Below are 57,671 nucleotides of genomic sequence, written 5' to 3' on the forward strand. Positions count from 1 at the left end.
TTCCCGTGAGTGACACCCCATTCGGATTCGGCCTTCCGCCGGAGGAGCCGGACGACGGCGACGAGGGCAAGAAGAAGGACCCCCAGGGCGGTGGCGCCGGCCAGGGCCCGACCAACCCGCTCGGATTCGGCATGCCCGGTATGCCGGGCATCGGCCCGGGCGCCGGCGACAACCCGTTCGCCGCGATGTTCGGTTCGCTGAACCCGGCGGACCTGGGCGCCGCCTTCCAGCAGCTCGGCCAGATGCTCTCGTACGAGGGCGGCCCGGTGAACTGGGACATGGCCAAGCAGATCGCCCGCCAGACGGTGGCCCAGGGCACCGCCGACGGCAGCAAGGACGCGAGCGTCGGCGCGGCCGAGCGGCACGCCGTCGACGAGGCGGTGCGCCTGGCCGACCACTGGCTCGACGGCGTGACCGCGCTGCCCTCCGGGGCCGGCACCTCGGTGGCGTGGAGCCGCGCGGAGTGGGTCGAGGCGACGCTGCCGGTCTGGCAGGAGCTGGTCGACCCGGTCGCGGAGCGGGTCGGCGCCGCCATGGGCGACGTGCTGCCCGAGGAGATGAAGGCCATGGCGGGCCCGCTGCTCGGCATGATGCGCTCCATGGGCGGCGCCATGTTCGGCACGCAGATGGGCCAGGCCGTCGGCACCCTCGCCGGTGAGGTCGTCGGTTCCACGGACGTGGGGCTGCCGCTCGGCCCGGCCGGCAAGGCGGCCCTGCTGCCGCTGAACATCGAGGCCCTCGGCAAGGACCTCGGCATCCCGCTGGAGGAGGTCCGCCTCTACCTGGCTCTGCGGGAGGCCGCCCACCAGCGGCTCTTCGCCCACGTGCCGTGGCTGCGCTCGCACCTCTTCGGCGCCGTCGAGGGGTACGCCCGCGGCATCGACGTGGACACCGCCAAGCTGGAGGACGCGGTCAGCCAGCTCGACCCGTCCAACCCGGAGCAGCTCCAGGAAGCCCTTCAGCAGGGCATGTTCCAGCCGGAGGACACCCCGCAGCAGAAGGCCGCGCTGGCCCGTCTGGAGACGGCCCTGGCGCTGGTCGAGGGCTGGGTCGACGCCGTGGTCCACGAGGCCGCCAAGCCGCGCCTGGCCTCGGCCGACGCGCTGCGCGAGACGCTGCGCCGCCGCCGCGCCTCCGGCGGTCCGGCGGAGCAGACCTTCGCCACGCTGATCGGCCTGGAGCTGCGCCCCCGCCGCCTGCGGGACGCCTCCCGGCTGTGGGCCTCGCTGGCGGACGCCCGGGGCTCCGACGGGCGGGACGCCCTCTGGGAGCACCCGGACATGCTGCCGACCGCGCAGGACCTGGACGACCCGGACGGCTTCGTCCACCGTGAGCACGCGGACTTCTCCGAGCTGGACAAACTGCTCGGCGAGGCCGCGGGCGGCCCGTCCCTCTCCAAGGACCAGTCCGGTGAGCAGGGCGACTCCCGGGAGCGGGACAAGGGCGCCGCCGAGGACCGTGACGGCGACGGCGAGGACCGGGAAGGCGGCGAGGGTCCCCGGTGACCCTCCACGACGACGCGGTCCTCGTCCTCAAGGGGTACGAGGCCCAGCCGGAGCTGTGCCGGCAGTACCTGGACCACCTGGCGGCCCACCCCGACGGTGTGTACAAGCCGTGCGTCGCCGGGCATCTCACCGCCAGCGCGCTGGTGCTCGACCCGTCCCGCGGGCAGGTCCTGCTCACCCTCCACCGCAAGCTGAACATGTGGCTCCAGATGGGCGGCCACTGCGAGGCCGAGGACATCTCGGTGGCCCGGGCCGCGCTGCGCGAGGCGACCGAGGAGTCGGGCATCCCGGGCCTGGAGCTGCTTCCGGGCGGGCCGGTCCGCCTCGACCGGCATCGCATCCCCGCTCCGTGCCACTGGCACCTGGACGTCCAGTACGCCGCCGTCGCCCCGCCGGGCGCGGACGCGGCGATCAGCGACGAGTCCCTGGACCTGCGCTGGTTCGGCTATGACGAGGTGGCGGGGGTGGCCGACGCCTCGGTCGTCCGGCTGCTGGCAGCCGCCCGGGACCGGCTGGCCGCGGCCGGCTGACCCGGCGGGGGCGGCGCGGCCCGGGAGGAGCGTGCGGTAGCGGGCCCTGGCCGCGTGCCGCACGCTCCTCCCGGGCCGCCTGCCGTACGGTCTCGGCGGTCGGGCGCGGCCGGAGCCGCCCGGCCCACCCCTCGCACAGCCCCGGGCCGCGGGTGCCGTCAGCTCCAGACGTTGCCCTGGTTCATCCCGCGGGCGCCCTGCTGGCCCATGCCGAACTGCCCGGCGAGTCCGCCGGTGGCGGCGTTCTGCGGGGGCAGCAGTTCGCTGGGCTGGACCAGGGCGAAGCCGGAGCCGAGGAAGCTCAGCTCCCAGCCCTCCCCGGTGCTGCCGCGCCGCCGCCAGACGCCGGAGGAGTGGGTCTGGGCCTGCATCTGCACCCGCAGCGAGGTCGACCAGGCGACGATGGCGTCCGCGTCCGCGCTGACGTACTTCTCCGGGGTCACCTGGAGCATCAGCGGCGGGCCGGAGGTCATCAGGGCGATCTTGCCGCGGCCGGTGATGTTGAGCTGGTACTTGCCCGAGCCGGAGATGCCGAACTGGCTGTCCACGGCGAGGACCTCGGCGTGCAGCGAGGAGTCCATGGCGAGGACGTAGGAGCTGTCGACGGTCAGTCCGTCCTGCTCGACGTCGAGGATGTGGACGTACTGGGCGAGGTTGGCGAAGTAGACGCTGCCCTGGCCGGAGCAGCGCATGAGGTCGAGTCCCTCGCCGGTCCAGGCTCGGGCCTGCTGCTGGAGCGACTGGTACTCGCCGTCGAACTCGACGAGGCCCTGGTAGGCGACCATGGCGCCCTTGCGGGCGAGGATGTCGTCGTGGCCGGTGAGGGTGACCCTCAGCATCTGCGCGTTCTGCAGGGCGTAGCGGTCCTGGGACTGCTGCTCGGTGAAGGCGAAAAGCGGACTCTGCATGGTGGTGGCTCCCCCTCAGCCCCGGACCCGGAGGCGGTCGGTGCTGTCCTCGCTGGGCTGGACGACGACGATCCCCTCGCCGGAGAACGCCATCTGGTACGCCTCGCCGCTGCCGCGGCCGATCATGGAGGACGCCTTGAAGCTGCGTTTCCCCTTGACCTTGAGCTGCGGTGACCAGGCGATGAGTGCGTCCGGGTCGACGTAGGTCTCGTCGTCGCCGCGACCGCAGTCGACGACGATGGGCGTACCGCGGGAGGTCAGCGCGACCCAGCCCTGGCCGCCGACGCGGACGTTCCACAGTCCCTGGCCGGCGAACTTGGCGAGCCCCTTGACCCGCTCCACGCCCCAGTCGAGCTGGGCGTCGAAGGCGAGGAGGTTGGTGCCGTTGACCGAGAGGGAGTCGCCGCCGAGGTCGATGGCGACGACGTCCGCGCCGTAGTCCGCGAGGTAGAGGAGTCCGTCGCCGGTGCACTTCATCAGCGGTGTGCCCTCGCCGGTGATCCACTGTCCGGCGATCTGGCGGACGGCCGGCGGGTTCGGTTCGTACTGGACGAAGCCTTCGTAGGCGACCATGGAGCCGGTGCGGGCATACAGGTCGTAGCCGCTCTGCATGGCGACCTTCACCATGCTGTGGCCGTGGTTCTCCATCCGGGCCGCGACGGGCGTCGGGGCGAAGCCCGCGAGCTGCTGGTTCATGGCTTGCTCCCTCAGATCTCGTAGGGCTGGACGACGACGAAGTTGCCGGGGGCGCCCCGGAACTGGAGGTTCACACCCTCGCCGCTGTGCCCCGGGTAGGCGTTGCGCCTGATCCTGACCTGGGAGGAGACGATGACCTGGGCGGCGGCGGACCAGGCGACGATCGCGTTGCTGTCGGCGAAGGTGGTGGGGGTGACGGGGAGGACCACGGGGGTGCCGCGGGTCTTCACGACGACCGTGCCGGTGCCCTGGAACTGCATGGTGAACAGGGCACCGCCGGGGATGCCGTGGCCGTCGATCCGCCGGACCTCGTAGGCGAGGGACTCGTCGAAGGCGAGGACGCTCTCCGCGCTGACGCAGATCGCGTCGCCCTGGAGTTCGACGGGGTGGAGGTTGGCCTCGTTCTCCGCGAGGAAGACCTGGCCGCCGCCGGTGCAGCGCATGAGCGACAGCTCCTGGCCGGTGGCGTTCCCGGTGATGCGTCCGGCGAAGCCCGCGCCCTTGTAGCCGAAGTCGACCTTGCCCTGGTACAGCACCATGCTGCCCTGCCGGGCCAGGACGGGCTGCGCGTCGACGCCGAGGTCGACCCGGACGAGCTGGCTGTTCTGCTGGGTCCAGCGGGTTCCGGTCGGGACCTCCCGGTACTTCTGGAAGGCGGCCGACACACCGGGCGTGCCGCCCTGCCCCGCGACGGGCCGCGGCTGGCCGTACGGGCCCGGCGGTGGGGTCTGCCGGCCGGGGAAGCCGCCGGGGGCGGGCTGCGGCTGGCCGAAGCCGGGGGGCGGCGGGGCGTGGTGCCCGCCGGGCGGCTGCCCGGATCCGGCGGCGGGCGGCTGCCCGTACGGGCCCGGGGGCGGAGGCGGTGGCGGGGGAACCTGGCCGCCGGGGTGGGGGGCTGCTGGTGCCAGTGGCGCGGCCAGCGTGGGCGCGGCGTGCACGGGCGGCGGGGGCCCCTGGTGGCCGGTGTGCGGGTGGGGCGCGGGGGCGTGCGGTGCCTGCGGCGGAACGTGGCCGTCGGGCGTCTGCTGGGGAGCGGGGGCCTGCGGGGCACGCGGGGCCGGGGGTGCGGGCTGGTGCGGCAAGGTCTGCGCGGGCTGCGGGGCCGGGGGCGCGAAGGCCGGCGGGGCGAAAGCCGGGGCGGCTTCGGGGGCCTGGGGCGCGGGGGCCTGCGGTTCCTCCTCCAGGACCTCGCCGCCGAAGTTGCGCAGCAGCGCCTCCAGACCGCCGTCGAAGCCCTGGCCGACGGCGGCGAACCGCCAGACGTCCTTGACGTAGAAGTCGCCGAGCATCACGGCGCGCTCGGTGCTGAACTCCGAACCGTCGAAGGAGTACCGCGCGACCTCTTCACCACCGGCGACGATCCGCAGGTGGCCGGGACCGATCTGGGACATCTGCCCGGCGCCGTCGATCGTCGCGGTGAAGGACAGCTTCTGGATCCGCGGCGGGATCTTCTCCAGCGTCACCCGGAACGACTCGGTGTCGCCCGCCTGCGCGCCGAGCAGTTGGAGCGACTCCTCGGGGGAGGTGGGCTGGTTGAAGAAGATGAAGTACCGGTCGTCGGAGAGGCGCTCGTCGGCGTCGAGACCGAAGCAGCTGATGTCGAAGGTCAGCCCCGGTCCTGAGATCTGCACACCGACGTACAGGTCCGTGCCGGCCGTCAGGTCACCGATCCTGGCCTTGTGGCCGCGCTGGAATTCCCTGCCCATACGAAACGTCCGTCCCCCATCCCGAAGCTGCTACGTCGGGTCAGGCTAACCGCTCGGACCGACAACGCGGCGGGCCGGTACAGAGCCGGTACACAACGGTGGCCCGCGCTCCTCCCCGCCGGGCAGCTGCCGGTCAGGCCGGGTCGTTCGCGGGGGCGGCGCCTTCCTCTCCGGCCCTGGCTCCGTCGTCCTGCTCGTCGTCCACCGCGTGCGGGAGCCGGGCCGTCGCGGCGACGCCCTCCAGGTAGCCGCGGGCCCGCTCGGTCCTCGGATACGCCTCCAGCAGTTCCCAGAACCGCGCCCCGTGGCCGGGCACCAGCAGATGGGCGAGCTCGTGGAGGAGCACGTAGTCGACGACGTACTCGGGCATCCCCTGGAGGCGGTGGGAGAGGCGGATGCTGCCCTCGGCGGGGGTGCACGAGCCCCATCGGGCGTTCTGGTTGGTGACCCAGCGCACCGAGTCGGGGCGCGCCCTCCCGCCCAGGAACTGCGCCGAGAGCCGTCCGGCCCGCTCGGCGAGCACCTCGTCGGTGGGCCTGCGGCGCTTCTCCTGCCGGGCGAGCTTCTCCAGCATCAGCCCGACCCACCGGCGCTCCTCGGCCTCCGACATCCGCGCGGGAAGCAGCACCACGGTCCGCCCGTCCTCACGGTACGCGGAGACCGTGCGGCGTCGGCGCGCGCTGCGGCGCACCTCCACCTCCCCCGGTGCGGTACGGGGCGCGGCGGGCTGAGCGGAGCTGGACGGCGCGACCTTGCGGCGCCGTGCGGATTCGGCTGGCACGCTTCGACCGTACCCGGACAACCAGCGGAAACGCGGCTGCCCGACGCCGCTCCCCCGGAATGCGCACCCAGGGGGAAGCATTGGTACGACTATTCATGCCCCCTGTGGACAACTCGGGGCAGAATTCCCCGCTCGTACTCCATCCTGTCTCCCGTGACCGGCCGCACCGGCGTCCGGCCCGAACGCGCCGCCCGCGTCCCGCGGCGGCCGACCGAGTCCAGGGGGAACCGTGCACCTGTCCCATCCGCTTCTCAAGCCCGCGCTGCGGCGCGGCTGGCGCGACCTGCGCACGGTCCAGTTCGGAGCGACGCCGGCCCACGCCGTGGTGCTCGGCCCGATCGACACGGCGACCGGCAGCTTCATGGAACTCCTCGACGGCACCCGCGGCATGCCGCTGCTGCGCGAGGAGGCCCATCGCATGGGCCTGACGGAGGGGTACGCCGACCGGTTGGTGGGCCGCCTCGCCCGCGCGGGCCTGCTCGACGACACCACGGGCGGTGGTCCGGGCGCGGCGGCGCTGCGCGAGCGCCCCGCGGTCGTGGAGCGGCTGCGGCCCGACCTCGGCTCCCTGGCCGTGACCACCAGGGAGCCGGGCGCCGCCATGGCCCGCATGGCGGCCCGGCGCGCCTCGCGGATCCAGGTGCGCGGGGCGGGCCGGGTCGGCTCGGTCCTGGCCGCGGTGCTTTCGGGTGCGGGGGTCGGACAGGTCGACGTGGTGGACGGGGGTTCCGTGGAAGCCGGCGACGTGGCGCCCGGGGGCATGCCCGTCCGGGCGGTCGGCGAGCGGCGGACCGAGGCGGCCCGCAAGGTGGTGCGGCAGGCGTCGCCGGGCGTGCCCCGCCGCTCTCGCAGGGGCCCACGAGCGGGCAGCGGTGAGCCCGGCCTCTCGCTCGTGGTGGTGGCGCCGAGGGACGGGCTGGGGGTGTTCGCCCCGGACCCGGCGGCGGTGGAGCAGTTCGTGGCGTCCGGCGTCCCGCACCTGTTCGCGGGGGTGCTGGAGGCCACCGGCATGGTCGGCCCGCTGGTCGTCCCGGGGGCGACCGCCTGCGCTCGATGCGTGTCGCTGGACCGGGTGGACCGCGACCCTCTCTGGCCGCGTCTGATCACGCAGTGGCGGGCGACCCGCCGACGCTCCTCGCCCGCCTGCGATCTGGCGCTGGCCACCACCGTCGCCGGGTTCGCCGCCGCTCAGGCGCTGGCCTTCCTCGACGGCACCCTGCCGTCCGGCGCGGACACCCGGTGGGAACTGGCGCTGCCGGCATCCGCCTGGCGCGCGGTGCCGCTGGCCCCGCATCCCGAGTGCCCGTGCGACGCGGTCAACTCGCCGGACCGGGTCCCCGCTTGCGGCGAGCCGGCCGCCCCGGCCGCAGAGGACCCCCCGCGGGCGGCACCTGCCGGAAGGCCCCGGGCCACAATGGCAGAGAGCCGTTGACCGTCGGATGCGGCTCGGCAGTCTGAGACTTGGAGGGGCGCATGTCTGATCTTCCCCGGAAGGCGGTCACCAGGACCGCCAAGCTCGCTGCCCTGCCGCTGGGGTTCGCGGGACGGGCCACGTGGGGTCTCGGCAGAAGGATCGGGGGCATCTCCGCCGACATCGTCGGCCGGGAACTCCAGCAGCGGACCGCCGAGCAGCTGTTCAAGGTCCTCGGAGAACTGAAGGGCGGCGCCATGAAGTTCGGCCAGGCCCTGTCGGTCTTCGAGTCGGCGCTCCCCGAGGAGATCGCCGGCCCCTACCGCGCGGCACTGACCAAGCTCCAGGAGGCCGCGCCGCCCCTGCCCGCGGAGACTGTGCACGCGGTGCTGCGGGAGCGCCTCGGCGAGGACTGGCGCTCGCTGTTCCGCTCCTTCGACGACCAGCCGGCGGCCGCCGCCTCGATCGGGCAGGTGCACCGCGCGGTCTGGCACGACGGGCGCACCGTCGCGGTCAAGGTGCAGTACCCGGGAGCGGGCGAGGCGCTCCTGTCCGACCTCGGCCAGCTCAGCCGCTTCGCCCGTCTGCTGGGGCCACTCGTCCCGGGCCTGGACGTCAAGCCGCTGATCATCGAACTGCGCGACCGGGTCTCGGAGGAACTGGACTACGCCCTGGAGGCGGAGGCACAGCGTGTTCACGCCGAGGAGTTCGCCGACGACCCGTACATGCTGGTCCCCGGCGTGGTGCACCAGAGCGACCAGGTGCTCGTCACCGAGTGGATGGGCGGCATCCCGCTCTCCGAGGTCATCACCGACGGGACGGAGGAGCAGCGGGACTGGGCAGGCCAGTTGCTCTCCCGCTTCCTCTTCTCGGGACCGGCCCGCACCGGTCTGCTCCATGCCGACCCCCACCCCGGCAACTTCCGTCTGGTCCCCGCCGAGGACGGGGACGGCTGGCTGCTCGGCATTCTCGACTTCGGCACGGTCGACCGCCTCCCCGGCGGCCTGCCGGAGACGATCGGAACCTCGCTGCGGCTGACGCTGGAGGACCGCGCGGAGACGGTCTACGCGACGCTCAGGGCGGAAGGGTTCGTCAGGGACTCGGTGGAACTGGACCCGGTCGCGGTCCTCGACTACCTCCGCCCGATCATCGAGCCCGCCGTGGTGGACGAGTTCACCTTCACCCGCGAGTGGATGCGCGGCCAGGCAGCCCGCCTCGCCGATCCCCGCTCCCCAGCCCATCAGCTGGGCCGCCGGCTCAACCTCCCTCCCTCCTACCTCCTCATCCACCGGGTCACCCTCAGCACCATCGGCGTCCTGTGCCAACTGGGGGCCACGGTCCGCCTCCGGGAGGAGCTGGAGGACTGGCTTCCCGGGTTCGTGGACGAGGGAGGGGCTGAGGACGAGAGGGGCGGCGGGAGGACCGGCGACTCGGAGCGGGGGGCTGGAGCTGCTGGCGATGGGGGCGCCGCCGAGCCGGGCGAGGTGAAAGACGTCAGGCCGGGTGGCGCGAGGGCCGAGGAGACTGGGACGGGACGGCCGGACGCCGGGAAGACGGTGGCGCGTCCGAAAGGGGCCGCGGACGCCGGGGCGGGGAGTGCGGTGGCCGGGAAGGCGGGTCCGGAGGGTGGCGCGTCTCCGGATTCCGGGACCGCACTGCTGAAGGACGCGGACGTCGGGGCCGGTGAGGGAAGGCACACGGCCGACGGCTCCGGGGTCCTGGAGGACGACGGCGCCGGCCCTGATGGCGAGGAGACGCAGAACCGCGGACTTGATCACCGGGACGTCGGGGGTACCGGTGTCCGCGCTCCACGGGGCGAGTCCAGCCCGACCACGGTGAGGGGCGGTGGGAGCCCGGCGGGCTGATGGCCGACGTGCACGGCTGCCTGGCCCGAAGGCACGGGGCAGCTCCCGTCCGACATGGCACGGCCGTGGTGGAGTGGGCAGGGCCAGGGCTGCGGGGGCTGCGGCTCAGTGGGAGGCTGCGGTATGCCGAGCGGGCTGGCGCCGTCCCTCGGGAGGTGCTCTTCCGCACGTGGCTGGGTATCGGAGGGGACCGCGCCGAAAGATGCCGGAGGTGTGGGCCGGCGCCGAGAGGTGCCGGGCGCGGGGCAGTGGCGGGAAGCCGCGCCATGCTTGGGGTCTCCGGGAGTCACCTGGCTGGCCGCCGGGCCCATGAGTCATCGGGAAGCCGGGCACGGTTCGGCTGCTGGGCCGCTACGGCTGGGACGGTGGCCAGCCACAGCGTCCCGCGGCGCGGCATGCCCGATCTCCCCGGCCGGACTCGGGCGCAGGGCTGGGCCGGGGGTGACTGGGCCAGGAACGGCCGGGCCGGGGTCTCGCGCAGCAAGGCTCAGGCTCGCGAGGAAGGGTGGCCTTGCCGTGGGGCGGCGGGCCGGGAGCCGGCCTTGCCACGACATGAGGTGAGTGCAGGACACGGCGTGGGGTGGACACAGCGTTGCCGAGCGGGTGCCAACAACTGGGGTGGGAGGGAGGGGGAGGGGAGGGAGGGGGAGGGAGGGCCCCCAGGGAGTGGCCGAGAGGGAAGCGGCATGTGGCGTGCCCATCCAGAACACCCCACACGGACACCGCTCCGTCGCCCGTCAGACCAAGCCGGCCCGACGTCCCCTCCACCCCGGCCCACATGACCCGACCCGGTTGCGAAGCCGGTCAGGAAGCCCGGCATCGAGCCGCCGAACGGGCAGAACCACGGCTCGCCCAACCGTCCACCACGCGTGGCCGGTAGCCGTACACCAGCCATGCCGCCTCGGCCGTCCTCACCCACAAGGGTTCACGAGGCTCATGGCACCCGAGTCGAAGTCCAGCCGAATCGTCCGAAGCCCCCGAGGGCCGCCGGAGCCCGCCGGCACGAGGCGAGCAACGCGATCACGTCGCTCGTCACCGCCCGCCCCGCGGGAGCCCCGTCGGCGGCGAGGCCGTCCCACGGGACCGTCGGCGAACAGGTTTCCCGCCCGCCGACGACCCGGAGTTGCCCTGCGAGACCAGCCCACCGAGCTGTCCGCCGGAGCAGGTCCTCCGCCCGGGCCCCGGCACGTCCACCGGGCCGGAGGCGCCGCCAGGTCAGTGCATGACGGCGATGGCGAGGGCGCGGCGGGCGCGCAGTGAGGCGCGCTCGGCCCGGCGCTGCATGCGCCGGGCGGCCAAGAGCCGCTGCACCGGCCGGGCCGAATCCGCCTCGGCGATGCGTTGATCCATGTGCGCACGCGCCATGGCTTCTGGAATGAGTTGCATCTCTCGGGTCCTGTTCTGACGCGACTCGTTCGCGCCGGTGATGGTGGTGTCGGGGGTGGCGGAGCCTGCGGGCGCGCTGTCTGCGGTCCTGGCGGACGCTCGCTTCATGGGGGCCTGCTTCTTGGGGTCGTGCGTGAGGGGGCGGTCGATCGTTCCGGTGATGTTCATGCTGCGACCGGGTTCTTGCGCGGGCGGCCACGGGGCCGCTTGCGGGCGACGACGACGCCCTGGACGAAGAGCTCTCCGCCCCAGACGCCCCAGGGCTCACGCCGGTCCTTGGCGCCGGCGAGGCACGCCTCGACGAGCGGGCAGGCACGGCAGAGGGACTTGGCGTACTCGACGTCGGCCGGCGACTCGGCGAAGAAGACCTCGGGGTCGTAGGCGCGGCACGGCGGCGGGGTGACGAGGTTCTCGATGGCGTCGTCGAGAGCGGTGAGAGCGGTGAGCTGCGAAGACAAGGTGGAATCCTCCGGGATACCGGGTGGCGAGATCTCTTGTGTGAGCGGTGCTGACGGGACGTGCGTTTCGATCTGCACGGGCTTTGGTTCCTCGTCTGGTCGGTCCGGCCGGTGGGCCGGGTGGCGGCTGATACCTGCACCTGTCCAGGAGCCCTTCAGTGCTTCGCCCCGCTCGGGGCAAAGCAAAAGGGCCGCGGTTCCCGGGTGGGGTTCCGCGGCCCTGAAGGCGCCTGCCTGATGGAGATCAGGCTGGATCACTCCAGGGTTCGAGCCCACGGAAGGCCCACATCGTGTGCTGCTTCGTCTTCGGGAATCCGGCACCGGCTGCCGCAAAGGCATAGGCATGTGCCTGCGCCACTGCTTCTGCTGCCGGTGCCTGGGTCGGTCGCTCGTTCCGCTCTCGGACCGGGAGGTTCGAGAGGGAGATGGGGGACACGGGACGCACGGCGGCGAGGCCGGACACACCGGTACCCAGGGACGAGCCGCCGGACATGCACAGGTCGACGACGGAACGATCGGTCATTTTCACGACCGTGCTGGTGGTGTTGATGCTGATCATTTCCATCGCCTCCTCTCGGCGTCTCGTGGACCGTGCCCGGTCCTGCGGTTGTGCTCAGTACAGCACGGGGTCAGGGCTTCGAAGAAGCACCTGTTCCCGTGCCTAAGAACCTATGGGGATCCGCGGGGCATGTGCAAACTATTTTCCGGACGAGTTTGCGTCAGCTCTCGGCCCCCTCGCCCACGCCTTCGTGACCTGCGCAGATGGCGAGAACTTCGGCGCCGTACCGGCGGAACTTCCGCATGCCGACGCCGGCGATGCGGATCAGCTCCGCCTCCTCCTCGGGCAGCTGCTCGGCGATGGCCATCAGGGTCTTGTCGGTGAAGACGCAGTAGCTGGGCTGGCCCAGCCGCTCCGCCTCGGCCGCGCGCCAGGCGTGCAACCGGTCGTGGACTCCTTCGTCCATGTCCGAGGGGCAGCCTTCGCAGCGCATCAGCTTCATCTCGCCGGCGTCGGTGAGGCTTCTGCCGCAGCTACGGCACCTGACCGGCGTCCTGGACCTCCGGCGAGGCCCGGCAACGCCCGCGTCCCCGCCCGTACCGGCGACGGAGGCGGAGGACGCCCCCCTCGTCGCCGGTGTTCCGCGCAGGTCCTTCAGGAAGCGGCTCGGTACGCGGTGGGCCCGCCCGCCGGGTGCGCGGGAGAGCGCCCAGGAGAGCGTCAGCCTGTAGCGGGCCCGGGTGATGCCCACGTAGAGCAGGCGGCGTTCCTCCTCCAGCTGTTCGTCCGTGCGGGCGTAGGTGATCGGCATCATGCCCTCGGTGAGCCCGACCAGGAAGACGGCGTCCCATTCGAGGCCCTTGGCGGCGTGCAGTGAGGCGAGGGTGACGCCCTGGACGGTGGGGGCGTGCTGGGACGCGGCGCGCTCGTCCAGTTCCGTGACGAAGTCGGCGAGCAAGGCGTCCGGCCGGGCCGCGCCGAAGTCGTCGGCGAGGCGGGCGAGCGCGGCCAGGGACTCCCAGCGGTCCCGGGAGGCTCCGGAGCCGATGGGGGCCTGCGCGCTCCAGCCGGAGGCGGAGAGGACGGCCCGTACCTGGGCGGAGAGGCTGTCGGCCAGGTCGAGTGCCGCGTCGTTGCCTCCGAAGCGGGCGGCGCCGCGCAGGGCGGCCTGGGCCTCACGGACCTCCCGCCGTTCGAAGAACCGCTCTGCTCCGCGGAGCTGGTAGGGGACGCCCGCGTCGGTGAGTGCCTGCTCGTAGAGACCGGACTGCCCGTTGGTGCGGAAGAGCACGGCGATCTCGCCGGCGGGGACGCCGGCGGCGATGAGGTCGCGGATGCGGCGGGCGGTGCCCTCCGCCTCGGACGGTTCGTCGCCGTACTCGATGTGCTGGGGTTCGGGTCCGGTGTCCCGCTGGGAGACGAGTTCCAGCCGGTGGTCGGCGGCGCGGCCACGGGCCCGGGAGAGCAGTCCGTTGGCCAGGTGCACGATCTGCGGTGTGGAGCGGTAGTCGCGGACCAGCTTGACCACGGTCGCCTCAGGGTGGCGGACGCGGAAGTTCAGCAGGTGCTCGGGGGTGGCTCCGGTGAACGAGTAGATCGTCTGGCTGGCGTCGCCGACGACGCAGAGGCTGTCGCGGTCGCCGAGCCAGAGTTCGAGGAGTCGCTGCTGGAGGGGGCTGACGTCCTGGTACTCGTCGACGACGAAGTGCTGGTACTGGGCGCGGACGTGGTCGGCGATGTCCCGCCGGTCCTGGAGGATGCCGATGGTCAGGAGCAGGACGTCCTCGAAGTCGATGACACCCCGGTCCCGTTTGAGCTGCTCGTAGCGCGTGTAGATCTGGGCGGTCTCGGCGGGGTCGCGGGGGGCGTCGCGCCGGCTCTTGGCGACGCTCTCCGCGTAGTCGCCGGGGACGGTCTGGGTGACCTTGGCCCACTCGATCTCCCCGGTCACGTCCCGGAGCTGGTTGCGGTCGAGGCGGATGCCGCAGCCCGCGCCCGCTTCGGCGACGAGTTGGGCTTTGCGTTCGACCAGGCGCGGGAGCGTCCCCCCGACGGCTTTCGGCCAGAAGTACTGGAGCTGACGCAGGGCGGCGGAGTGGAAGGTGCGGGCCTGTACCCCGCCGGCGCCGAGTTGGCGGAGGCGGCCGCGCATCTCGCCGGCGGCCCGGTTGGTGAAGGTGACGGCGAGGACGCTGGTGGGCTGGAAGCGGTTGGTCCGCACTCCGTAGGCGATGCGGTGGGTCAGGGCCCGGGTCTTGCCGGTGCCCGCTCCGGCCAGCACGCACACCGGCCCGTGCAGTGCCGTGGCCACGGCGCGCTGCTCGGGGTCCAGGCCTGTGAGCACGTCGTCGGCCGATTCCGGGACGTGCGGGAAGGAAGTGGTGTGCGGTGCGGATGTCACCCCGCCATGCTGCCAGGTCCACCGGATTCGACGGCGCGCCCTGTCCACAGCCGGGCCCTCCGATCTTATTGATCACATGAAGCAGTGTGCGGCGGTGGACCGCCCGCCGGGAATCCCGGCCCGCTCGGATACGTTCGATCCATTGCCACCGGGCGGCTCAGCCCGGCGGAGTTCACCGCGTGTGTCCGTCCGGGCACACGGCAGGACGATCGAGGAGCGTCGGGACATGTCGGGCACCGTGACGATGTACAGCACCACCTGGTGCGGATACTGCCGCCGGCTGAAGGGCCAGATGGACCGCGAGGGCATCGCGTACGAAGAGGTCAACATCGAGCACGACCCGGAGTCGGCGGCGTTCGTGGAGAAGGCGAACGGCGGGAACCAGACCGTGCCGACGCTGCGGGTCGTCCCGGCGGCCGGCGGTGAGCCGGTGGTGATGACCAACCCGAGCCTCGCCCAGGTGAAGCAGGCGCTCGGCGCCTGATCCCGGGCCGGTGCCGCCCGGTCGCATCATCACCGGATGCGGCCGGGGGGCCGGGGCCCGGCCACCGGGTCGGCTCAGCGGCTGACGCCGGGTTTGGGGAGGGGCTCGCCGTACCAGAGTTCGATGAGGCGGGCGGCGATGGAGATGCCGTAGGGCGGACGGACCTCGCCGGACTCGAAGGCCGCGCGGAGTTCCTCGCGGGAGAACCAGCGGGCCTCCTCGATCTCTTCGCCGTCCACGGTGATGTGCGGGGAGGTGGCCTTGGCCGTGAAGCCCAGCATGAGGCTGGACGGGAAGGGCCAGGGCTGGCTGGCCACGTAGGTGACCTCGCCGACGGTCACGCCGGCCTCCTCGAAGACCTCTCGGCGGACCGACTCCTCGATGGCCTCCCCCGGCTCGACGAAGCCCGCCAGGGTGGAGAAGCGGCCTTCGGGCCAGTGGACCTGCCGGCCGAGCAGCGCCCTGTCCTGGTCGTCGGTGACCAGCATGATGACGGCCGGGTCGGTGCGCGGGTAGTGCTCGGCGCCGCAGGCGGGGCAGCGGCGGATGTGGCCGGCTGCGGCGATGACGGTGCGTTCGCCGCAGCGGGAGCAGAAGCGGTGCAGGCGCTGCCAGTTCTCCAGGGCCACCGCGTGGACGAGCAGACCGGCGTCGCGCGGGGAGAGCAGCAGCCCCGCTTCGCGCAGGCCGGCGGCGCGGGCCGACTGGTCGAAGCGGCCGGGCAGGGAGTCCTTCTGGAGGGCGAAGTAGCTCACGCCGTCCTCGTCGCAACCGAGGAAGTACCGGTGAGAGCGGGTGAGGGGGGCCTCGAAGGTGGGCGTCATCACCAGTTCGGTGGTGCCGTCCTCGGTCTCGTCGATGAGGGCCTGACCGCCGGAGACCACGAAGACCCGGGTGGTGGGGTGGCTCCAGGCGGCGGCCAGCCATGCCTCGTCGAGGCGGTGGTGGGCAGCCCGGTCGATGCCGCTGGGCGCGGTGAGCGGCAGCGGTTCTTTGGGCTCGTGGGTCCAGGTGGTCACAGTGGGTTCCAACTCCCCGGTGGCGTGGGTGATTCCGTGCGTCCTGCCGGGGTGACCGGGGCCGGGCGCGGGGTGCGGTCGCTCCCGGTCCGCGGGGGAGGCGGTGTCGGGGTGGCCGGCGGTGGAGGCGGAGTGGGGCGGCTCAGGGGGCATGGCTCCCCTGCTCGGCGAGGTCGCCCCAGAGGTGGGCGGCGGTTTCCACGCCCTTCATGAGCAGGTCGAGCTCGACCTTCTCGTTGGGGGCGTGCCAGCCGTCGGACGGCACGGAGATGCCGAGGAAGAGGACAGGCGCGCCGAGTACGTCCTGGAGGTCGGCGGCGGGGCCCGAGCCGCCTTCGCGGGTGAAGAGGACGGGCTGCTGGAAGGCACGGCTCATGGCACGGACGACGGACTGGAGGGCGGGATGGTCGAGCGGGGTCAGGCAGGGGCGGGTGGCGCCGCCGAAGGTCACGGTGTGGCCGATGCCTGCGGGGAGGCGTTCCGCGATCCAGGCGCGGACCTGCTTCTCGATCTGGGCGGGGTCCTGTCCGGCCACCAGCCGGAAGGAGAGCTTCAGCATCGCGGTGGCGGGGATGATCGTCTTGCCGCCGGGGCCCTGGTAGCCGCCGCCGATGCCGTTGACCTCGGCGGTGGGGCGCGCCCAGATGCGCTCCAGCGTGGTGTGGCCGGCTTCGCCGCTGGTGGCGTGGGACTTGGCCGTGCGCAGCCACTGTTCCTCGTCGAAGGGCAGTTCGGCGAAGAGGGCGCGTTCCTGGTCGGTCAGAGGGATCACGCCGTCGTAGAAGCCGGGGACGGCGACAGCGCCGCGGTCGTCGTGGAGCGCGGCGACGAGCCGGGCCGCCTCGGTGGCCGGGTTGGGCACGGCTCCGCCGAAGGAGCCGGAGTGGATGTCCTGGCCGGGGCCGGTGAGCGTGACCTCACAGTCGATGAGCCCGCGCATGCCGGTGCAGACGGTGGGGGTGTCCTCGGACCACATGCCGGTGTCGGAGACGAGCACGGTGTCGGCGGTCAGCCGGTCGCGGCGCTCCTCGATGAGCTGCCGGAAGTGCGGGGAGCCCGACTCCTCCTCGCCCTCGATGAGCAGCTTGAGGCTGAGGGCGGGGCTGGTGCGGCCGGTCGCGGCGAGGTGGGCGCGCAGGCCGAGGGTGTGGAAGAAGACCTGGCCCTTGTCGTCGGCCGCACCTCGCCCGTACATCCGGCCGTCCCGGACCACGGGGTCGAACGGGTCGGTGTGCCAGCCGTCCTCGCGGGCGGCGGGCTGCACGTCGTGGTGGCCGTAGACGAGGGCGGTGGGCGCGTCCGCGTCGTCGGAGGGCCAGGAGGCGAAGACGGCGGGGGCGCCGGCCGTCGGCCATATCTCGACGACGGGGAAGCCGGTCTCGCGGAGCTTGGCCGCCAGCCATTCCGCGCTGCGGAGTACGTCGGCCGCGTGCTCGGGCTGGGCCGAGACGGACGGGATGCGCAGCCACTCGGCGAGGTCGTCGAGGAAGGCTGCGCGGTGGTTCTCGATGTACGTGCGGACGGCGTTGTCCAAGGTCTCGCTCATGTCAAGAGCCTATCGGGCGGTGGCTGTGGACTGGTCCGGTGGTTCGCCCGCCTCCTGCGTCGCCCGGGGCGCTCCGGAAGACCCTGGCGCCAGTTCCGGGGCCGGCCCGGGAACGGTGCCGAGGAGGATGTGCTCGATCTCTCGCCGGCCGGGAAGGTGGCGGGGGCGGACGGTCTCCCCGGTACGGATGTGGACGAAGGCGGCGGTGACCGCCGCGAGGGGCAGCCGGTGGTGCTCGGCCCACGCCAGTCGGTAGATGGCGAGCTGGAGCGGGTCGGCGTCGCGGGTGTGGCTGGTCTTCCAGTCCACGATCTCGTAACGGGGCGTGGTGGGGTCGGTGGTGTCGCCGGTGCCCGGTTCGATCCGGTAGACGGCGTCCATGCGGCCGCGGACGGTCCGCCCGGCGAGGGTCAGCTGGAAGGGCACCTCGACGCCGAGAGGGGTGCGATGGGCGTACTCGGTGTGTTCGAAGGCTTCCTTGAGGGCTTCGAGGTCGTGCTCGTCGGCGATGTCGGCGTCGCGGCCGGGCAGCTCGTCCGGGTCGAGCATCGGCAGCTGGACGTCCTCGAAACGGGATTCCACCCAGGCGTGGAAGCGGGTTCCGCGCCGGGCGGCCGGTTGCGGTGGACGCGGCATGGGCCGGGCCAGCTCCGCGGCGAACCCCTCGGGGTCGGCGGCGAGCCGCATCAGCTCGGAGGCGGTCAGCGAGGCGGGCAGCGGCACCTCGCGGATGTCTGCGCGGGCCCGCAGCAGCTCGCCCTGGAGCGCCTCCAGGTCCTGGTCCCAGGAGTGGATGAGGCGGGCCTCCTCCGGGGTGGGGTCTGCCGGGGCGGTGGCCGGACCTGGCTGGTGCGCGGCCGCCGGGCGAGGCCCGGTGGAAGTGCGGGCGGCAGCCTCCGTTCCGTCGGAGGGCGGGGCTTCGGTGGCGGCCTCGTCGGGCACGGCGGGGCCGGCGGCTCCCCCGCCGTCCGAGGTCGGGGTAGCCGGACGGGCGGTGGCCCAGGATTCCCAGTCCCCTTCTTCGTACTCCTCGGGGTGCTCCTCGCCCTCGGGCTCCGGTTCTGGTTCCGGGGCTGGGGGGAGGTCGTCCGCTCCGTCTGTCGTGTACGCGGTCTCGAGCAGCGCGCCCGGGCCTGCGGCGGCAGCGGGATTCCCGCCGGTGGGTGTCCCGGCGGAGTCCGCGGCCAGAGCGTCGAGGTGGGCGTGGACGGTGGCGGCGGCGGCTTCGCGCCGGCTGAGGGCGACCGGGTCCAGCGGGAGCGGCCAGGCGAGGTCGGCAGTGGGCTCCGCCAGCGCCGGGTTCTCGGCGTCGGCCTCCGGGCGCTCCGCCCACACCTCCGTCTCCCCATGTCCGGCGAGGCAGTGGTCGTGCAGGGCGAGCAGGAAGTCGGAGGGGCCCCGGGGCCGCTTCTGGGTGGGTCCCCACCAGTGGCCCGAGCCGAGCAGCAGTTTCCGGGGCCGGGTGAAGGTGACGTATCCCAGGCGCAGTTCCTCGGTGTGCTGGTGGTCGCGCATCGCCTCCTGGAAGGCTTTGAGGCCCTTGGCGTTCAGGGCGCCGACGCCGGGCAGGGTGGCGGCGTCACCCCGCAGCGGGTGCGGCAGGACACGGGGCTGGGCCGTCCATCTCTCGCGGCCCTGTTCGCTGGGGAACTGCTTGGCGACCAGGCCCGGCACGACGACGACGTCCCATTCCAGGCCCTTGGACTTGTGGGCGGTGAGGACCTTGACCGTGTTCTCCCCGCCGGGCAGGGCGTTGTCGAGGCCCTTCTCGTACTGGGCGGCTGTGCGCAGGAAACCGAGGAACGCGAGGAGGGAGGCGTCCTTCTCCTGTGCGGCGAAGGAGGCGGCGACGTCCAGGAAGTTGGAGAGCGTCTCCCGGCGGCGGGCGGCGAGTGCCTGCGGGGAGGCGGAGAGTTCCACCTCCAGGCCGGTGGTGGTCAGGACGCGGTGCAGAACGTCCATGAGTGGGTCGGCCAGGGAGCGGCGCAGGTCGCGGAGTTCGGTGGCGAGCTGTGCGTACCGGACGCGGGCCTCGGCGGAGAAGGGCAGGCCGTCGTCGGCGGAGCCGTCGAGAAACGTGTCCAGGGCGTCGGCGAGGGAGATGACCTCGGCCGGGTCGACGCCCTCCACGGCTTCGGCGAGCCGCCGGTCCGGGTCGTCGCCGTCCGGGCGGTCACGGCGTACGAGGAGCCGGGCTCGGCGGCCGAGGAGGGCGAGGTCGCGGGGGCCGACGCGCCAGCGGGGGCCGGTGAGCAGACGTACCAGGGAGGCGTTGGCGCCGGGGTCCTGGAGCACTTCGCAGACGGCGACGAGGTCGGCGACCTCCGGCAGGTGGAGCAGGCCGGAGAGGCCGACCACCTCGACGGGGACGTCCCGGTCGACCAGGGCACTCTGGATCGCGCCGAAGTCGCCGGCTGTCCGGCACAGCACGGCGATCTCACCGGGTGGTGTCCCGGTGTCGACGAGGTGCGCGATCTGGTCGCCGAGCCAGGTGAGCTCCTGGGCGTGGGTGTCGAGGAGTGCGCAGCGGACGATGCCGTCGTGTTCGGCGCCGGGGGCGGGCCGCAGGGCTTCGACGCCGGTGTGCAGGGCGCGCAGCGGGGCGGCCATGGTGTTGGCGAGGTCGAGGAGGCGGCCGCCGCTGCGCCGGTTCTCGCTGAGGGAGAAGCGGGTGGCCGCAGTGCCGTCGGCGGCCGGGAAGTGCTCGGGGAAGTCGTCGAGGTTGGCGACGGAGGCGCCGCGCCATCCGTAGATGGCCTGGCAGGGGTCGCCGACGGCGGTGACGGGGTGGCCGGTGCCGTGGCCGAACAGACCGGCGAGCAGGATGCGCTGGGCGACCGAGGTGTCCTGGTACTCGTCGAGGAGAACGACGCGGAACTCCTCGCGGAGCAGCGCGCCCACCGCCGGGTGGCTGTCGGCGAGGGTGGCGGAGAGGGCGATCTGGTCGCCGAAGTCGATGAGGTCACGGTCGCGTTTGGCGGTGCGGTACTGCTCGACGAGTCCGGCCAGATCGTGGCGGGCGCGGGCGACCTCTGGAAGTTTCCGCAGGTCGGGATTGGTGAGCGGAGTACTCTCCAGGGTTTCGAGCAGTTCCTCGTCATGGCGGCGCAGCCGCTGCGGGGCGGTCAGGTGCTCGGAGAGTTCGCCGTCGAGGGCGAGGAGGTCCCCCACCAGATCGGGGAAGGAACGCGTCAGGGCGGGGTGGGTGCCGGGCGCCTCCCGCAGGACCCGGGCGGCGAGCTGGAAGCGGGTGGCGTCGGCGAGCAGGCGGGTGCTCGGTTCCAGACCGAGCCGGAGGCCGTGGTCGGTGAGGAGCCGCCCGGCGAAGGCGTGGTAGGTGGAGATGACCGGTTCGCCGGGGCTGTGGCCGTCCTCGGGTCCGGCGCCGGGGGGAGCGAGCGGCTCGGGTTCGGTGACGCCGGCCTGGGCCAGTGCTTTGCGGACGCGTTCGGCGAGTTCGCCCGCGGCCTTGTTGGTGAAGGTCAGGCCGAGGACCTCTTCGGGGGCCACTTGGCCGGTGCCGACGAGCCAGACGACGCGGGCCGCCATCACCGTGGTCTTGCCCGAGCCCGCGCCGGCGACGATCACCTGTGGGGCGGGCGGCGCGGTGATGCAGGCCGTCTGCTCAGGGGTGAACGGGATGCCGAGCAACTCCTTGAGCTGCTCGGGGTCGCTGATACGTGCGGGCATGCCAGCGAGGCTAGCGCCGCTGGAGGACAGCCGGTCTCCGGGCAGCAGAGGGAAAGAGCGTTCTGCCTGGTCACAGGGGTGGAGGCGGAGGTTGTGGGGTCGGTCACCGGGGGCTGGCCGATGGGGGCGTGCGCCGGTCGTGCCGCCTCGTCCCCGTCCGGCGCGCCTGCGCGACGCCCTGTCCGCCGGGACGGCACCGTGGGTCTCTGGGACGAGAGGGCGCGTCACTGGCTCCGCTCATCGGAAGGCCCCCGGACCACTTGCGTACCGAAAACCGTGAAGTCACCGCCGGCCCCACCGGAGCTTCCCCACAGATCGCGGCTCTCCAGGCCGCGGCTCCCCAGGCCGCGGCTCCCCAGGCCGCGGCTCCCCAGGCCGCGGCTCCCCAGGCCGCGGCTCCCCAGGCCGCGGCTCCCCGAGCCGCGGCTCCCCGAGCCGCGGCTCCCCAGGCCGCGGCTCCCCAGGCCGCGGCTCCCCAGGTCACGGCTCCCCAGGTCACGGCTCCCGGCTCCCCGAGCGAGGGGAGCCGGTGCCTCCAGCCCGCCGGGGGTGCCCCCGCTCACTCCACCACCTGCCGCCCTTCGTCCCTGGCGCTGCACGAGGAGCGGAAGGAGCAATGGACGCAGTGCTGTCCGGTGGTCGGGGTGAAGCGTTCGTCGAGGACCTTGCCGGCCGCGGTGGCCAGCAGGTCGCCGACCCAGTCGCCGTCGGGCGAGGGCTGCTGCTGCACCCGGGGCAGGGCTTCGCCGCCCGCCTTCTTGGGCGCGGCCTGGCGCAGGTGGACCAGTTCGGCGCCGCCGGACTGCGGGCGTACGCCGTCGAAGAGCGGGTCGACGGCGCCCTCCGCGACGGCGAGCTGGTAGACGGCGAGCTGGGGGTGGTGGGCGACCTCGGCTGCGGTGGGGGCCTGCTTGCCGGTCTTGAAGTCGACGACGTAGGCCCGGCCGCGCGGGTCCTGCTCGACCCGGTCCATGCTGCCCCTGATGCGCACCTCGTAGGGTCCGGCGCCCAGCGTGACGTCGAAGTCGTGTTCGCTGGCGACGGGGGTGCGACCGGCCCGGTCGAGGGTGTGCCACCGCAGGAAGCGCTCCAGGGCCTGGCGGGCGTTCTCCTTCTCCTGCACGGATTTCCAGGGCGCGTCGAAGGCGAGCGCGTCCCAGACCGAGTCGAGGCGTTCCATGAGCACGTCGAGGTCGGCCGGGGTACGGCCGGAGGCGACCTCGTCGGCGAGGACGTGGACGACGTTGCCGAAGCCCTGAGCGGCCGTGGCGGGGGCGTCGGCCTTGACCTCGCGGCCGAGGAACCATTGCAGGGCGCAGGTGTTGGCGAGCTGGTCGAGGGCGCTGCCGGAGAGGACGACGGGGGCGTCGCGGTCCCGCAGCGGCACCTCCGAGCGGGTCGGCTCGCGCATCCCCCACCAGCGGTCGGGGTGCGCGGTGGGGACGAGGGGGCGGCCGTCCTCGTCGGTGAGGGCGGCCAGCCTCGCGAGGCGGTGCGCGGCGGCCTGGCGGAGCGTGTCGGAGACCCGGGGGTCCACCGTGGTGGCGCGCAGTTCGGCGACAAGGGCCGCCACCGAGAGGGGGCGGCGGGGCCGGGAGGAGACGTCCTTCGGCTCGACACCGAGTTCGGTGAGGAAGCGCGAGGGCTGGTCGCCGTCCTCGGCGGGTGCCTTGACCGCGGTGACGACGAGGCGCTCGCGGGCACGGGTGGCGGCGACGTAGAAGAGGCGGCGTTCCTCGGCGAGGAGCGCGCCGGGGGGCAGGGGCTCGGCGAGGCCGTCACGTCCGATGCGGTCGGCCTCCAGCAACGAGCCACGGCGGCGCAGGTCCGGCCAGACGCCCTCCTGTACTCCCGCGACGACGACGAGCTGCCACTCCAGACCCTTGGCGCGGTGCGCCGTCATGAGCCGTACGGCGTCGGGGCGGGCGGCCCGGCGGGTGAGGGTGTCGGCGGCGATGTCCTGCGCCTCGGTCTCGGCGAGGAAGTTGAGGGCGCCCCGGCCTCCGGTGCGTTCCTCGGCGCGGGCTGCGGTGGCGAAGAGGGCGCAGACGGCGTCGAGGTCGCGGTCCGCGTTGCGCCCTGCGGCGCCGCCCCGGCGCGCGGACCGTTCCAGGCGCTGCGGCCAGGTGGTGCCGTCCCACAGCTCCCAGAGTGCCTCCTCGGCGCTGCCGCCCTTGGCCAGGAGGGTGCGGGCGCGGCGCAGCAGTTCACCGAGGAGACGCGCGCCGTGGGCGTACCCCTCGTGGGTGACGAGCCGTTCCGGTTCGGCGAGCGCCCGCGCGAGCAGGGTGTCGGAGGGCGGTGGGAGTGGATTGCCGGCGGCCCGCTCCTCGTCGCGCAGGGCGCGTCCGAGCCGGCGTTGGTCGGCGGCGTCGAGGGCGGCGAGCGGCGAGGCCAGCAGGGTGAGGGCGGTCTCGGTGTCGAGCCAGGCGGGCGCCGCGCCTGCGGGGCCGTGTCCGGGTCCGGGGTCGGCCGCGGGGTCCGCGTCCTCGGCGGCCCGGTCGTGGAGGGCCGCGGTGGCGGCGGCGCGCAGGGCGGTGAGGAGCGGGGCGACGGCGGGCTCGTGGCGCAGCGGGAGGTCGTTGCCGTCGATGTCCAGCGGGACGCCCGCGGAGGTGAGGGCCCGGCGGACGGCGGGGATGGTGTGGCCGCCGGAGCGCACCAGAACCGCCATCTCTCCCCACGGAACGTCCTCCTCCAGGTGGGCGCGGCGCAGGATGTCGGCGATGTTGTCGAGTTCGGCACCGGCGGTGGGGTACGTGTAGGCCTCGACGCGGCCCCCGTCCCGGGCCGGGCTGAGGGAGCGATGAGCACGGACGGTGTCGGCGGGGAGCCTGGTCAGCGGCATCCGGCGGGTGAGGAACCGGGTGGCGTCGACCAGGTGTGCGCCGGAGCGGCGTCCGGTGGTGAGCACGGCGACGGGTGCGGGCGCGCCGTCGGCGCGGCGGAAGCTCTCGGGGAATTCCAGGATGCCGTTCACGTCGGCACCCCGGAAGGCGTAGATCGACTGGTCGGGGTCGCCGAAGGCGACCAGGGTGCGTCCGCCGCCCGCGCCGGGCGCGGCGGGGCCCTGGTTTCCGGCGAGCGCCCGCGCCAGTCGGACCTGGGCGGGGTCGGTGTCCTGGTACTCGTCCACGTAGACGGCGTCGTAGGCGTCGGCGAGCTGCCGGGCGGTCTCCGGCCGTTCGGCGAGCAGGACGGCGCGGTGGACCAGTTCGGCGTAGTCGAGGGTGCCCTGGGCGTCGAGCAGGTCGAGGTACTCCGCGAGGAAGGAGGCGGCGGCGGACCAGTCGGGGCGGCCGCCGCGCCGGGCGAATTCGGCGAGGGCGTCGGGGCCGAGGCCGAGTTCGCGGGAGCGGGCGAGGACGGCGCGGACCTCGTCGGCGAAGCCTCGGGTGGTGAGGCAGGCGCGCAGTTCGTCGGGCCAGTGCACGCGGGCGCGTCCGTGGCGTGCGAGTTCGATCTGGCCGACGAGCAGGTCGCGGACGGCGACGTCCTGCTCCGGGCCGGAGAGCAGCCGCAGGGGTTCGGCGAAGAGGTCGGCGTCCTGGTGGGCGCGGACCAGGGCGTAGCAGAAGGAATGGAAGGTGGTGGCGCGAGGCGCGGTCGCCGTGGAGAGGCGCCGTGCCAGGCGGTCCCTGAGGTCGACGGCGGCGCGGCGGCTGAAGGTGAGGACCAGTATCCGTTCGGGCGGGGTTCCGGAGGCCAGGCGGGCGGTGACGGATTCGACCAGGGTGGTGGTCTTGCCGGTGCCCGGTCCGGCGAGGACCAGCAGCGGGCCCGACTCGTGGTCAACCACACCCTGCTGGGCTGCGTCCAGTCGAGGGGGCTCCTCCGCCACGGGGGCGGAACGGACCAGTCGGTACGTGCCGGAGGCCCTCTGCCGCGCCTGCTGCTGGGGCAGGCGGCCGCTGGGAGGAGAGGAGCTCACGTGCATCGCCGGTCCTGGTGGGTGTGCTGGTGGAAGGCGCTCGGTGCGGGCCGGGGAGAAAGGGCGGCCGGCGTCGTCCGCCGGGCTGCCCGCTGCGGCCGGGCCGGCCAGGTGCCGACCACCGACCGTACCCCGAGCGGCCTCGCCTCCGGCGGGCTTCCCCTGCCGTGCGCCCCGCAGCGCGCGCGGGGCGCGGCCTGGCGCGAGCCTTTCGGAAGCGAGCCCCGCGCCAGGCGCCCCGGTCAGCGCGGCGGAGCCGGGTGGCGCGCCGAGCGGGGCCGCCCGAGCGGGCCGTCAGGAGTGAGGTGCGTCACCGGTGGTGCCGTCCCAGCGGGCCCGCCGCATGTCGAGCCGGGCGGCGACGCCGGGGGCCCCGGCCGTCCGCCGGGCCTCGCGCAGCGGGGTGCCCTCCGCCCGGTACCGCTCCAGGGCGCGCCGCTCGTGGCCCGGGAGCAGCGCCCCGTCGGAGCGGACGACCCGCCACCACGGCACGGCCGAGCCGTAGAGCGCCATGACGCGGCCGACCTGGCGGGGGCCGCCCTCCTCCAGCCACTCGGCTATGTCGCCGTAGGTCATCACCCGGCCCGGCGGGATCAGCTCGGCCACGTCGAGCACCCGCTCGGCGTAGGGCGGCAGCGCGGGCGGCTCCGAGGGCGGCGGGGGGTCCTGGCTCACGTCGCCCATCCTGCCGTACGGCACCGACACCGGACCGGGCAGCGGGGAGGACCCGGTGCCCGCAGTGCCGGGAGGGGGCGGGAGCGGGGGGCCGCGGGGCTTATCAGAGCGGATTCTCCGGCGTGCGTTGCCCCCTCATGCCTCGCGGTGTCGTCCGCTCGTGCCACCATCGTGCGGGCGGTGACAGGTGAGACAAGATCGACAGGACACGACGGAACGGACGGGTGTGAGTGCCGAAGCACGACGGAGCACGGCACCGGTGCCGCCGCGTCCCGGTGACGACGATCCCGCCCGGGCCGTTCCCGGCAGCCGTCCCGCCGGCCGGGAGAAAGGCGGTCCGATGAGCGCCGACGACGAGACCGGCGAGAGCGCGCGTACCGAGTCGCACGACGGCGCACGCCCCGGCGCCCCCGGCGAGAGCGCCCCCACGGGCGGCTCCGGCGCGTCCGCTCGTACCGCACGGGGGCAAGAGGGCGCCACATCGGCCGACCCGCACCCCGGTCTTCTGAAGTACCCCCGGCCGGAGGACACCTCCGAGGCGGCCGAGCGCGACCAGGTCGAGGTGGACGAGCCGCTGCTGGCGGCCCGGGTGCACCGGCCGTCGGATCTGATGCGGCTGCTCATCGGCGTCATGGCCATCGCGGTGCTGCTCGCGGTGGCGGCCTTCGCGCACGGCACCACCTCCGGGCTGGAACAGGACATCCGCGAGGGCACCGGCCAGGCCCCCGACCTGCTGATCAAGTTCGCCGGCCTGGCGTCGAGCATCGCCGTGCTGCTGGTACCGGTGGCCTTCGCCATCGAACGGCTCGTCAAACGCGACGGCCTGCGCATCGCCGACGGCGTGCTGGCGGCGGTACTGGCCCACGGCGTGACCCTCGCCACCGACCTGTGGGTGGCGAAGTCCGCCCCCGGGTCGATCCAGGACGCCCTGACCCAGCCCTCGCCCGGCGACATCCACGCCCTCACCGACCCGGTGCACGGCTACCTCGCTCCGGTCATCGCGTACATGACGGCCGTGGGCATGGCGCGCAGGCCCCGGTGGCGTGTGGTGCTGTGGGTGGTGCTGCTGCTCGACGCGCTCGCCATGCTGGTCACCGGCTACACCACGCCGTTCTCCATCGTGCTGACCATCCTGATCGGCTGGAGCGTCGCCTACGGAACGCTGTACACCGTGGGTTCGCCCAACGTCCGGCCGACCGGTCAGACGCTGCTCGCGGGCCTGCGCCACGTCGGGTTCCGGCCGGTCGCGGCGGCCCGCGCCGAGGACGTCCCGGAGCCCGCGGGGGGCCTCGCCGGACGGACCGGCCTGTCGCCTCCGGACCAGGGCGACCGCGGCCGCCGCTACTTCGTCACCCTGGAGGACGGTCCGCCGCTCGACGTGACGGTCGTCGACCGGGAGCAGCAGGCCCACGGCTTCTTCTACCGGGTGTGGCGCCGGATGACGTTGCGCACCATCACCACCCGCCGCAGCCTCCAGTCCCTGCGCCAGGCGCTGGAGCAGGAGGCGCTCCTCGCCTACGCCGCCATCGCCGCGGGGGCCAACGCGCCCAAGCTCATCGCCACCTCCGAACTCGGCCCGGACGCCGTGATGCTCGTCTACGAGCACATCGGCGGCCGCTCGCTGGACTCCCTGGCCGACGAGGAGGTGACCGACGAGCTGATGCGCGACACCTGGCAGCAGGTGAGGGCGCTCCAGTCCCGCCGGATCGCCCACCGGAGGCTGGCCGGGGACGCCGTCCTGGTGGATCGTTCCGGCAAGGTGATCATCACCGACCTTCGCGGCGGCGAGATCGCCGCCGGAGATCTGGTCCTGCGGATGGACATCGCGCAGCTCCTGACGACCTTCGGGCTGCGGGTCGGCGCCGAGCGTTCGGTGGCCGCCGCCGTGGCGGTTCTCGGCCCGGACACCATCGCCGACTGTCTGCCCCTGCTCCAGCCGATCGCGCTGACCCGCTCGACCCGGGCGACCCTGCGGCGGCTCGCCAGGGAGCGCTCGCAGCGTGAGCGTGAAGCTGTGCTGGACGCCTCCCAGGAGACCAAGCAGCAGCGCCGGGAGACCGGGCAGCAGGAGGACCGGAAGACGGTCAAGGCCGAGAAGCAGGCCGAGAAGCGTGCCATCGACGAGGCGCTGGAGGAGGCCCGCGAGGAGGACCTGCTCACCCAGATCCGCCACCAGGTGCTGCGCATCCGGCCGCAGGCCCCGGTCGAACCGGCCCGTCTGGAGCGGATCAAGGCCCGTACCCTGGTCAGTTTCATCGCCGGTGCGATCGGCGGGTACTTCCTGCTGTCGCAGCTGACGCACATCGAGTTCGGCACGCTCTTCTCGGACGTCCACTGGGGCTGGATGGCGGCGGCCGTCCTCTTCTCCTCACTCAGCTACTTCGCGGCGGCGATGAGCCTGCTCGGTTTCGTACCGGAGCGGGTCTCCTTCCTGCGCACGGTCGGGGCGCAGGTCGCCGGCTCCTTCGTGAAGATCGTCGCTCCGGCGGCCGTCGGCGGCGTGGCGCTCAACACCCGTTTTCTCCAGCGCTCCGGCGTACGCCCCGGACTCGCCGTGGCCAGTGTCGGCGCGTCGCAGCTCTTCGGGCTGGGTTCGCACATTCTGCTGCTGCTCCTCTTCGGCTACGTCACGGGCACCGAGAAGACCCCGTCCCTCACGCCGTCCCGAACGGTGATCGCCGGTCTCCTCACGGTCGCCGTGCTGGTGCTGGTGGTGACCGCGGTGCCATTCCTGCGGAAGTTCATCGTCACGCGGGTACGGTCGCTCTTCGCCGGTGTGGTGCCGCGCATGCTCGACGTGCTCCAGCGGCCGCAGAAGCTGCTCACCGGTATCGGCGGCATGCTGCTGCTGACCGCCTGCTTCGTGATGTGCCTGACCGCCTCCGTCCGCGCCTTCGGCGACGGGGGCACCACCGTGTCCCTCGCGGGCGTGGCGGTCGTCTTCCTGGCCGGCAACGCGCTCGGTTCGGCCGCCCCCACGCCCGGCGGCGTCGGCGCGGTCGAGGCGACGCTGACGGTCGGCCTCATCGCGATCGGCCTGCCGAAGGAGGTGGCGGCCCCGGCGGTGCTGCTGTACCGGCTCCTGACGCTCTGGCTGCCCGTGCTGCCGGGCTGGCTGTTCTTCAACCAGTTGACACGTAAGGGGTATCTGTAAGGCGTTCGGGGGCATGGGGCGTGCTCCCGGTGCCGGGGCGCACTCACTCGCACGGACCCCGCCCCGCGCGCCGGGGGTGCACGGCGCGCAGGATGGGGGCATGCCGAATCGCCCCCACCGCCGCCGCACCGCCCTGCTGTCCAGCGCACTGGTGCTCACCGTCGCCGCCTCGCTCTCCGCCTGTTCGGACTCCGGTACCGACGAGCCGGGCAGCCAGAACGGCTCCACTCCGGCCGGCGGGCTCGCCTCGCAGAAGCTCGACTGGTCGAAGTGCCCCGCGCCCGACGACACCCAGGGCGGCGGCACCGCTCCCTCCCCGCTGCCCGGTGGCACCGCGTGGCAGTGCGCGACGATGAAGGCCCCCCTCGACTGGGACGCCCCGGACGGTGACACCCTCGACCTGGCGCTGGTGCGGGCGAGGAGCAGCGCGAAGAACGAGGACCAGCGGATCGGCTCGCTCATCTTCAACTTCGGCGGACCGGGCGGTTCCGGGGTGAGTACCCTGCCGGCCTTCGGCGACACCTACGAGACGCTGCGCGGCCGGTACGACCTGGTCAGCTTCGACCCGCGCGGGGTGGGTCGCAGTGCCCCCGTCACCTGCCTCGACGACACGCAGCTCGACGACTTCTTCCAGGCCGACTCGACGCCGGACGACGCCGCCGAACGCGCCGACCTGATGAAGCGGACGCAGCAGTTCAACGCGGCCTGCGAGAAGAACTCGGGGAAGGTGCTGCCCCAGGTCACCACGACCGACGCGGCCCGCGACATGGACCTGATGCGCCAAGTGCTCGGCGACGAGAAGCTCTACTACATGGGCATCTCGTACGGCACCGAGCTGGGCGGCGTCTACGCCCATCTCTTCCCCGACAAGGTCGGCCGCGCGGTCTTCGACGCGGTCGTGGACCCGACGCAGGACGCCGAGCAGGGCTCGCTGGGCCAGGCCAAGGGGTTCCAGTTGGCGCTCGACAACTACGCCGAGGCGTGCACGGCGACGACCGAGGAGTGCCCGGTCGGGTCGGATCCCGCGGACGTGAAGAAGCGTATCGCCGACCTGCTCGCCTCCCTCGACAAGAAGCCGCTGCCCGCCGACGGCGACCGCGAGCTGACCCAGGCCGCCGCGTTGAACGGCATCGCCCAGTCGCTCTACTCCGAGGACTTCTGGGAGTACCTGACACAGGGTCTGGAGGACGCCTACGACGGGGACGGCCGCATCCTGCTGGCCCTTTCGGACAGCATGACCGGCCGCAACCAGGACGGCACCTACAGCAACCTGCAGGCCGCCAACATCGCCATCAACTGCGCCGACGACAAGCCCCGCTACACCGAGGCCGACGTCCGCGAGAAGCTGCCCGAGTTCCGCAAGGCCTCCCCCGTCTTCGGTGACTTCCTCGCCTGGGGGCTGCTGAGCTGCACCGACTGGCCCGTGGCCGGCGCGGCCGAGCACCCCGACGTGTCGGCCGAGGGCTCCGCGCCCATCGTCGTGATCGGCAACACCGGGGACCCGGCCACCCCCTACGAGGGCGCGCGGCAGATGGCCCGGGCGCTCGGCAAGGGCGTCGGCGTCGAGATCACCTACAAGGGGCAGGGCCACGGCGCCTACGACAGCGGCAACGCGTGCGTCCGCAAGGCGGTCGACGGCTACCTGCTGGACGGGACCGTACCGAAGAACGGGACGGTCTGCTCCTGACCTGCGTCTCACCGAACGCTCGGGCGGTGGCGGAGAGCAGCGACCCACTCTCCGCCACCGCTCTCGCCGTGCGCAGGTGCCCCCGGCAGGCCCACGCGTGATTCCTCGGCCTTCTTTCTCGCCTCCTGCACCACTCCCACCTGCGCCTTCCGGGATACGGACCGATCAACTCCGGAAGTCCGCCCACTTTCCGCTTGATTACTCTCCGTAGTCGACCCTACGATGGCGGAGCCGTCCCGGACCTCGGGACGCAAGGGGAATCACGGGGGATTCATGATGCCTGGACGCCTGCTGCGCGCTGCCGCCCTGCTGCTCGCGGGCCTGCTCGCCGCCACGGCCACCCTCGGCTGCTCGGCCGAGGAGCGCCCGGACGCCAAGGCCCCTTCACCGGCCGACGGTGACACTCCGTCCGCTCCGGACGCCACCGCGTCGGCCGCTCCCGCCCGGGGCCCAGGCGTGGCGGAGGGCGATCCTCCCCTGCCGAGGAAACTGACCGACCAGCGTCTGCACTGGGGCCGCTGCGCGGCTCGCACCGCTCCGCCCGCTCCCGGCTCCGCATGGCGCTGCGCCACCTTGCGGGTCCCTCTGGACTACGCCGAGCCACGGGGCGACACCCTCGGCATCGCCCTGATCAAGACGGCCGCCACCGGCCCGGAGGACCGGCGCATCGGCTCGCTGCTCTTCAACTTCGGGGGGCCCGGTGGCTCCGGCGTCGACATGCTCCCGTCCTTCGCCCCGGGTTACGAAAGGCTCCGCGCCCGGTACGACCTGGTGAGCTTCGATCCGCGCGGCGTCGCGGGCAGTTCCGGCATCCGGTGCCGCGACGACCGGCGCATCGCCGCGGCGGAGGCCAGAGTCGACCTGACGCCTGACGACACCGCCGAGGAGAAGACGTACTTCGAGGACGCGGCCGACTTCGGCCGGGGCTGCGCCGAGGACGCGGGCGGCCTTCTCCCCCACGTCGGCACGGCCGAGGCCGCCCGCGACCTGGACCTGCTCAGGCACGCTCGGGAGACCCGTCCCTGCACTACTTCGGGATCTCCTACGGAACGCAACTGGGCGCCGCCTACGCCCACCTCTTCCCCGACCGGGCCGGACGCCTCGCGCTGGACGCCGCCGTCGACCCCGAGGCCGACGTGATCGGCCACGCGAAGAACCAGGCCCGGGGCTTCCAGCGGGCTCTGGAGAACTACCTGCGCAGCGAAGGTCGCGACCCCGGACAGGGCAGTCGCCGGATCGCCGCCCTGCTCGAGCGGATCGACCGCCGGCCGCTGCCCACGGCGTCGGGCCGGAAGCTGACCGAGTCCCTCGCCCTCACCGGGATCGTCACCACGCTCTACAGCGAGCGGAGCTGGCCGCGCCTCACCGAGGCGCTGGAACAGGCCGAGCGGGGGTCGGGGACCGCCCTGCTGCGCCTCGCCGACTCCTACAACGACCGTGACGAGCAGGGGCGTTACGGCACGCAGAGCCACGCACAACGGGCGATATCCTGCGCCGACGATCCCGGTCGGCCGACCCCCGAGGAGGCACGGAAGCTGCTGCCCGAGTTCCGCGGCATCTCGCCGGTCTTCGGTGAGTTCCTCGGCTGGGACACCGCCGGCTGGTGCCACGAGTGGCCGGCCGACGGAGTGCCGGAACCTCCGGGCGTGGCGGCCGAGGGTGCGTCGCCGGTGCTGGTCGTGGGCACGACCGGCGACCCGGCGACTCCGTACGAGGGCGCACGGCGCCTGGCGGACGGCCTCGGGGAAGGTGTCGGCGTCCTGCTCACCCACCGGGGTGAGGGGCACGGGGCCTACGGGTCGGGGAGCCGGTGCGTGGACCGGACGGTGGATGCCTACCTCCTGGACGGCACCGCTCCGAAGGACGGTACGGAATGCGCCGCGGACAGGAGATGAGAGGGCGGGCGCCCCTCACTCGGTCTGCTCCGCCGCCGCCTCGGTCCGGGCAGCCGAGGGGCCCGTCCGCCCCGCGGGCGGACGGGCCCCGGGCCTCGTCAAGGTGACGGCTGTCCCGGCGTCCGGATCCCTGCGGGGCAGGGCTTCCGAGGCGTCGTCGGGCTCAGTAGACGGGCTTCTCCGGCTCGATCTGGTTGACCCAGCCGATGACGCCACCACCCACGTGCACAGCGTCGGAGAAGCCCGCGGACTTCAGGACGGCGAGGACTTCCGCACTGCGGACACCCGTCTTGCAGTGCAAGACGATCTTCTTGTTCTGCGGGAGATCCTGGAGCGCCGTCCCCATCAGGAACTCGTTCTTGGGGATCAGGCGCGCGCCGGGGATCGAGACGATCTCGTACTCGTTGGGCTCGCGGACGTCGATGATCTCGATGTTCTCGTCGTCATCGATCCACTCCTTGAGCTGCTTGGGAGTGATCGTCGAACCGGCCGCGGCCTCCTGGGCCTCTTCGGAGACGACGCCGCAGAACGCCTCGTAGTCGATGAGTTCGGTGACCGTCGGGTTCTCACCGCAGATCGCGCAGTCGGGGTCCTTGCGCACCTTGACCTGGCGGTACTGCATCTCCAGGGCGTCGTAGATCATCAGGCGGCCGACCAGCGGATCGCCGAGACCGGCGAGGAGCTTGACGGCCTCGGTGGCCTGGATGGAGCCGACCGACGCGCAGAGCACGCCGAGGACGCCGCCCTCGGCGCAGGAGGGAACCATGCCGGGGGGCGGGGGCTCCGGGTAGAGGCAGCGGTAGCAGGGGCCGTGCTCGGACCAGAAGACCGACGCCTGGCCGTCGAAGCGGTAGATGGAGCCCCAGACGTACGGCTTGTTCAGCAGCACGCAGGCGTCGTTGACCAGGTAACGGGTGGCGAAGTTGTCGGTGCCGTCCACGATCAGGTCGTACTGGCTGAAGATGTCCATCACGTTGTCGGCCTCGAGCCGCATCTCGTGAAGGACGACGTTCGTGTACGGGTTGATGCCCTTGACCTTGTCGCGGGCGGACTCGGCCTTGGGGCGGCCGATGTCGGCCTGGCTGTGGATGATCTGGCGCTGGAGGTTCGACTCGTCGACCTCGTCGAACTCGATGATCCCCAGCGTGCCCACGCCGGCGGCGGCCAGGTACATGAGAGCGGGCGAACCGAGGCCGCCCGCGCCCACGCAGAGCACCTTGGCGTTCTTCAACCGCTTCTGCCCGGCCATCCCGACGTCGGGGATGATCAGGTGGCGGGAGTACCTGCGGACCTCGTCGACGGTGAGCTCAGCAGCTGGCTCGACCAGGGGTGGCAGCGACACGGGGACTCCGTTGGTCGATCGGGGACAGGACAACCCCCGCACGGGCGGGGACCACTAGCCGTAACACTGCCACGCCCTTCTTCATTCCGAGACACCCGTTCCGACCTGCGAGACGAGGGTGTCCCAGTAACCGGGCATGGTCTCCCAGCAGGCACTTCGGCTCTCCTTGGCCGTGCGGTCGGTGAACCAGACAGTGCCCGCACCCTGCCAGCGGGCGACGCGCAGCGCCTGGGCGAGGTGGCCGCGCGGCAGCCCGTGGACGAGGTGGCAGAAGCGCTCCGGCGGGTAGGCGGCGGTCCATTCGGGCGCCTGGGACCAGCGGTAGTCGTGCCAGGGACCGCTGAAGGTCACCAGTTGGTCCGCGACCTCGGCGTAGCCGGGATGCGGGTGGGTGCCGTGGGCGGTGACGAGGTGTCCACCGCCGAGCAGGTCCCGCAGCGCCCCGACCACCCGGCGCAGCTCGGGCAGGGCGGCGCGCTCGACGGGGCAACGGTCGAGGTAGAAGCCGTCGACCAGGTACCAGTCGCGGAAGCGGTGGGCGTCCGAGAGGAGCGCGCCGAAGGTTCGCCGGCCACCCGCGAGATCCAGCTGCCCGATCACGCGGACCTGTGCGTTCCGCAGGCGGCCGGCCGCTTCCAGGCAATGCGGGTCGGGGCGTTCGCCGGGGCCGTCGGCGATGTTGAGGACGGCCCAGTGGACTCCGGCGCCGACGCGCGGGAGCGCCTCCCATTCGCGTGGGGCCAGCAGGGGGTGGGCGTAGCCGGGGACGCCGAGGCGGAGCTGTCCGGCACTGACGGCGGGCTGGGTGCCGGGCTGCGTCAGATACGGCACGCCGCCTCCATCCAGATGTCGGCCAGGGACTCCTCCAGGTTGATGCGCGGCCGCCAGCCGAGCCGGTCGCGGGCGGTGCGGACGTCGGCCTGCTGCCAGCTCCCGCAGCCGTCCGGGTACGGGTACGCGGCGGGCGAGGGCGCGAGGTCCGGGTCGGGCCGGGGGTGGCCGATGGCGGCCCGCAGTCCGCCCTGGCCGTGGTCGGCGCGGGCGTGCAGCCCGCCCGGGGCGGCGGCCGGGTAGCCGGAGGGGGTGTCCAGTTCGTGCAGGGCTCCGCCGTAGCCGGCGACGCGGGCGAGGACGGCGGCGGCGTCCCGGAGTCGGACGGCGCGACCGGAACCGATGTTGATCACGCCTTGAGCGGCGGAGAGAGAGGCGGCATGGACGGCCCGGGCGACGTCTCGGACGTCGACGAAGTCGCGTTGCACGCCGAGGCCGCCGAGCTTGAGCTCACCGTCACCGGACTGCATGGCGCGGCGCATCGCCTCGGCGAGCCGGCCGAGCGGCGATCCGGCGGGGGTACCCGGTCCGGCGGGCGAGAAGACACGCAGGACGACGGCGTCGAGTCCGGAGCCGAGAACGAGTTCGGTGGCCGCGAGTTTGCTCACGCCGTAGGGGCCACCGGGGCGGGGCACGGCGTCCTCGGCGGTGGACGAGCCGGGCTGGCTCGGCCCGTACTCGGCGCCGCAGCCGATCTGGACGAGCCGGGCGCCGCAGCCGCTGCGCCGCAGTGCCTCGCAGACGGTGGCGACGGCGACGGTGTTGTGCCGGGTCAGTTCGCGGGCTCCGGCACGGGTGGCCCCCGCGCAGTTGACGACCACCCCGGGGTGCACGGCGTCGAGGAAGCGGGTGAGCGCGCCGGGACTGCCGGTGGAGAGGTCGAACCGCACGTCGGCGTCGTCACCGCGCCCCAGTGCGGTGAGCTGGACGGCGGGGTCGGCGAGCAGGCGGTCGGCGACGAAGCGGCCGATGTATCCGTTGGCTCCGATCAGCAGCACTCTCATCGGTCGGCCCCCGAGCGGTTTTTGCGTCGGCTGGTCGTCATCTGGTGGTCTCCTTCGGAAGGGGTGCGGTTCGGGTGCGGCGCCGTGCGCTCCGGGGGCCGCGTCGACGGACCGTGTCCGGCGCCGGTGGCCGGGTGGGTCAGTGGGTGCCCGGATCGGTGTGGGCGGAGGCTCGGGAGAGCGCCGGTACGGCACGGACCAACAGGGCGAGGGCGGCGACCGCGCAGGCGAGGGTGGGCACCGCCTCGGCGCCGCACACCTCGATGAGCGTCTCGACCGGCAGGGCGAGGAAGCCGCAGCCGGGCAACCGGGCCGCGAAGACGCTGCACAGGGCCGCCAGCTCGACCCCCGCCGCGGTGGCGAGGGCGACGGTGGGGGCCGCTCGGTGCCCGTGCACCAGCAGCAGGCGGGCGAGGAGCAGCAGGGTGCCGAGCGCTCCGGCCCCGGCGAGTGCCGGGGAGCCGCCCCGTACGGCGCCGGCGAGCGCGAGCAGGCCGGTCAGGACGGCGAGGTAACAGGTCAGAGAGGCGAGCAGGAGTGGCCTGGTGGCGGCGGCGAACTCGCCGAGTGCCCGGCTGCGGGCGAGCCTGCGCCGGGCGCCTCCGGTGAAGAGGCGGGCGCACAGCACGGCGGGCCACGTCGCGAGGGCGAGGCCGAGAGCGGTCGCCGTGTCCACCGGCCAGAGTCGGTCAGGGCCGCCGCGGACCGCCGCGTCGAGGAGACCGTTGCCGAGTACGGCGTAGCCGAGCAGCCAGAGGGTGGCGAGCTGGACGGCCGCCCCGGCCGGGCGGGGGGCGCGCAGGGGGCCGTGCCGCAGGCAGAGTTGGACCGCGCTGAGTACCGCGAGCACGCCCGCCACCACGGCGAGCGTCCGGGCCCGGCCGGCGGGTGCCTGGGCGAGACCGGCGAGCAGCCCCGCGCAGAGAACGCCCGGCAGAGCGGGCAGCAGGACGAGGGTGAGCAGCCGCGACGGGAGCGGGCTCACGGCGGCGTCAGCGACCGGTTCCGACGCGGCGTGCGAGGACACGTACACGCTGGAGTGGTCGGAGCTGTGGTGTGGCACCCGGGCGTACATCTCCTCCGCCAGGGAGAAGACGTCCCGGTGCCGGAAGCGGGCGGCGGCGCGGTCCGTCATCCCGTGCGCCTCCAGCGCGGCGGCGATATCCAGCGGGTCGACGGCACGGACACAGAGGTCGCGGTGGCGGTGCATGAGCGCCTTGACCGGGTCCCCACCGGCGTCGTGCCCCGCGGACTGCGGCCTCCCCGCGCCGCCCTCGGCACGCTCAGCGGTGCCGCTCTCGGCGCGCTCGCCGATGCCGCACCGCCGGTGAGCCGCTCCGGCTGCGAGGTGCCCGGCCGGCACAGCGGGAGCCGTGGGGTCCGTGCCGTCATCCGTCTCGTCCGGCCTTCTGAGGGCGGACCGTGCCGGGTGGCCGGGCACGTCGATCGGGCCCGGGGCGTGGTGTGTGGTCATGGGGGTGTGCTCCCTGAGGTTCCTCTGCGGCCTGGCCGCGGTGGAGGGCGCGGCGGCACTCTCCGTCTTTCCTGCGCTCATCCCGCCGCCTCCCCACTCGCGCCCGCCACCGGACCGGCGGGAGGCACGGCGAAGGCCGCGGCGCCGGGATACGTCGGCGACGCCGCGCGGTCGGACCGGATGCCGGGAGCCGGAACGCCGGCCTGCGCGTCGGACGCCGAAGGGTCGGGACATGCAGGGGAGTGCGGAGCTTGGAGGCACGTGGCGGGTGCTGAGGTGCCGGTGCCCACGACGGGTGTCCGGGCGCCGAGGCGGGCAGTAGCCGTCGGAACACCGGAAGGCGCGGCGGTTGCCGCGACGCCGGCGGACCCGGCGGGTGCCGGGATGCCGACGGACCCGGCGGGCGCCGGGATGCCGGCGGACCCGGCGGGTGCCGGGATGCTGGCGGGCCCGGGGGGCGCCGGCGCGCCGCGGTGCACGGTGGGTGCTCGAACGCCGGGGTGTGTAAGCGGCGTTGCGGGAGAAGGAGGCACTGAGGCCACTGGGTCGGAGCTTCCGGTACCGGAAGCCACGTATGGCGCCGAGGGCAAGGCACCGCTTGCGGCCCCGGCCCCGGCCCGCCCCTCGAACTCGGCTTGGGACCCCACTCCCGTCTGCGTCTCCGACCGCGACCGCGACCGCGACCAAGCCTCGGCCTCGGCCCAGGCCCCGGCCCCGGCCCACGACTCAGCCCCGGCCTGGAATTCGGGCCCTGGCTGCGACGGCATTCGCGTCTCTGCCTTGGCCCGGGACTCGACCTCCACCCGCGCCTCAGCCCCGGCCTGGAATTCCGCCCCTGCCTGCGACGGCATTCGCATCTCCGCCTTGGCCCGGGACTCGACCTCCACCCGCGCCTCAGCCCCGGCCTGGAACCCGGCTCCCGTCTGCGACCGCGTTCCCGTCTCAGCCCTGCCCCGGGACTCCGCGCCGGCCTCGGCCTGGCACCCAGCCTCCGGCAACGTCCGGGAATGCCACCAGCCCCCGGCCTGTGCCCCGGTCCCCGTCCACACCTCATCCCCGGCCTGAAACCCGGCTCCCGTCTGCAACCGCGTTCGCGTCCCAGCCCCGGCCTGAAACCCGGCTTGCGTCTGCGACTGCGACTGCGACCGCAACCGAACCTCAGCCCTGACCTGCGACTCGGGTTTGGCCCCGTCTCCAACTCCCGTCTGCGTCTGCGTCTGCGACCACGACCACGACCAAGCCCCGGCTCCCGCCCCCGACTCATCCCCGGCCCGGGACTCCGTCCCAGTCACCATGTGCGTCCGTGTCCGTGTCCGCGGCCGACTCCGGGGCCCGGTCTCCGTCCCGGGCCCGGTCTCCGAGCGATGCTCGCCGGTGCTCGTGTCCGCCTCCATGGCGAACCCCTCGCCGGACGCGGTGCGGCGAGCCGTATCCACGGCGGGATCGTCGGGCACGCCGTCGCGCCGCCAGTTCCGCTCGGGCCGGTCCGGCTCCGCGCCGGCCCCGGCGACCGGTGCGGTCCCGGTGCCCGCCCCGCTCTCCGCCCACCGTTCCCCCGGCCCAGGCGTCTCGCCGAAGGCGCCCAGCGCCATCCCGGCGCCCCAGCCGGTCGACGTGCCCCCGGCCGCGTCGCCCCAAGCCTCCGGCGCCCCCCACTCCTCAGCCGCTCCCCACTCCCGCGCGACCCGGCCCTGCTCCCCGCGGGTCCCCGCACCACTGTGGGGCGGAGTCACCGCGGCGACCTTCGCCACCTGCCCCACGGGAATCCCTCCCCAGGCCGCAGGCATCCCCCCATCACCCTCACCGCGCCCGTCAGCCTCCCTCCCGCCGGCCGACGATCCAGCCCGGACCTCGCCTGCACCGGCCCACCCGCGCGACCCCGCTCCCGCCGCATCTCCCCCCTGCCCAGCCCGCCCAGCCCGCTCGGCCCGCTCGGCCCGCTCAGCGACCACACGCGCCGACGGCGCCGCCGGATCACCGCTGTCCCAGCTGCCCACCTTGTCCCCGCCGCCCCCGTTCTCCCAGCTCCCCTCCGAGCCCAGGAACGCCGGCCCCATGAGCGCCTCGTGCACGGCCGCCTGCGGGCCCACCGCCTCCGTCACCCGTTCCCCGAGCGGTACGTCCTCTTCGGCCGCCGCGTCCCCGCCACCGGACACGCGTCCCTCGGCCTCGTCAGCGGCACCGCCACCGGCACCGCGCTCGCCTCCCACAAAGACCGGCCCCCCGGTCGCACCAAGCGCCTCCGCCCGGCCGGGCTTCTGAGCCGCACCGCCCGAGCCGGCCCCGTGCCGCGACCCCGCCCCCGGCCGGCCGCTCCCGTCAGCCGACGCCCGGGTCGCCCGGCGTGCCGCCGCGGTCTCGTCGAGTACCGCCCAGGTGGGGACTCGTCGCAGGGCCGCTCCGCTGGCCACGACCGGCCCGTCGGCGGACGAGGGACGGGCGGGCGTGCCGGGGACGGTGGAGGCGGGGGCGAGCAGGTCGGGTTCACGGGGGGCGCCCGCGGCCACGCCCCAGGTCGTGGGGGTGCTGGTGCTGTCGGGGCGGGCGGCCTCGGCCCATGTGCCCGGGACCCGGGTCTCCGCGGGGTGGGCGAAGGGCATGGGGGTGCCTTCCTCGTCCGTGTGGGGGCGGCGTACCGGGTAGTGGGAGACGATCTCCAGGTAGAGGGCGCGGAAGCGTTCGACGTTCTCGTCGACGGAGAAGAGTTCCAGGGCGCGGGAGCGGGCTGCGGCGCCCAGGCGGTCGCGTCGGGCCGGGTCGCGCAGCAGGGCCAGGCACGCCTCGGCGAGGGCGGCCGGGTCCTTGGGCGGCACGACGAGGCCCGTACCGCCGACGGCCTCGACGACGGCGCCGACCTCGGTGGAGACGGTGGCGCGGCCGCAGAGCATCGCCTCGACGACGCTCACCGGGAATCCTTCGACCACGCTGGAGAGGACGACGACGGCGCCCGAGGCGTAGGCGGCGGCCAGGTCGGCCGAGTCCGCCTCCGCCTCGCTCAGCTCCTCAAAGCTGACCGGCGCGCCCCCTGCGTCCTCCGCAGCCTCCACCCGGTTCCACGGGCACAGTTCCTGCGCCAGTTCTCGGCAGTGCGCCAGGTACGCGGCGGGCTCCGCGCCCGGCGCGAGCCGCCCGACGAGGCGCAGCCGGGCGCCGGGCTCGGCCCGGCGGATCTCGGCGAAGGCGTGCAGCAGCGTGACGAGGTCCTTGCCGGGCTCGATCCGGCCGGCCCAGACCAGCGTGTGCGGATCGCCCGCGGGCCCCTCGCCGACGGCGGCGAAGCGCCGGGCGTCCAGTCCGGGGTGGACGGTGCGCAGCCGGTGCGGTGCGGCGCCGCACCGCTCCTGCCAGCGTCGGACATGGGCGCTGCCGGGGGTGATCAGGGCGGCCCGGTCGTAGACCTCGGCGGTGAGGAGCTGGTGGAAGGCGGCGCCCAGCGCGCGTACGGCGGGGGTCGAGCCGCGTCCGGCGGCGGCGAGGTAGTGGCTGCGCAGCGGTACGTGGTGCTCGGTGACCAGCAGCGGCACGCCGAAGAAGTGCCGGGCCAGCAGGCCGGGAAGGGCCGCGGTGCCGCCGGAGGCGGCGTGGCAGAGGTCGACGCCGCCGAGCCCGCCCCGTCCCGCGCCGCCCGAGTGCGCCCCGCGGGCGTCGCTCTCGGCGTACCAGTCGAGCGAGAGGGGTCGCAGGGCGCGCTCGATCAGCCCGGCGACGGCTAGGAGGTCCGGGACGCGGGCGTCGTGGGCGGCACGCAGGGCGCCGGGTGCCCGGCAGGCGCGTTCGAGGATGCGGACGGCGTCCTCCGAGCGGAGGGCGGCGACCAGGCCGCCTTCCTCGCGTGCCAGGTCGGCCAGGCCGTAGAGCCCCTTGCGGAAACGGTCCTTCTGGACCCGGAGCGCTCCCTCGTCGGAGCGGGGGGCGCCGGAGCAGACGGCGGCGGCGAGATCGGCGTAATGGGTGTGGAGGCGGCGCCGGGCGCGGCGGCCGTGGGTGGCGCCGTCCCCCTCGGCACACCAGAGGGGCGCGGTGCGCACCCGGTGGATCTCCACGGGCAGCGTGACCCAGCCGGCCTCCTCCTGGGAGGCGGTACGGCTGAGCGCGTAGAGGTCGAACTCGTGGGGCGCCAGCCCGCGCACGAGCCGGTCGCACCACAGTCCGCCCTCGCCGTCCGCGTACGGGTAACCGCCCTCGGTCAGCAGTCCGATGCGCATCTGTCCACCTCCGATCTCCCATGCGGGGAGCCGCCGTTGTCGTCTCGCCGGGGGCGTGGACCCCGCAGCGGGAAGAACGTATGCGGACAGGAGGGTGGTACGCCGGACGGTTGTCCGTCGCACCATCAAAAGGGGTGAACAGGCGTAACTTTCCCTGCCCGGAGGCGTTTTCCGTGCTGATCGCGGCCAGGTCGACGCCGAGAGGCCGCCGCGGGGACGACGGGGGCACGGGCGGGGGCGGGGAGGGACACGACCGGTCGCCCGCGTGGCCGCACCGGGTGTGCGTGGCCGGTGTCATGGAGGTGCCCCGGGGCCGCACACCGGCGCTCGTCCGCGGGTGACGGCGGGCGGCCGGGAGCGGCGGTGGCGCCGTGACCCGGCTGGTGCCCGCCACGGGCGACGACCTGCGCTTCGGCCCGCAGCCCCTCGGCCCGCAGCTCAGCCCTTCGACCCGCAGCTCAGCCCTTCGGCCCGCAGCCCTTCGTGTCCTGGCCACCGGCTGCTCGGCCCGGCACCACCCCCGGCGGCCGGGTGCGCCGGAGCGCGCGCCCGCGAGCGGCGCGGACGAGCCCCAAGGGGGCGGCGGCCCGGTCAGTTCGGGTAGGCCCAGGGGTTGGCCTCGCAGGTGATGCCGTCCAGGGACAGGAACTTGGTCTGCTGCTGCATCACCGGCGCCAGGGCGCCGTCGCGGCTGCAGTTGACGTGGTTGAAGCCGAGCCGGTGGCCGATCTCGTGGTTGATCAGCATCTGCCGGTAGGCGTGCATGGCGTCACCGTAGGTCTCGGCGCCCTGCGCCCAGCGGTAGGCGTTGATCATGACCCGGTCGGTGGAGGCGGAGTCGCAGGAGACGTTGTCCACGGTGGTGTCCAGGCCGGACTTGGCGCACCATTCGGCGGTGGTGCCGGGACTGGCCAGGGTGATCACGAAGTCGGGCCGGCCGGTGGCGATCCGCTCGAAGGTGCGGGCGCCGTCGTGGGCCCAGCTGCGGTCGTCGTTGAGCGTCTTCCGCACGGCCTCGGCGAACAGCTCCGCGTCGAGGCCGAGCCCCTTCTCCACGTCGACGCGGTAGCGGAACAGCTGCCCCTTGCCCGGCGCCTTGTCGATGCCCGGTACGGCGGCGAAGTCGCCGTCGGCCGTCAGCTCGGGGTCGAGCGGCACCTTCTGGTCCATCAGCTGCGCGTAGGTGAGCCGCGCCGACTTCGGCGCGGGCGCCGGGGAGGCGGGCGTGGGGCGACCCTCGGAGCGCGAGGCGGTGCCCTCGGCCGCCCGGCCGGAGTTGTCGGAGGCGGACCGGGAATCGGCCCCGTCGTCCTGGCCGCCGAGCAGCTGCCCGCCGACGACCACCGCCAGCACGGTGACCACGGCGGCCGCGCCGACACCGGCGGCGGCCCAGCCGCGTCCGGGCCGGCGGCGGCCCGGCGCGGTGGGCTCGCCGCCGTCCGCACCACCGTCGCCGCCGTCTCGGCCATCCGCCTCGGAGACGGCCGCGGGCGGCTCCTCGGGCGGGAAGAAGCCGCCGGGGGCGTACGCGGTGGCGCCCGGAGCGCGCCCGCCGTGCTCCCCCGTCACCTGTACGGGGGACCTGCGGGGCGCTCCGGGCGCGAAGAGGTCCTCGTCCTCGAAGGCGTCCAGGTACTCCTGGCGCGGTCCGGGCATCTCCCGGCCGCCGGCCGCGTCAGGCGGTCCGTGCGGCGGGAGCCCCCAGCCTCCGCCGGGCTCGCGCTGCTCGGGATGGCCGTCGCCCCGGACACCCTTGGGGGCGAGCGGCGACGGAACCGGGCCGCGTCCGGGCGGCGTCCCCCGAGGCGCGCGACGCGCGGCCGCGTCGGGTGGCGGCTCGTCGGGCCGGTACTGCTCGGTGGCGCCGGTCTCGCCCGGCCTGGCCCGCGCCTGCGCGGCGGACCCGGCGGACGACGAGGGGCGGCGGTGACGTCCCACGCGCGGGTTCAGCTCCCCTGGGTCGGGTCGCCCGCACCGTCGGCGGGCAACGCTTCGTCTGCGGTCACGACGGACCCGGCGCTCCGGCGGGAGGCGGGCGGCAGGGTCTCCCCCGTGTCCGCGAGCAGCTCCCTGACGGCGGCCGCGACCTCGTCCGGATACTCCATCATGGCGACGTGTCCCGCGTCCGGCAGAGTCAGCAGCCGGGAACCCCGGAAGGCGACGGCCGCGCGGCGCGCCATCCGGTGGCCCACGAGCCGGTCGCGCCCGCCGTAGACGAGCAGCGTGGGCGCGAGCACCCGGCCGGCCTGGCGCCACAGGCCGTGCTGGCCGCCGAGGGTGTAGGCGTCGACGATGCCGCGGGCGGAGCGGACCATGGCGTCCCAGAAGTACGGCAGCGCCATCCGGCGCTCCATCTCCTCGACGGCGTTGCGGAACGCCTCGGGAGAGACCCGGGCCGGGTCTCCGTAGCAGAGGCCGAGGACGCCGCGGGTGCGCTGTTCGGCCGTCAGGTCACGGGCGGCGCGGGTCAGCAGGGCGCCCATGCCGGGCAGCGCCAGCAGGCCGGTGGGGACCGCGGAGCGCTGGATGCGCAGTTCGGGCAGGGCCGGGGAGACCAGGGTGAGGGTGCGCACCAGGTCGGGACGGGCGGCGGCGACGCGGGTGGAGACGGCGCCGCCGAGCGAGTTGCCGATGAGGTGGACCGGGCCGCGGCCGGCCGCGTCGAGGTGGCGGATGACGGCGCGGGCGTGGGCGGTGACGGAGTAGTCGCCGTCGTCCGGCGGCGGCGATTCGCCGAAGCCGGGCAGGTCCAGGGCCTCCCCGTCGACGGTGTCGGCCAGCAGCGGCATCAGGGCCGACCAGTTCTGCGAGGAGCCGCCGAGGCCGTGGACGTACAGGGCGGGGGGCAGGCCCTCACGAGACGGCGGGCACGAACGCACGGTCAGCGTGAGTCCGGGCAGGCCGACCTGGCGCAGCCGCTCCCCCTCCTCGACGCGGACGGCGCTCACCTTGGGCAGTACGGCACCGGTCACGTCGGGCAGGTCGGTCGAAGACATGCGGCAATGTTACGAGAGGATCACACCACCTTCGGCGTGTTCGGGATCACAGCGCGCGGGCGCGTTTCCGGGCGGCCGGCGGCGGTCACCCGCAGTGTGCGCACCGGCACCGGTGCCGCGTTCGCGGCGGCCCGGCCGGGTACGCGCACCGCCTCGCGTCCCCTGGCCGACTCTCCTACGCTCGGAAGGCGGGGGAGCCCTGGTGACGCGAGGCCCCGCACACGAGGAAAGGCGGCACCCCATGACGACCGACCCGACCGGTACCGGACCCGACCGGCCGACCCCGGCGACCGAGGACGACCCGTTGCTGCGGGCGCCCGAGGGGGACACGGCCGAGCAGCGGGAACCGGTGGACCCAGAGGACCCGGAGGGCATCGAGGAGTCCTTGGAGGACATCGACCCCGGCACCGCCAACGAGGCGGACGCGGTGGAGCAGCTCCTGGTGGTCGAGGAGGACGAGGACGACTACCGCTGAGCGGCCGGGGCCGGCCGGCAAGGCGGGACGACCCCGGCGGCTTCTTCACGTATGTCCGCTTCCGGTGGTATTCCGGCTGGCCACGGGCGGTTCCGGAAGCGCTCGCTCCGTGAAATTCTGCGCTCGCACCGCGCACGCCCCGGTTACCGAAAAGTACGATGGCCGACGCGGCGCACACCGCACACGCAACGATCATGGGAGGCGGCGTGACAGCCATCGAGCAGACAGAGGCAGCTCGTCCGCGGGGGACACGTCTGCCGCGCCGTGCCCGCAGGAACCAGCTGCTGGGCGCGGCCCAGGAGGTCTTCGTCGCACAGGGGTACCACGCGGCGGCCATGGACGACATCGCCGAGCGCGCCGGCGTCAGCAAGCCGGTGCTCTACCAGCACTTCCCCGGCAAGCTCGATCTTTACCTGGCCCTGCTCGACCAGCACTGCGAGGCGCTCCTCCAGGCCGTCCAGACGGCACTGTCGTCCACCACGGACAACAAGCTGCGGGTGGCCGCGACGATGGACGCGTACTTCGCGTACGTCGAGGACGAGGGCGGCGCCTTCCGGCTGGTCTTCGAGTCCGACCTGACCAACGAGGCGTCGGTGCGCGAGCGCGTCGACAAGGTGACGCTCCAGTGCGCGGAGGCGATCAGCGCCGTCATCGCGGAGGACACCGGGCTGCCCAAGGAGGAGTCGATGCTGCTGGCCGTGGGCCTCGGCGGCTTCTCGCAGGTGGTGGCACGGTACTGGCTCTCCAGCGCCAGCCCGGTCCCGCGCGACAAGGCGGTGCAGCTGCTCTCCTCGCTGGCCTGGCGGGGCATCGCCGGCTTCCCGAAACACAGCGAGCAGGGCGGCTGACCGGAGCCGGTCGCCGGGGATCCGCGCCCGCTGTTCGCTACCGGCGTTCGGCAGGGCGGACCGCCGCCCGGCACGACCGGGCTAATGTGGGCGCGAAGAGCGCACTTCGCGCACAACACCGACCCTCGGAGGGACATAGCCGTGGAGGTCAAGATCGGCGTGCAGCACGCGCCGCGCGAGATCGTTCTGGAGAGCGCGCAGACCGCCGAGGAGGTCGAGGGCTCCGTGACCGAGGCGCTCGCCGGCAAGGCGAAGCTGCTGTCCCTCACGGACGAGCACGGCCGCAAGGTCCTGGTCCCCGCGGACCGGATCGCCTACGTGGAGCTGGGCGAGCCGACCACCCGCCGGGTGGGCTTCAACGCCGCGCTGTAGGGCACCTGGACTCCCCCGGCCCGCCGGGAGCCGTCCAATCAGGCCGGAAGGGGCGCCTCCGTCACGGAGGCGCCCCTTCCGCGTGCCTGGGCGCACCCCGTGCCTTGCCGCGGTGCGCCTGCTCCGTACGGATGGCTCCTGAGCGGGGCGCCGGCCACGGGCCCGGTCCGGCCCCGCACGGCTCCTGGGCGCCGTGCGGCACCCAGGAGCCTCCCGGCCGGTGATTGCCGCCCGGACGGCACGGGTAGGACCGGTTACGACCGGTTCGCGGCGGACGGGCCGGCCACGGAGCCGCCCGCCGGCCGGCGGGGACGGACGCGGAGCCCAGTGAGGGGGACCAGTGATCGTGGAGACAGTCGGCGCCCTGGCCATCGGACTCGGCGTGGCGTGGCTCGCCCTGCGGCGGCTGCCGCACCGTCTCCCCGACCCCCGGCTGGTCGGCCCGACCGGCGCGGCCGGCGGTCTGCTCGGCGCCTTCGTCACGCACACCGCGCTCGGCGGCGCCCAGCCCCTGGCCGTCCTCGGCGGCGCGCTGGTGCTGGCGGCCACGCTGCTGTCACTGCTGGTGCGGCCCGCCGGACGGCGCCCGGCCGCCCGGCCCGCCCGGCCCGCCTGACCTGGACCTGGACGCGGTGGCTCAGGAGGCCAGACCGAGCGCTGCCATCCGCTTGGTGTGCGCCTCGGTGATCCGGGAGAACATCCGGCCCACCTCGGCGAGGTCGAAGCCGTCGGCGAGACCGCCGACGAGCATGGTGGAGAGGGCGTCGCGCTCGGCGACGACCCGCTGCGCCTGCGACAGCGCCTCTCCCATCAGCCGCCGCGCCCACAGCGCGAGCCGCCCGCCCACGCGGGGGTCCTCCTCGATGGCCGCCCGGACCTTGCCGACCGCGAACTCCGCGTGCCCGGTCTCGTCGAGCACCTCCATGACCAGGTCGCGGGTGTCGGTGTCGAGCCGGACGGCGACCTCCCGGTAGAAGTCGCTGGCGATGGCGTCCCCGACGTACGCCTTGACCAGGCCCTCCAGCCAGTCCGACGGCGCGGTCTGCCGGTGGAAGCCGTCGAGGGCGGCGGCGAAGGGGTCCATGGCCTCGGTCGGCTCGACGTCGATCGCGGCGAGGCGGTCGCGCAACTTCTCGAAGTGGTGGAACTCGGCGGACGCCATCTTCGCCAGCTCCGCCTTGTCGGCCACCGTGGGCGCCAGCTTGGCGTCCTCGGCGAGCCGCTCGAAGGCGGCCAGCTCACCGTAGGCGAGCGCGCCGAGCAGGTCGACGACGGCGGCCCGGTACGTGGGCTCGGCCGCGGCCGCCTCCCAGTCCTGGGCGGCGGTGCCCGTGGGCGTCTCGGCTGCGGGGGTTTCGGGCGTCTCCATCAGTCTCCTAGCGAACGGCCGCCGGCACGGGCCGGCTGCGGGAACGCGCTGTCCCCGGTCGGGTGGGTCGGTCACCGCGGGGACGCGGTGCGGGCTGGACCGCGCCCTCCGGGCCGGCGGCGCCCTCCTCCCGGCGGGCCGGGGAATGGTGCCGCAGGACCGCACAATAGCCCGGTGCCCCCGGGCCGACAGGAGCGGTCGCGGGCTGTGAGACGGGCTACGTCGTCAATTCGACCGACACGTATGCGCGAATCCGGGGTACAGTGGTAAAGCGCCTGTCGAATATTCGGCGGGCCGTACGAATGAGGATGCCCGGTCGGTGGCCCGATCGGCTCCGACCCGACAGCCCTCCGGCGCCGGACCGTGCGGTGATCAGCTCTGATCGCAGTCGCGCGGGCGACGTACGGCGGGACCCTCAGCGGCACGATCGCTCGAGCGTCGGCTGTGGTCCCGTGCCACCCGGCCCGCCCCTTCCGCGGCGGCGGCCGGCGGTAACGGCACGGTCAAGATCCCCGCGTTCGCCTCGTACCGCGTCTCACAGAAGAGGCCAGCGCCCTGACTACGTTTCGAGAACTCGGAATCCTCTCCGAGACCGCCGAGGCCCTAGAAGCCGTCGGCATCACCAATCCCTTTCCGATCCAGGAGCTGACGCTGCCGGTCGCCCTCTCGGGCACCGACGTCATCGGCCAGGCCAAGACCGGCACGGGCAAGACCCTCGGTTTCGGCCTCCCCCTGCTGGAGCGCGTCACCGTCGCCGCCGACGTGGAGGCGGGCCGGGCCAAGCCCGAGCAGCTCACCAACGCGCCGCAGGCCCTCGTCGTCGTCCCCACCCGCGAGCTGTGCCAGCAGGTGACCAACGACCTGCTCACCGCGGGCAAGGTCCGCGACGTCCGCGTCCTCGCCATATACGGCGGCCGCGCCTACGAGCCCCAGGTGGAGGCGCTCAACAAGGGCGTCGACGTCATCGTCGGCACCCCGGGCCGCCTGCTCGACCTGGCCGGCCAGCGCAAGCTCGACCTCGGGCACGTCAGGGCCCTCGTCCTGGACGAGGCCGACGAGATGCTCGACCTGGGCTTCCTGCCCGACGTCGAGCGCATCGTGACGATGCTGCCGGCCAAGCGCCAGACCATGCTGTTCTCGGCGACCATGCCGGGCGCGGTCATCGGCCTCGCCCGCCGGTACATGACGCAGCCCACGCACATCCGCGCCACCTCGCCGGACGACGAGGGCGCCACCGTCGCCAACATCGCCCAGCACGTCTTCCGTGCCCACTCCATGGACAAGCCGGAGCTGGTCTCCCGCATCCTCCAGGCCGAGGGCCGTGGGCTGGCGATGATCTTCTGCCGGACCAAGCGCACCGCCGCCGACATCGCCGAGCAGCTCCAGCGCCGTGGCTTCGCCTCCGGCGCGGTCCACGGCGACCTCGGCCAGGGCGCCCGCGAGCAGGCGCTGCGCGCCTTCCGCAACGGCAAGGTCGACGTCCTGGTCTGCACCGACGTGGCCGCCCGCGGCATCGACGTCGAGGGCGTGACGCACGTCATCAACTACCAGACGCCCGAGGACGAGAAGACCTACCTGCACCGGATCGGCCGCACCGGCCGCGCCGGGCGCACCGGCATCGCGATCACGCTGGTCGACTGGGACGACATCCCGCGCTGGCAGCTGATCAACAAGGCGCTCGAGCTGACCTTCAACGACCCGGTCGAGACGTACTCGACCTCCCCGCACCTCTACGAGGAGCTGCGCATCCCGCAGGGCACCAAGGGCACGCTGCCCCGTGCCGACCGCACCCGTGCCGGGCTGGCCGCCGAAGAGGTCGAGGACCTCGGCGAGACCGGTGGGCGGGGCGCCCGGGGTGGACGCGGGGACACGCGTCGCGGCAAGGGCGGCCGGTCCGAGGGGCGCGAGGAGCGCCAGGAGGAGCGGAGCGAGCCGGGCGAGCGTCCGGCCCGCCAGCCGCGCCGCCGCCGGACCCGCTCCGGTGAGCCCCTGGCCGCCGGCACCGCCGCCCCGGCGACGGCCGAGGCGACGGTCGCTCCGGAGCAGAGCGGGGCCCCGGCGAAGTCCGGGAGGACCACCGCCCCGGCCAAGGCCAAGGCCGGGAAGACCACCGCTCCCGCCGAGGCAGAGGAGGCGGTGGCCGCCTCGGAGAGCGCGGAGACCCTGACCGAGGCGCACGCCCCGCGGCGGCGCCGCCGGACCCGGCCCGTGCGGGAGCAGGAGCCGCTCGCCTTCCAGACCGTCGAGAGCGCGGCGGCGGCCGCGGCCGGCGCCTCCTCCGAGGAGGAGGGCACGACGGCCGCGGCCACCCCGCGCCGCCGCACCCGCAAGGCGGCCACCGCGGCGGCCGACGCGGAGATCCCCGCGCAGAGCCCCGCCGGCGAGCAGGCGGTGGAGAGCGCCGGGGCCGCCCCGGCGAAGCCGCGTCGCCGTACCCGTCGGCCCGCGGCGGCCAAGGCCGCGCAGGCCGCTCCGGCGGAAGCCGAGTAACCGGCGCACGCGACCGGCCCGACGGCCCGGCTCCCCTTCGGGGGGCCGGGCCGTCGGCATGGGAGCCGCGGGAAGCTAGCCTGCGGGACATGAGTAAGCCGCCCACCTTCGTCCCGCCCGCCTGCGCCCGCGCCGAGAGGCTCGTCACGGAGCGCGGGGAGTTCGCCGTACTGGACGCGCGCCCTGCGGGGGCGGTGCGGGGCACGGCTTTGCTGCTGCCCGGGTACACCGGCAGCAAGGAGGACTTCATCGCGCTGCTGGAACCGCTGGCCGAGGCGGGGTTCCGGGTGGTCGCGGTGGACGGGCGGGGGCAGTACGAGACGGCCGGACCCGAGGACGAGGCGGCGTACGCGCGGGCGGAGCTGGCCCGGGACGTGCTGGCGCAGGCGGCGGCGGTGCGCGGGCCGGGCAGGGTGCACCTGCTGGGGCACTCGCTGGGCGGGCAGATCGCGCGGGCGGCGGTGCTGCGGGACGCCGAGCCGTTCTGCTCGCTGACGCTGCTGTCCTCCGGACCCGCCGAGGTGTCCGAGGAGCAGCGGCAGCGCATCGAGCTGCTGACGGCGGCGATGGCCGCGATGGACATGGGGCAGGTCTGGGACGCGATGCAGGCGCTGACCACCCCGGAGGACCTGGCCGAGCCGGACGAGGACGAGGTGCGGGCCGAGGCGGCGCTGCGCGCCCGCTGGCTGGGGCACTCCCCCGCGCAGCTCACCGCGACCGGCCGCCAGCTGCGGACCGAGCCGGACCTGGTGGCGGAGCTGGCCGCGTGCGGGGTGCCGGTCCAGGTGGTCTCGGGCGAGCGCGACGACACCTGGCCGGTGGAGCTGTTGGACGACATGGCCCGTCGGCTGACGGCGGCCCGTGTGGTGGTCCCGGGCGCCGAGCACTCCCCCAACACCGACAACCCGGCGGACACGGCACGCGCCCTGGCCGGATTCTGGGCCGCCCACGGGTAGCGGCCGGGTGGCTCAGTACTGCGTGCGCAGGTGGTCCCAGAAGCCGTCGCGCAGGGCGCGGCGCAGGTCTGACTGGCCGCGCAGCGAGTACGCGAGCTGGCGTTCGGCCTCGACGAGCAGGGCCTGGTCGTCGGCGGCGGGCAGGTAGGGATGGCCCGGGAGCAGGTCGATCAGGGCGGTGCGGCCTCGTTCGGCGAGCCACTGGGCGGCGACGCGGGCGCCGGTGAAGCGCACGTCGTCGCGGGTGGGGCGCACGGTGCCGGTGGCGTCGTACGAGGGAGTGGTGGCGCGGCGCGTCAGGTACGGCTGGAAGAAGGCGAGGTCGAGGGTGCGCTGGGTGTCGACCTCCCACAGGAGCGGGTCGGCCTGGTTGCGGCCCTCGGGAGCCTCGATGCCCCACAGGTGGACGCGGGCGCCGTGTCCCTGGGCCGACTCGACGGCGGAGACCAGGTCCTCGTCACCCCCGAGGAGGACGGCGTCGCTGAGGGCGCGGTGGCGGGCGAGGGATTCGAGGTCACCGCGGATGAGGGAGTCGACGCCCTTCTGCTGGTTGTTGGCGTTGAGGTTGCCGAGGCGCACCTTGACGTCGGGCAGGGCGGCGATGGCGAGTTGCTCGGCGGTGTGGATGCGGCGGCGGGCACCGTCGTACCAGTAGACGCGCAGCAGCCGGCTGTCGGCGAAGATCTGGCGGGCCCGGTCGATGAGGGCGTCGATGAGCCCCTCGGCGTCGAGGTCGAAGGCGCCGCGCTCCTCGGTACCGGTGACCAGGCGTCCGGCGGCGGCGTAGAGGTATCCGGCGTCGACGAAGACGGCGTGGGTGGAGGGGGTCTTCGCCACCTCCACCAGCATGCGTTCCAGGAGTTCGTTGGTGCGGTCGATGCGGGCGTGGAGCGCGGTCAGGTCGTCGTCGTTCAGCACCGGTCCATTGTCGCCGCCGGGGGCGCCGGGCCTCCCGGGGGGACGCCCGGCGCCCCGGTGCGCACCCGTCAGTAATTAGATACGCGAAGATTTTCGTTAGCGTAGGGAATGTTCTCCCGGCCCCTGTCGTTGAACGACTCGGAGCCCTGCCCCGCGAGGTGCCCCGTGCCCCGCGCACCCGGTGCCGCCCGCGAGGTCGGCGGGCTCCGTCAGCACCTCAGTCTCGACCGTCCGGCAATGCCGCGGCACCGGAACAGGTCAAGACTGATGTCCCGCACCACGCGTTCCCCGGCGCCCCGGCCGGAGGACCGACGAAGGGAGAAGCATTTGCGCTTCGAGATCATGCGACTCGACGACATCGACGGCACGGCGCTGGAGAGCACCGTGGTGGACGCCGACTCCGTGAACCGCATCGTGCAGCAGGCCGCCGCGATCGGCCAGCGCCTCTACATCCGCCCGGCGGACACCTCCGCCTCGTAGCACCGCGCCGCGCCCGCCCCCGGGCACGTACGCGGACGGAAGCCTCCGCACCGGATCCACCGGTGCGGAGGCTTTCGCGTGGGCGGACCCCCGTCAGGCGCCCTGGACGACCTGGGTGACGCCGTTGATGATCTGCTGCACCGCGAGGGCGGACAGCATCATGCCCGCCAGCCGGGTCACCAGGACCACACCGCCGTCCTTGATGACGCGGATGATCAGCAGGGAGTACCGCATCGTCAGCCAGAGCACCACGTGCATGGCGACGATGGCCGCCCAGACGGAGATCTGCCCCGAGGCGCCGTCGGCGTCCTGGACGGCGAGGATCACCGAGACGATGGCACCCGGCCCGGCCAGCAGCGGCATTCCGAGGGGGACGAGGGCGACGTTGACGTCCTTGGTCTGCTGCGGCTCCTCGGTCTTGCCGGTGAGCAGGTCGAGCGCGATGAGCAGGAGCAGAAGGCCGCCGGCGATCATCAGCGCCGGTACCGAGACGTGCAGGTAGGCGAGGATCTGGTGGCCCAGCACGCCGAAGACGGCGATGACGCCGAAGGCGACGCAGACGGCCTGGAAGGCCATCTTCCGCTGCACCTTGGCGGGGCGTCCCGCGGTGAGCGCCAGGAAGATCGGCATGATCCCCGGCGGGTCCATGATCACGAAGAGGGTGACGAAGAGGGAGGCGAATACGGCGACGTCGAACACGGTGGGGCCTTGACTTGCTCGGGGGCGGGCACGACGGCACGGTGAGGCCGCCGCGGGTCCGCGGAGGGTCGTACGGATGTAGGGGGCGCGCTGGGCGCCGGGAGGTGCGGGGCGGCCTGCGGCCGGCCGGTCAGGTGCGGGGGGATCCACCCGCACCCGGGACCGGGAACGCCCCGGTGGCCCGGCGGGTGATCTCCCCGTAGATCTCGGGGTCGGTGGTGTGGGCGCCGAGGGCGATGTCCTTGCGGGTGCCGTGGTAGTCGCTGGAGCCGGTGACGAGCAGGCCGAGATCGGCGGCGAGGGCGCGCACCCGGGCGCGGCCGGCCGCGTCGTGCTCCGCGTGGTCGGCCTCCACGCCGTCGAGGCCGGCCTCGGCGAGTCGGGCGACGGCCTCCTCGGGCACCACGCGGCCGCGCTTGGCGGCGAAGGGGTGGGCCAGGACCGTGACGCCGCCGGCCGCCTTGACCAGGCGGACGGCCTCGAAGGGGTCCAGCTCGTACTTGGGGGCGTACGCCCGGCCGCCGTCGGCCAGCCACTCCTCGGTGAACGCGGCCGAGACGGAGTCGACCACGCCCAGCTCGACCAGGGCCTCGGCGAGGTGCGGGCGGCCGACCGAGCCGTCGCCGGCGATGCGGGCGACCTGTTCCCAGGTCACGTCGACGCCGAGGGCGCGGAGTCTGCCGACCATGGCGCGGGCGCGCGGGACGCGGTCGTCGCGGACCAGCTCGCGCCGGCGCAGCAGCTCCGGCTCGGCCGGATCGAAGAGGTAGGCCAGCATGTGCACGCCGACGGGGCCCTCGGGCCCGGTGAGGCGGCAGGAGAGTTCGGCGCCCGGGACCAGGGTGAGCTTCTCGGGGAGCGCGGCCGCCGCCTCGGCGTGGCCGCGCGTCGTGTCGTGGTCGGTGAGGGCGACGACGTCCAGTCCTTGCGCGGCCGCCGCGCGGACGAGGGCCGCGGGGGTGTCCGTACCGTCCGACGCCGTGGAGTGGGTGTGCAGATCGATACGCACGACGCGGTACTCCAGACGTGGGGGGGGCGGGCACTTTCTGCGGGCCGCGCGTACGGGCCCGTTGAAGAGGATAACGGGACGCGCCGGGGCAAGCCGACACGCCGAGCCGCCGGCCGGGGAGGCGTGGGCGACTGCTTCGCCACACCAAACTAGGTGCATCTTGCACTAATTAGCTTATCTAACTTAACGTGGCCGTACCTCACCCCCGGACCGAAGCAGAAGGAGTGTCCACATGCGGAGCAGGACCTCGGCCCCAGATCCCCTCACCGCCGGCGCGGAACGCCCCTCGCTGCTGCGTCAGCCCATGGCTGTCTGGGCCACGGCCGGCGCCTCGGTGGTCGCCTTCATGGGGATCGGGCTCGTCGACCCGATCCTCCCCTCGATAGCCCGCGGGCTGGACGCCGACGCCTCCCAGGTGTCCCTGCTGTTCACCTCGTACTTCCTGATCACCGCCGTGGCGATGCTGGTCACCGGCTTCGTCTCCAGCCGGATCGGCGGCCGGAGGACCCTGCTGCTCGGTCTCGCGCTGGTCGTGGTCTTCGCCGCGCTCTCCGGCACCTCCGGCTCGGTCGGCGAGCTGGTCGGCTTCCGGGCCGGCTGGGGCCTGGGCAACGCCCTCTTCGTCTCGACCTCGCTCGCCGTCATCGTCGGCGCGGCGGCCGGCGGCAGCGCCGCGGCGATCCTGCTCTACGAGTCGGCGCTCGGCCTCGGCATGGCCTGCGGTCCACTGCTCGGTGCCGTCCTCGGCGACGCGAGCTGGCGCTACCCGTTCTTCGGCACGGCCGCGCTGATGGCCGTCGGCTTCCTCGCCATCACCGCCCTGTTGAAGGAACAGCCGAAGCCCGCCCGCAGGACGAGCCTGCTGGACCCGCTGAAGGCGCTGGGCCACGGCGGCCTCGCCTCGGTCGCCGCCTCGGCGTTCTTCTACAACTACACGTTCTTCACGGTGCTGGCCTTCACCCCGTTCGTGCTGAACATGACGCCGTACAGGTCCGGCGCCGTCTTCTTCGCCTGGGGTCTGCTGCTCGCCGTCTTCTCGGTGCTGGTCGCACCGCGCCTCCAGCGGCGGTTCGGCTCGCTGAAGGTGCTGGGCGGCTCCCTGCTGCTGCTCGCGGTGGACGTGCTGGTCCTCGGCTACGGCGACCACACCGCGGCCGTCGCCTGCACCGTCCTGACCGGCGCCTTCATCGGCGTCAACAACACCGTCTACACCGAGCTGGCGCTGGGCGTCTCGGACGCGCCCCGGCCGGTGGCGAGCGCCGGGTACAACTTCGTGCGCTGGTTCGCGGCGGCGGCCGCCCCGTTCCTCGCCCCGAAGATCGCGGAGTGGACCGACCCGCACGTCCCGTTCGTGGTCGCGGCGGTCACCGCCGTCCTCGGCGCGGGCGTCGTACGGGTACGGCGCCGCTCGCTCGCCGAGGAGGCCGTGGAGGAGCAGCCGCGCCACGCCGTGGAGGACGGGGTCGCCGCCTTCGCCGAGTGACCGCGGGCGCCCGGGCCGGCCTCAGTCCAGCGGCACCGAGTTCCGGTGCGGGTCGCGCAGGTCGGTCTCGTGGGTGAGCCAGCGCTCCTGGAGGGCCTGCGCACCGTGCACCCGCTTCCAGGCGGCCTCGTTGGGCGTCATCGGCAGCAGCGGCAGGAAGCGGACCGGTTCCATCGGGGCGTCCAGCTCCAGGTCCTCGACCAGCCCGCCGGGCTCGGCGACCAGGACGGAGCTGAAGGGCGCCCCCGGCCAGAGCGGCTCACCCACGTCCAGCGAGGCGCCGGGGGTCACGATCACCCCTTCCACCTGCGGGGAGGCGGCCAGCACCGCCAGCGGGCGGAGCACCTTGTCGGTGTCGGCGAGCCCGGCGGCCACCGTGAGCACCAGTTCCGCGCGGGGTCCCTTGACGGGGTCGGCGAGGGTCGCCGTGGGGTCGGCCATCGGCTGGGCGGACATGCCGAGGGTGGCGTACCGCACCAGCGGCCGGTCGGCCGCGGTGGCGGGTCCGGAGGCACCCGCGTCGAGGAAGCGCAGCACCTCGACGCGGTCGGTGCCGAGGAAGGTGATCGCGGCGCGGGCGTCCGGCTCGCCGAGCGCGCTGCGCAGCCGGGCCTCGACCAGCGGGAGTACATCAGCCATGCCGTGACCTTAACCGGCGCCCGGGCGCGCTTCCGGGGGCGGGCGGAGTGCGGGGCGGCGGGGCGGGTACGGCCGGGTGGCGCAACCGCGTACGTGGCGCGGGCCACAGGTGTGAAGTGCCGCGTATGGAACGGGCAAAGTGGGGACTTGACACCGTGAGCTGCTGCTAGTCTGGCCGCCGGTCAGGGCAGCGCGCAGAGCGTGCTTTCTCGCCCGACATCGTCATCCCTCAAGGGGGACCGGCCGGAGGAGGTGGGGCTGCCATGGATCGAAGTCGACCGTGCAGTACGACCCGCCCTTCCTCCGGCGGCAACGTCGCCGCCGCCAGCTGCTCTCCGCGGAACCGAAGCTGAACCACCCGGGCCAGGCCCGGTCAAACCTCTCGGCTTTCCCTCCGCGCGGCTCGACGGAAGGGCTCAGGCACCAAGCCCGTTCCCCCCCCCGTTCAGCCGCGTTGGCCGCCAGTACGCCGGTGCGGTGCTCCCCGCTTTGCGGATGAGCCGGCCGACCTGGTCCGGACGTCCCCATTCCGGGTAGTTCCACCCGGCGGCGGCCCCGTCGCAAGGAGCCAGCCCATGTCGATGATCCGTGACCTGCGCGCCGCCGTCCGGCCCTCGCTGCGCAAGGCCAGTCCGTCCGGCGCCGCCTACGACGCCACCCGCTCCGCCTCCGCCCACTCCGCGGTGGTGGACTGCGCCGTCTACCGGGACGGGCGGCGCCTCGTCCACGAGGAGCCGCTCACCCCGCACGAGGCGATGCTGCGGGTCCGCCGCGGCGGCGGCTTCGCCTGGATCGGCCTGCACGAGCCGACCGAGGAGGAGTTCGCCGGTATCGCCGCCGAGTTCGGGCTGCACCCGCTCGCGGTCGAGGACGCCGTCCACGCCCACCAACGGCCCAAGCTGGAGCGGTACGACGACACCCTGTTCACCGTCTTCAAGACCATCCACTACGTCGACCACGCCGAACTCACCGCGACCAGCGAGGTGGTGGAGACCGGTGAGGTGATGTGCTTCACCGGCCGGGACTTCTTCATCACCGTCCGGCACGGCGGCCAGGGCTCGCTGCGGGCGCTGCGCCGCCGCCTCCAGGAGGACCCGGAGCTGCTGGCGAAGGGCCCCTCGGCGGTGCTGCACGCCATAGCGGACCACATCGTCGACGGCTACCTCGCGGTGGCCGACGCGATGCAGGACGACATCGACGAGGTGGAGACGGAGGTCTTCACGGCGCCGGCGGGCAAGGGTGCCTCGCGCGGTGTCGACGCCGGACGCATCTACCAGCTCAAGCGCGAGGTGCTGGAGTTCAAGCGGGCGGTGGCGCCGCTGTCGCGGCCGCTCCAGCTGCTCAGCGAGCGGCCTATGAGGCTGATCGACCCGGACATCCAGAAGTACTTCCGCGACGTCGCGGACCACCTCACCCGGGTCCAGGAGCACGTCCTCGGCTTCGACGAGCTGCTGAACTCGATCCTCCAGGCCAACCTGGCGCAGGCCACCCTCGCCCAGAACGCCGACATGCGGAAGATCACCTCCTGGGCGGCGATCATCGCCGTGCCCACGATGATCTGCGGCGTCTACGGCATGAACTTCGAGAACATGCCCGAGGTGAAGTGGAGGTTCGGCTATCCGCTGGTCCTCGGCGTGATCTTCGGATCCTGTGTCGCCATCCACCGCACGCTGAAGCGCAACGGCTGGCTCTGAGCGGGGCGTACCGGGCCCGGGACCACGGAAAGCGGTGGTCCCGGGCCCGGTACGCGGCCATCATGGCCCGATGCCCTCCACCCCGCCCCCGGTCCCCGGCCCCCTCCCCCGCTCCGCCGCCTTCGACGCGCTGGTCGCCGAGGGCGGGGCCGTCGGCACC

General features: G+C 73.8%; 41 protein-coding genes and 2 pseudogenes (1 of these 43 running past the window's edge). 18 read left to right on the forward strand and 25 right to left on the reverse strand.

Going from position 1 to position 57,671, the window contains the following annotated elements; translation table 11 throughout:
- Positions 1-5: 5 nt before the first annotated feature.
- Positions 6-1,505, forward strand: coding sequence for a zinc-dependent metalloprotease (locus Sdia_RS26520; RefSeq protein ID WP_189400048.1), 1,500 nt, complete (start codon positions 6-8; stop codon positions 1,503-1,505).
- A complete protein-coding gene (locus Sdia_RS26525; protein ID WP_100454639.1) occupies positions 1,502-2,035 on the forward strand; it encodes an NUDIX hydrolase in 534 nt (177 codons plus the stop codon). The genes Sdia_RS26520 and Sdia_RS26525 overlap by 4 nt, the downstream gene beginning before the upstream one ends.
- Before the next feature lie 158 nt (positions 2,036-2,193).
- Here Sdia_RS26525 and Sdia_RS26530 read toward each other — a convergent pair whose 3' ends face one another.
- The 4 genes from Sdia_RS26530 to Sdia_RS26545 all read right to left on the reverse strand — a co-directional run bounded on the left by Sdia_RS26530 (position 2,194) and on the right by Sdia_RS26545 (position 6,036).
- A complete protein-coding gene (locus Sdia_RS26530; protein WP_189499797.1) occupies positions 2,194-2,943 on the reverse strand; it encodes an AIM24 family protein in 750 nt (249 codons plus the stop codon).
- A gap of 15 nt (positions 2,944-2,958) precedes the next feature.
- Positions 2,959-3,639: an AIM24 family protein gene (locus Sdia_RS26535; protein WP_100454637.1), complete on the reverse strand. Its 681-nt coding sequence runs from the start codon at positions 3,637-3,639 to the stop codon at positions 2,959-2,961.
- Positions 3,640-3,650: 11 nt separating this feature from the next.
- The gene (locus tag Sdia_RS26540) at positions 3,651-5,345 is read right to left on the reverse strand and encodes a TerD family protein (protein ID WP_189499798.1); all 1,695 of its coding nucleotides are present in this window, start codon (positions 5,343-5,345) and stop codon (positions 3,651-3,653) included.
- Between the two features lie 133 nt (positions 5,346-5,478).
- A complete protein-coding gene (locus Sdia_RS26545) occupies positions 5,479-6,036 on the reverse strand; it encodes a M48 metallopeptidase family protein (protein ID WP_189499831.1) in 558 nt (185 codons plus the stop codon).
- A 319-nt stretch (positions 6,037-6,355) separates the two neighbouring features.
- On the opposite strand from Sdia_RS26545, the gene Sdia_RS26550 reads away from it, so the two are divergent.
- The gene (locus tag Sdia_RS26550; protein ID WP_100454634.1) at positions 6,356-7,558 is read left to right on the forward strand and encodes a ThiF family adenylyltransferase; all 1,203 of its coding nucleotides are present in this window, start codon (positions 6,356-6,358) and stop codon (positions 7,556-7,558) included.
- 41 nt (positions 7,559-7,599) lie between these two features.
- Positions 7,600-8,943: pseudogene (locus Sdia_RS26555) on the forward strand (ABC1 kinase family protein); the annotation flags it as partial.
- A gap of 1,674 nt (positions 8,944-10,617) precedes the next feature.
- Here the strand turns inward: Sdia_RS26555 and Sdia_RS26560 are convergent.
- From Sdia_RS26560 to Sdia_RS26575, 4 genes are all read right to left on the reverse strand, one after another.
- The gene (locus Sdia_RS26560) at positions 10,618-10,956 is read right to left on the reverse strand and encodes a putative WhiB-interacting protein (protein ID WP_100454633.1); all 339 of its coding nucleotides are present in this window, start codon (positions 10,954-10,956) and stop codon (positions 10,618-10,620) included.
- Entirely contained in the window at positions 10,953-11,324 is a 372-nt protein-coding gene (locus Sdia_RS26565; RefSeq protein WP_030695706.1) for a WhiB family transcriptional regulator, read from the reverse strand. The genes Sdia_RS26560 and Sdia_RS26565 overlap by 4 nt, the downstream gene beginning before the upstream one ends.
- A 166-nt stretch (positions 11,325-11,490) precedes the next feature.
- The gene (locus Sdia_RS26570) at positions 11,491-11,805 is read right to left on the reverse strand and encodes a hypothetical protein (RefSeq protein WP_100455121.1); all 315 of its coding nucleotides are present in this window, start codon (positions 11,803-11,805) and stop codon (positions 11,491-11,493) included.
- Positions 11,806-11,965: 160 nt separating this feature from the next.
- Positions 11,966-14,146, reverse strand: a complete 2,181-nt coding sequence (locus Sdia_RS26575) for an ATP-dependent DNA helicase UvrD2 (RefSeq protein ID WP_115068003.1) — start codon at positions 14,144-14,146, stop codon at positions 11,966-11,968.
- Positions 14,147-14,372: 226 nt separating this feature from the next.
- On the opposite strand from Sdia_RS26575, the gene Sdia_RS26580 reads away from it, so the two are divergent.
- Positions 14,373-14,630 carry a mycoredoxin gene (locus Sdia_RS26580; protein WP_100454631.1) on the forward strand — a complete coding sequence of 86 codons (258 nt, stop codon included), beginning with the start codon at positions 14,373-14,375 and terminating at the stop codon, positions 14,628-14,630.
- Positions 14,631-14,704: 74 nt separating this feature from the next.
- On the opposite strand, the gene nudC is transcribed toward Sdia_RS26580, so the two are convergent.
- From nudC to Sdia_RS26605, 5 genes are all read right to left on the reverse strand, one after another.
- Positions 14,705-15,649, reverse strand: coding sequence for an NAD(+) diphosphatase (nudC, locus tag Sdia_RS26585; RefSeq protein WP_100455120.1), 945 nt, complete (start codon positions 15,647-15,649; stop codon positions 14,705-14,707).
- Between the two features lie 142 nt (positions 15,650-15,791).
- Entirely contained in the window at positions 15,792-17,195 is a 1,404-nt protein-coding gene (locus Sdia_RS26590) for a dipeptidase (protein WP_115068002.1), read from the reverse strand.
- A gap of 9 nt (positions 17,196-17,204) precedes the next feature.
- The gene (locus tag Sdia_RS26595) at positions 17,205-20,885 is read right to left on the reverse strand and encodes an ATP-dependent helicase (protein WP_189400053.1); all 3,681 of its coding nucleotides are present in this window, start codon (positions 20,883-20,885) and stop codon (positions 17,205-17,207) included.
- Positions 20,886-21,444: 559 nt separating this feature from the next.
- A complete protein-coding gene (locus Sdia_RS26600; RefSeq protein WP_124288151.1) occupies positions 21,445-24,822 on the reverse strand; it encodes an ATP-dependent helicase in 3,378 nt (1,125 codons plus the stop codon).
- Positions 24,823-25,110: 288 nt separating this feature from the next.
- Positions 25,111-25,500 carry an MGMT family protein gene (locus Sdia_RS26605; protein ID WP_100454627.1) on the reverse strand — a complete coding sequence of 130 codons (390 nt, stop codon included), beginning with the start codon at positions 25,498-25,500 and terminating at the stop codon, positions 25,111-25,113.
- Positions 25,501-25,831: 331 nt separating this feature from the next.
- On the opposite strand from Sdia_RS26605, the gene Sdia_RS26610 reads away from it, so the two are divergent.
- The 3 genes and pseudogenes from Sdia_RS26610 (at position 25,832) to Sdia_RS26620 (ending at position 32,227) form a co-directional block, all read left to right on the forward strand.
- On the forward strand, positions 25,832-28,645 hold the full coding sequence (locus tag Sdia_RS26610; RefSeq protein WP_229830128.1) for a lysylphosphatidylglycerol synthase transmembrane domain-containing protein: 2,814 nt from the start codon (positions 25,832-25,834) through the stop codon (positions 28,643-28,645).
- 100 nt (positions 28,646-28,745) lie between these two features.
- Positions 28,746-30,332, forward strand: a complete 1,587-nt coding sequence (locus tag Sdia_RS26615; protein WP_189499799.1) for an alpha/beta hydrolase — start codon at positions 28,746-28,748, stop codon at positions 30,330-30,332.
- A gap of 273 nt (positions 30,333-30,605) precedes the next feature.
- Positions 30,606-32,227 (forward strand): annotated as a pseudogene (locus Sdia_RS26620) (alpha/beta hydrolase).
- Positions 32,228-32,390: 163 nt separating this feature from the next.
- On the opposite strand, the gene moeZ reads toward Sdia_RS26620, so the two are convergent.
- The 7 genes from moeZ to Sdia_RS26655 form a co-directional block, all read right to left on the reverse strand.
- Positions 32,391-33,569: an adenylyltransferase/sulfurtransferase MoeZ gene (gene moeZ / locus Sdia_RS26625; RefSeq protein WP_189499800.1), complete on the reverse strand. Its 1,179-nt coding sequence runs from the start codon at positions 33,567-33,569 to the stop codon at positions 32,391-32,393.
- Positions 33,570-33,650: 81 nt separating this feature from the next.
- A complete protein-coding gene (locus tag Sdia_RS26630) occupies positions 33,651-34,400 on the reverse strand; it encodes a spherulation-specific family 4 protein (RefSeq protein ID WP_189400057.1) in 750 nt (249 codons plus the stop codon).
- Positions 34,388-35,404, reverse strand: coding sequence for an NAD-dependent epimerase/dehydratase (locus Sdia_RS26635; RefSeq protein WP_100454621.1), 1,017 nt, complete (start codon positions 35,402-35,404; stop codon positions 34,388-34,390). The genes Sdia_RS26630 and Sdia_RS26635 overlap by 13 nt, the downstream gene beginning before the upstream one ends.
- A gap of 139 nt (positions 35,405-35,543) precedes the next feature.
- The gene (locus Sdia_RS26640) at positions 35,544-36,878 is read right to left on the reverse strand and encodes a hypothetical protein (protein ID WP_164495061.1); all 1,335 of its coding nucleotides are present in this window, start codon (positions 36,876-36,878) and stop codon (positions 35,544-35,546) included.
- Positions 36,879-36,955: 77 nt separating this feature from the next.
- A complete protein-coding gene (locus Sdia_RS30430) occupies positions 36,956-41,083 on the reverse strand; it encodes a DUF3492 domain-containing protein (RefSeq protein WP_229830137.1) in 4,128 nt (1,375 codons plus the stop codon).
- Between the two features lie 591 nt (positions 41,084-41,674).
- On the reverse strand, positions 41,675-43,021 hold the full coding sequence (locus Sdia_RS26650) for a DUF3152 domain-containing protein (RefSeq protein ID WP_115067992.1): 1,347 nt from the start codon (positions 43,019-43,021) through the stop codon (positions 41,675-41,677).
- A gap of 8 nt (positions 43,022-43,029) precedes the next feature.
- Positions 43,030-44,079 carry an alpha/beta fold hydrolase gene (locus Sdia_RS26655; protein ID WP_100454619.1) on the reverse strand — a complete coding sequence of 350 codons (1,050 nt, stop codon included), beginning with the start codon at positions 44,077-44,079 and terminating at the stop codon, positions 43,030-43,032.
- 241 nt (positions 44,080-44,320) lie between these two features.
- Here Sdia_RS26655 and Sdia_RS26660 point away from each other — a divergent pair, with 241 nt between their 5' ends.
- The 4 genes from Sdia_RS26660 to Sdia_RS26675 all read left to right on the forward strand — a co-directional run bounded on the left by Sdia_RS26660 (position 44,321) and on the right by Sdia_RS26675 (position 46,390).
- Positions 44,321-44,554 (forward strand): Rv3202a family protein, encoded by a 234-nt coding sequence (locus Sdia_RS26660; protein ID WP_100454618.1) that lies wholly within the window; start codon positions 44,321-44,323, stop codon positions 44,552-44,554.
- Positions 44,555-44,760: 206 nt separating this feature from the next.
- Complete coding sequence (locus Sdia_RS26665; RefSeq protein ID WP_100455118.1) at positions 44,761-45,402, forward strand: TetR/AcrR family transcriptional regulator; 642 nt, start codon at positions 44,761-44,763, stop codon at positions 45,400-45,402.
- 141 nt (positions 45,403-45,543) lie between these two features.
- Positions 45,544-45,774, forward strand: a complete 231-nt coding sequence (locus tag Sdia_RS26670; protein WP_181843955.1) for a DUF3107 domain-containing protein — start codon at positions 45,544-45,546, stop codon at positions 45,772-45,774.
- 340 nt (positions 45,775-46,114) lie between these two features.
- Positions 46,115-46,390, forward strand: coding sequence for a hypothetical protein (locus Sdia_RS26675; protein WP_100454613.1), 276 nt, complete (start codon positions 46,115-46,117; stop codon positions 46,388-46,390).
- Positions 46,391-46,411: 21 nt separating this feature from the next.
- Here the strand turns inward: Sdia_RS26675 and Sdia_RS26680 are convergent, their stop codons facing one another.
- Positions 46,412-47,143: a ferritin-like fold-containing protein gene (locus Sdia_RS26680; RefSeq protein WP_100454610.1), complete on the reverse strand. Its 732-nt coding sequence runs from the start codon at positions 47,141-47,143 to the stop codon at positions 46,412-46,414.
- A gap of 555 nt (positions 47,144-47,698) precedes the next feature.
- Here Sdia_RS26680 and Sdia_RS26685 point away from each other — a divergent pair.
- Complete coding sequence (locus Sdia_RS26685) at positions 47,699-49,633, forward strand: DEAD/DEAH box helicase (protein ID WP_371874305.1); 1,935 nt, start codon at positions 47,699-47,701, stop codon at positions 49,631-49,633.
- Between the two features lie 89 nt (positions 49,634-49,722).
- Complete coding sequence (locus tag Sdia_RS26690) at positions 49,723-50,589, forward strand: alpha/beta fold hydrolase (protein ID WP_189499801.1); 867 nt, start codon at positions 49,723-49,725, stop codon at positions 50,587-50,589.
- Between the two features lie 12 nt (positions 50,590-50,601).
- Here Sdia_RS26690 and Sdia_RS26695 read toward each other — a convergent pair whose 3' ends face one another.
- A complete protein-coding gene (locus tag Sdia_RS26695) occupies positions 50,602-51,507 on the reverse strand; it encodes an NYN domain-containing protein (RefSeq protein WP_100454606.1) in 906 nt (301 codons plus the stop codon).
- A gap of 327 nt (positions 51,508-51,834) precedes the next feature.
- Here Sdia_RS26695 and Sdia_RS26700 point away from each other — a divergent pair, with 327 nt between their 5' ends.
- Positions 51,835-51,987, forward strand: a complete 153-nt coding sequence (locus tag Sdia_RS26700) for a DUF8834 family protein (protein ID WP_164495060.1) — start codon at positions 51,835-51,837, stop codon at positions 51,985-51,987.
- A gap of 93 nt (positions 51,988-52,080) precedes the next feature.
- Here Sdia_RS26700 and Sdia_RS26705 read toward each other — a convergent pair whose 3' ends face one another.
- Both Sdia_RS26705 and Sdia_RS26710 read right to left on the reverse strand, forming a co-directional pair.
- Positions 52,081-52,686 (reverse strand): MarC family protein, encoded by a 606-nt coding sequence (locus Sdia_RS26705; RefSeq protein WP_100454604.1) that lies wholly within the window; start codon positions 52,684-52,686, stop codon positions 52,081-52,083.
- A gap of 130 nt (positions 52,687-52,816) precedes the next feature.
- Positions 52,817-53,695 carry a PHP domain-containing protein gene (locus Sdia_RS26710; protein ID WP_189400063.1) on the reverse strand — a complete coding sequence of 293 codons (879 nt, stop codon included), beginning with the start codon at positions 53,693-53,695 and terminating at the stop codon, positions 52,817-52,819.
- Positions 53,696-53,927: 232 nt separating this feature from the next.
- Between Sdia_RS26710 and Sdia_RS26715 the strand changes: the two genes are divergently transcribed.
- Entirely contained in the window at positions 53,928-55,178 is a 1,251-nt protein-coding gene (locus Sdia_RS26715; protein WP_100454602.1) for an MFS transporter, read from the forward strand.
- Between the two features lie 21 nt (positions 55,179-55,199).
- On the opposite strand, the gene Sdia_RS26720 is transcribed toward Sdia_RS26715, so the two are convergent.
- On the reverse strand, positions 55,200-55,817 hold the full coding sequence (locus Sdia_RS26720; protein ID WP_100454600.1) for a suppressor of fused domain protein: 618 nt from the start codon (positions 55,815-55,817) through the stop codon (positions 55,200-55,202).
- Between the two features lie 575 nt (positions 55,818-56,392).
- Here Sdia_RS26720 and Sdia_RS26725 point away from each other — a divergent pair.
- Positions 56,393-57,511 carry a magnesium and cobalt transport protein CorA gene (locus Sdia_RS26725; RefSeq protein ID WP_100454598.1) on the forward strand — a complete coding sequence of 373 codons (1,119 nt, stop codon included), beginning with the start codon at positions 56,393-56,395 and terminating at the stop codon, positions 57,509-57,511.
- A 70-nt stretch (positions 57,512-57,581) separates the two neighbouring features.
- Positions 57,582-57,671, forward strand: the 5' portion of a protein-coding gene (locus tag Sdia_RS26730) for a class I SAM-dependent methyltransferase (RefSeq protein ID WP_185393393.1). 717 nt of this gene lie beyond the right edge of the window; the window shows 90 of its 807 coding nt (coding positions 1-90); its start codon is at positions 57,582-57,584; its stop codon lies off the right edge, out of view.

The sequence above is a fragment of the Streptomyces diastaticus subsp. diastaticus genome, from assembly GCF_011170125.1.
In the GTDB taxonomy this organism is placed as follows: Bacteria; Actinomycetota; Actinomycetes; order Streptomycetales; family Streptomycetaceae; genus Streptomyces; species Streptomyces diastaticus.

Bases quoted from the DNA above. Each gene is read 5' to 3' on its own strand.
- Sdia_RS26530 (WP_189499797.1), bottom strand. From the start codon at position 2,943: ATGCAGAGTCCGCTTTTCGCCTTCACCGAGCAGCAGTCCCAGGACCGC.
- Sdia_RS26535 (WP_100454637.1), bottom strand. From the start codon at position 3,639: ATGAACCAGCAGCTCGCGGGCTTCGCCCCGACGCCCGTCGCGGCCCGG.
- Sdia_RS26540 (WP_189499798.1), bottom strand. From the start codon at position 5,345: ATGGGCAGGGAATTCCAGCGCGGCCACAAGGCCAGGATCGGTGACCTG.
- Sdia_RS26560 (WP_100454633.1), bottom strand. From the start codon at position 10,956: ATGAACATCACCGGAACGATCGACCGCCCCCTCACGCACGACCCCAAG.
- Sdia_RS26570 (WP_100455121.1), bottom strand. From the start codon at position 11,805: ATGATCAGCATCAACACCACCAGCACGGTCGTGAAAATGACCGATCGT.
- Sdia_RS26580 (WP_100454631.1), top strand. From the start codon at position 14,373: ATGTCGGGCACCGTGACGATGTACAGCACCACCTGGTGCGGATACTGC.
- Sdia_RS26590 (WP_115068002.1), bottom strand. From the start codon at position 17,195: ATGAGCGAGACCTTGGACAACGCCGTCCGCACGTACATCGAGAACCAC.
- Sdia_RS26595 (WP_189400053.1), bottom strand. From the start codon at position 20,885: ATGCCCGCACGTATCAGCGACCCCGAGCAGCTCAAGGAGTTGCTCGGC.
- Sdia_RS26600 (WP_124288151.1), bottom strand. From the start codon at position 24,822: ATGCACGTGAGCTCCTCTCCTCCCAGCGGCCGCCTGCCCCAGCAGCAG.
- Sdia_RS26605 (WP_100454627.1), bottom strand. From the start codon at position 25,500: ATGGGCGACGTGAGCCAGGACCCCCCGCCGCCCTCGGAGCCGCCCGCG.
- Sdia_RS26610 (WP_229830128.1), top strand. From the start codon at position 25,832: ATGAGCGCCGACGACGAGACCGGCGAGAGCGCGCGTACCGAGTCGCAC.
- Sdia_RS26615 (WP_189499799.1), top strand. From the start codon at position 28,746: ATGCCGAATCGCCCCCACCGCCGCCGCACCGCCCTGCTGTCCAGCGCA.
- Sdia_RS26635 (WP_100454621.1), bottom strand. From the start codon at position 35,404: ATGAGAGTGCTGCTGATCGGAGCCAACGGATACATCGGCCGCTTCGTC.
- Sdia_RS26640 (WP_164495061.1), bottom strand. From the start codon at position 36,878: ATGACCACACACCACGCCCCGGGCCCGATCGACGTGCCCGGCCACCCG.
- Sdia_RS30430 (WP_229830137.1), bottom strand. From the start codon at position 41,083: ATGCGCATCGGACTGCTGACCGAGGGCGGTTACCCGTACGCGGACGGC.
- Sdia_RS26655 (WP_100454619.1), bottom strand. From the start codon at position 44,079: ATGTCTTCGACCGACCTGCCCGACGTGACCGGTGCCGTACTGCCCAAG.
- Sdia_RS26660 (WP_100454618.1), top strand. From the start codon at position 44,321: ATGACGACCGACCCGACCGGTACCGGACCCGACCGGCCGACCCCGGCG.
- Sdia_RS26680 (WP_100454610.1), bottom strand. From the start codon at position 47,143: ATGGAGACGCCCGAAACCCCCGCAGCCGAGACGCCCACGGGCACCGCC.
- Sdia_RS26690 (WP_189499801.1), top strand. From the start codon at position 49,723: ATGAGTAAGCCGCCCACCTTCGTCCCGCCCGCCTGCGCCCGCGCCGAG.
- Sdia_RS26715 (WP_100454602.1), top strand. From the start codon at position 53,928: ATGCGGAGCAGGACCTCGGCCCCAGATCCCCTCACCGCCGGCGCGGAA.
- Sdia_RS26720 (WP_100454600.1), bottom strand. From the start codon at position 55,817: ATGGCTGATGTACTCCCGCTGGTCGAGGCCCGGCTGCGCAGCGCGCTC.
- Sdia_RS26725 (WP_100454598.1), top strand. From the start codon at position 56,393: ATGTCGATGATCCGTGACCTGCGCGCCGCCGTCCGGCCCTCGCTGCGC.